Origin of the sequence: Streptomyces violens (assembly GCF_000717745.1) — a bacterium.
Taxonomy (GTDB): domain Bacteria; phylum Actinomycetota; class Actinomycetes; order Streptomycetales; family Streptomycetaceae; genus Streptomyces; species Streptomyces violens.
The window spans coordinates 1-57,494 of record NZ_JOBH01000007.1; the positions used below are offsets into that span (position 1 = coordinate 1).

A 57,494-nucleotide genomic window follows, 5' to 3' on the forward strand; every position below is an offset into this window, starting at 1 on the left:
ATCGGGGGGAGGAGGGGTGGGGGGCGGGGGGGTGGGCCCCGGGAGGCGGACGGCCCAGCCCTAGAAAAAGCAGCCCCCGCCCTCACTCCCCCGCATCATCCCCCTGCAACGGAAAACGTGCTGCTTCGATGAAGTCCGGGCGCGGGTCGAGCGCGGCGGCGAGTCGGAAGTGGCGCAGCGCCTCCTCCGGACGGTTGGCGCGCTCCAGGGTGCGGGCCAGGGCGAAGTGAGCGAATGCGTTGTCGGGCTCGCGTTCCAGGACTACCTGGAACTCCAGCTCGGCAGGGCGCAGTTGAGCGGCCAGGAAGAAGGCGCGGGCTCGTAGCAGTCGGGCGGCGGTGTTCTCCGGATGAGCGGCGATGACCGGGTCCAGGAGTTTCACCGCGCCCCGTGGATCGCGCGCGGACAGCAATTGTTCGGCTGCCCGGAAGTCGATGACGTGCGTCTCGGGGGTGCGCTCGGTCACGGCCGTCTCCTCTCCGACACGTACGGACTCACCGCATACCGTTGGGGTACCGGCGGCTTGTGTACCGGCGACTCGCCACGAGCAGGTGGTTCATCGCCGACGGGCAGCCCGTATCGCCGACCGCCCGGTCGCTACGTGGGGCACAACAAGCCCGGCCGTCACCGCATTCCCGACGCCCGCCACAGCATTGGCTGCACGCCCGGGCGCCCCATCAGCGACGCTCAGCGCCACACAGCGAACTCCCCCAACGAATCCCGCAAGAGGCCCAAGCCCAACCCCCCTACAAACTGATGTGATACGCCTTCCGCAGCGTCTGGTGCACCGTCCACCGAGTCCGGTCCCCTTCCCGCAGGAAGCAAGCGTCCCCGGGGCCCACCTCGAGGACCGAGCCGCCCTCGACCTCGATGGTGGCGCGGCCGGAGACCACCACGAACAGCTCGTTGGCCTCGATGTCGGTCACGACGCCCGGCGTGATCTGCCAGATGCCGCGGACCTGCTTGCCGTCCGGGGACTCCCAGAGCACCTTGCCGGTGACGACCGGTTCGCCGGAGACGATCTGGTCCGGGTCGAGCGCTTCGGGCTCCAGTTCGGCGTCCGGGATGCCGGGGACATTGACGACGAACGAGGCGGGGACAAGATCGGAAGCAGTCATGGCGTGAGGCTACCGCTCGGCCTCAGCGGGCCCGCAGCCGCTCCCAGATCTCACGCACCTGCGGCTCCAGGGCCTCCAGCGGACCGTCGTTGTCGATGACGAAGTCCGCGATCGCGAGGCGCTGTTCCCGGGTGGCCTGGGCACTCATGCGGGCCTTCGCCTCGTCCTCGGTCATGCCGCGCAGCGTGACGAGCCGCCGCAGCTGGGTTTCGGGGGCGGCGTCGACCACGACGATCGTGTCGTACAGGGGCGCGAGGCCGTTCTCGGTCAGCAGGGGTACGTCGTGGACGACCACCGCGTCCTGGCCGGCCGCGGCCTCCAGTTCGGCGGAGCGGGCGCCGACGAGGGGGTGCACGATGGCGTTCAGCGCCTTGAGCCTGTCGGAGTCGGCGAAGACGAGGGCGCCCAGTTTGGGCCGGTCCAGTGTGCCGTCCGGCGTCAGTACATCCGTACCGAACGCCTCGACGACGGCGGCGAGACCGGGCGTCCCCGGTTCGACGACCTCCCGCGCGATCTTGTCCGCGTCCACGATCACCGCGCCGTACGACGCGAGCAGCCGCGACACCTCGCTCTTGCCTGCACCGATGCCGCCTGTAAGCCCCACCTTCACCATGGGCCCCACGCTATACGGCGCCCCGGCCCCCGCCCAGAGCCGGACCCGCCCCGTCCGGCCCCGAACCGGCCTGCGCCGGACAACTCCCCCTCGCGGACCCCCACCCCGCCAATCACCCCCGTCAACGCCTCCACCCCGTCAAACGCCCCGCCCCCTCCCAGCGTTCCCTATATGCCCCCGTCCCCCATATCCCGTTCCCGGTCGGCCAGGAAGGCTTCCAGCTCACGGCCGATCTCCTCGGCGGACGGGAGTTCGGCGGGCTCGGCCACAAGATTGCCGCGGGTTTCGGCGCCGGCCGCCGCGTCGTACTGGTGCTCAAGGCCGCTGACCAACGCGACCAGCTCCTCGTCGCCCTCCGAGAGCTGCCGTTCGATCTCCTCCTGGGTGCGCAGCGCTTCGGTACGCAGGGTGTGCGCGGCGCTCGGCAGCACCAGGCCGGTCGCGGCGGTGACCGTCTCCAGCGCGGTGAGCGCGGCGTCCGGGTAGGCGGAGCGCGCGACGTAGTGCGGTACGTGGGCGGCGACGCCCAGCACGTCGTGTCCGGCCTCCGCGAGGCGGTACTCGATCAGCGCTTCGACGCTGCCGGGGACCTGCGCCTGTTCGAAGAGGTCGCGGTGGCCCGGGGTCAGGTCGGTGCGGTTGCCGTGCGGGGTGATCCCGACCGGGCGGGTGTGCGGGACGCCCATCGGGATGCCGTGGAAGCTGACCGAGAGGCGTACGTTCAGCCGCTCGACGGTCTCTCGTACAGCCGCCGTGAAGCGTTCCCATTCCACGTCCGGTTCGGGACCGGAGAGCAGCAGGAAGGGCGCGCCCGTGGCGTCGTGGACGAGGCGCAGCTCGATGCTGGGCGTCTCGTACGAGGACCACTGGCCGTGGTCGAAGGTGAGCATCGGGCGGCGGGCCCGGTAGTCCACCAGCCGGTCGTGGTCGAAGCGGGCGACGACCTGGTGCGGCAGTCCCTCCAGGAGGGACTCGACAATCTGGTCACCGGCTTCGCCGGCGTCGATGTAGCCGTCGAAGTGGTACAGGAGCACCAGCCCGGCGGAGTCGCGGGAGGCTATCGCGTCGACCGCCGCGAGCCCGCTCGGCTCCCATTCGTACAAATCCTGGGGATCCAACACAGTGACCGCTCCTCCTCGATGTCCGCCCCGCACAACGCGGTACGCGGCTCGGGCATTCCCGGTCCTTACGTCATCACCCGCTCGTGCAGCGGCGTCACTACTTTTCGCGCCGAGAGGAACGCGCCGTGCTGCCAGGCGTCGGTGTGGCTGAGGCGGTCACCGGCGAACTGGACGCGGCCTGCAGGAACGTTCAGGGCGCGGCGAGAGCGGCACCCCGTCCGGACCGCCGCTGAGGTGGTGTCAGGCGGCTGCCAGGGGCGGTGCCTGCCGCCACAGCCGAACGGCCATACAGAAAGCCGAACAGCCGGCATACAGAAGGCCGAACAGCCGGGCGGCAGTCAGAAGGCCAGACACCCGCCCGGACACCACGAAGGCCCGCCCCCCAAAGGGAGCGGGCCTTCGTGTCGCTATCGGCTAGCGCCTAGCGGTGAGCGTGCTCAGCTCTGGCCGCCGGCCAGCTTCTCGCGGAGCGCGGCAAGGGCCTCGTCCGACGCCAGGGCGCCGGAGTTGTCCGCCGACTCCGAGGAGTACGAGCCGCCGGAGACGTTGCCGCCGCCGCCCTGGCCACCGCTGGCCGCCGGCGCCGCAGCGCCCTCGGCCGCAGCCTGCTCGTCGGCCTCGCGCGACTTGATGACCTGGGCCTGGTGCTGCTCGAAGCGCTGCTGCGCCTCGGCGTACTGGTTCTCCCACGCCTCGCGCTGCGCCTCGTAGCCCTCGAGCCAGTCGTTGGTCTCGGGGTCGAAGCCCTCGGGGTAGATGTAGTTGCCCTGGTCGTCGTAGGACGCGGCCATGCCGTACAGGGTCGGGTCGAACTCGACCGCCGACGGGTCGGCACCGAAGGACTCGTTGGCCTGCTTCAGCGAGAGGCTGATGCGGCGGCGCTCGAGGTCGATGTCGATGACCTTGACGAAGATCTCGTCGTTGACCTGGACGACCTGCTCCGGGATCTCCACGTGGCGCTCGGCCAGCTCGGAGATGTGGACCAGGCCCTCGATGCCCTCATCGACGCGGACGAACGCACCGAACGGAACGAGCTTGGTGACCTTACCCGGGACGACCTGACCGATCTGGTGGGTCCGGGCGAACTGCTGCCACGGGTCTTCCTGGGTCGCCTTGAGCGACAGGGACACGCGCTCGCGGTCCATGTCGACGTCCAGGACCTCGACCGTGACCTCCTGGCCGACCTCGACGACCTCGGAGGGGTGGTCGATGTGCTTCCAGGACAGCTCGGAGACGTGGACCAGACCGTCAACGCCACCCAGGTCCACGAAGGCACCGAAGTTGACGATCGAGGAGACGACGCCGGAGCGCACCTGACCCTTCTGGAGGGTGGTGAGGAAGGTCTGGCGGACCTCGCTCTGGGTCTGCTCGAGCCAGGCACGGCGGGACAGGACCACGTTGTTGCGGTTCTTGTCCAGCTCGATGATCTTGGCCTCGAGCTCCTTGCCCACGTAGGGCTGAAGGTCGCGGACGCGGCGCATCTCGACCAGGGAGGCGGGGAGGAAGCCGCGGAGGCCGATGTCGAGGATGAGACCACCCTTGACGACCTCGATGACGGTACCGGTGACGATCCCGTCCTCTTCCTTGATCTTCTCGATGGTGCCCCAGGCGCGCTCGTACTGGGCACGCTTCTTCGAGAGGATCAGGCGGCCTTCCTTGTCCTCCTTCTGGAGAACCAGGGCCTCGATCTCGTCACCGACGGCGACGACCTCGTTCGGGTCGACGTCGTGCTTGATGGAGAGCTCGCGGCTGGGGATGACGCCTTCGGTCTTGTAACCGATGTCGAGCAGGACCTCGTCCCGGTCGACCTTCACGATGACGCCGTCGACGATGTCGCCGTCGTTGAAGTACTTGATCGTCTCGTCGATCGCGGCGAGGAAGGCTTCCTCGTTACCGATGTCGTTGACCGCAACCTGCGGGGTGGTGGCGGTGGTCTCGGTGCTGCTCGTCATGTGGGAAAGGGCTCCGGTACGGACATTGAAGTCGTAGGTACTGCTACGCCGAGAGCCTTTATCGCTTCTGCAGAAGTCGACAGCAATGAGGCGCGCTCCCGGATTTCCGAGAAATCCGGTTCAGCGCCTCGAAACCGAGGGGACATGCAACAGATGCAAGCGCGACCTGCTCCGTCTGAGGTGCGCAGGCCCGCAGCGCAACTTGTAGCATACGGGGGCAGCCGGACACGGTCAATGCGCGAAGGCCCACACCGCGGGCGGATCGCCTCATAACCGGCACACGCCGAACGTGAGAAGAACCGCTCGGCCTTGTCGTCGCAGGCCACAGGGGCCTGACGAAGATCCTCACAGGACTGCGACCAGCCGGCCCCGTGAACCTCAGAAACTACAAGCTTTAACGAACAATACGACGACGGGCGCGATGAACCAACACGACGACTCCGCAGTCACCGGCTTCACGGCCACGGCGACCGGCTCCCCGGTCCCCGGCGGCACGGAGGGCGGGGCCGACTCCGCGGCCTGGGACGACGCCGAGGCCGTACGCCGCACCACCGGGGAGGCGGAGAGCAGCCGGGCCAGTCGCGGCTGGTGGGACCGCAACGCCGACGAGTACCAGAGCGAGCACGGCGCGTTCCTGGGGGACGACCGCTTCGTATGGGGGCCGGAGGGGCTGGACGAGGCAGAGGCCGGTCTTCTGGGGCCGGCCGCCGAGCTCAAGGGGCTGCGCGTACTGGAGATCGGTGCGGGCGCGGCCCAGTGTTCGCGCTGGCTGGCGGCGCAGGGGGCGCACCCGGTGGCGCTGGACCTCTCGCACCGGCAGCTGCAGCACGCCCTCCGGATCGGCGGGGACCTCCCGGCGCAGGGTACGGAGGCGCCGGGGGTGGCTCTCGTACAGGCCGACGCCGGGGTGCTTCCCTTTGCGGACGGCAGTTTCGATCTCGCGTGCTCGGCGTACGGGGCGGTGCCGTTCGTGGCCGATCCGGTACGCGTCTTCCGTGAGGTGCACCGGGTGCTGCGGCCGGGTGGCCGGTGGGTCTTCTCGGTGACGCACCCGATCCGCTGGGCCTTCCCGGATGAGCCCGGCCCCGAGGGGCTGTCCGTCGCGGCGTCGTACTTCGACCGCGTGCCCTACGTGGAGCAGGACGAGCAGGGCAACGCGGTGTACGTCGAGCACCACCGCACGCTGGGTGACCGGGTGCGTGACGTGGTGGCCGCGGGCTTCCGCCTGGAGGACCTGGTCGAGCCGGAGTGGCCGGCGTGGAACACCCAGGAGTGGGGTGGCTGGTCGCCACTTCGGGGCGGGCTGATCCCGGGCACGGCCATCTTCGTGTGCCGACGGGACCCGTAGGCGGGCTGCCGTCCTTGTAGGCCGTCCCGGAGCTCGCTCCGGAGGCGCCGCGGCACAGCGCCTCCGGTGGGCCGTTTGCCCCGCGAGACACTGGGCGGGTGATCCGCCGCGATGAACTCGATGCTCTGCCCGTACGGTCCGCGCTGCCCGCCCTTCAGGAGGCGCTGGAGGGCGCCGGGACCGCCGTCCTGTGCGCGCCTCCGGGTACCGGCAAGACGACCCTCGTACCCCTGGCACTGGCGGGCCTGACGGAAGACAGCGCGCCCGTACGCAGGGTGATCGTCGCGGAGCCGCGGCGGATCGCGGCGCGTGCTGCGGCGCGGCGGATGGCGTGGTTGCTCGGGGAGCACGTGGGCGAGCGCGTGGGGTTCACGGTGCGCGGGGAGCGTGCGGTGGGGGCGCGCACTGTCGTGGAGGTGGTGACGACGGGCGTCCTGCTCCAGCGGCTCCAGCGTGATCAGGAACTCCCGGGCGTGGACATCGTTGTACTGGACGAGTGCCACGAGCGGCATCTCGACGCGGACACGGCGGCGGCGTTCCTGCTGGACGTACGGGAGGCGTTGCGGCCGGAGCTGCGGCTGGTGGCGGCGTCGGCGACGACGGACGCGGAGGGCTGGTCGCGGCTGATGGGGGACGCGCCGGTGGTGGCGGCGCAGGGGGTGTCGCATCCGGTGGAGACGGTGTGGGCGCCGCCGGAGCGGCCGGTGCGTCCGGCGCACGGCATGCGGGTGGACCCGGCGCTGCTGACGCATGTGGCATCGGTGGTGCGGCGGGCTGTGCGCGAGCGGGAGGGGGATGTGCTGTGTTTCCTGCCGGGCGTGGGCGAGATCGCGCGGGTGGCGGGGCAGCTTGCGGATCAGGGCGCTGCCGGGGTCGAGGTGCTGCAGGTGCACGGCCGGGCGCCGGCGGCCGTGCAGGACGCGGTGCTGGCCGGTTCGGGTGACCGGCGGCGGATCGTGTTGGCCACGTCGGTGGCGGAGTCGAGTCTGACGGTGCCCGGGGTGCGCGTGGTGGTCGACTGCGGGCTGGCGCGCGAGCCGCGGATGGATCACGCCCGGGGGCTGAGCGCGCTGACGACGGTGCGGGCGTCGCAGGCGGCGGCGCGGCAGCGGGGCGGCCGGGCTGGGCGCGAGGCGCCCGGCGTGGTCTACCGCTGCTGGTCGGAGGGTGAGGACGGGCGGCTGCCGCGCTTCCCGTCCCCGGAGATCAAGGTCGCGGACCTGACGGCGTTCGCGTTGCAGGCCGCGTGCTGGGGCGACCCGGGCGCTGCGGGCCTTGCGCTGCTGGACGCGCCGCCGGCCGGGGCGATGGCGGCGGCGCGGGACGTGCTGACCGCGGTGGGCGCGGTGGACGCGGCCGGGCGGGCGACGGAGCGCGGGGTACGGATGGCCCAGCTCGGCCTGCATCCGCGGCTGGCGCGGGCCCTGCTGGACGGCGCGGAGCAGGTCGGCGCCCGGCGGGCCGCCGAGGTCGTCGCGCTGCTGAGCGAGGAGCCACCGCGCGAGTACGGCGACGATCTCGCCGACGCGTGGCGCACGGCCCGCCGCGGGCGGGACGCGTACGCCGCCCGGTGGCGGCAGGAGTCCCGGCGGCTGGCCTCGGCCCTGTCCGGCGCGTCGGGTACCGGGGGCGCCCCGGACGGCGGCGCGCAAGCCTCCGACAGTCGTGCGCAGGCGTCCGGCACGGCCGCCACGGAGGCCCGTGGGGAGAGCGATGACGTCGTGGCCGGTGTCGTGGCGGCGTTGGCCTTCCCCGAGCGGGTGGCCCGCAAGCGCGGTGAGGGTTCGTACGTGATGGCGTCGGGGACGGGCGCCGAGGTCGGTGGCGGGTCGCGGCTGCGGAGCGCCGAGTGGCTGGCGGTGGCGGTCGCGGACCGGCCCGTGACGGCGGCGTCGGCGCGGGTGCGGCTCGCTGCCGTGATCGACGAGGAGACCGCGCGGGCGGCCGCGGGGGCGCTGTACGCCTCGGCCGAGGAGGTCGGCTGGGCGGACGGCGACGTGGTCGCGCGGAGCGTGGCGCGGCTCGGCGCGATCGAGCTGGTGTCCCGGCCACTGCGGGACGCGGACCCGGCGCTCGTACGGGAAGCGCTGGTGGACGGGTTGCGCAGGGAAGGGCTCGGGCTGCTGCGCTGGTCGGAGGGGGCGCGTTCGCTGCGGGAGCGCATGGCGTTCCTGCACCGGGAGCTGGGTGCTCCGTGGGCGGATGTCGCGGACGAGGCGCTGCTGGCGCGCCGGGACGAGTGGCTGGAGCCGGAGCTGGGGCGGGCGCGGCGGCGTGCCGATCTGGCGCGGATCGACGCGGGCCAGGCGCTGTCGCGGCTGCTGCCGTGGGCGAGCGGCGATTCGGCGCGCTTCGACGAGCTGGCTCCGGAGCGCATCGAGGTGCCCAGCGGTTCGCGGGCCCGGGTGGAGTACGGCGGCGATCAGCCGGTGCTGGCGGTGAAGCTGCAGGAGATGTTCGGGCTGCGGGAGTCGCCACGAGTGGCCGGCGGCCGGGTGCCGGTACTGGTTCATCTGCTGTCGCCCGCGGGGCGCCCGGCGGCCGTCACCGCCGACCTCGCCTCCTTCTGGCGCGACGGCTACCGCTCCGTGCGGGCGGAGCTGCGCGGCCGCTATCCGAAGCACCCGTGGCCCGAGGACCCGGCGACGGCCGAGCCGACACGTCATACGAAGGCCCGGATGCAACGGCGCTGACGGCGCGCGGCAGGGCTGACAGAAGTGCCATGGGCGTTCAGGCGGCCGTGGCGCACCCTCCCGGGCGCCGGCCGCGCGCCTCCAGGTACAGGCTCATGGCCAGGAGCGCGGCGCCCGTGGCGAGCAGGCCCCAGGGAAGGTAGCTCGTGAGGAGCAGGACGAGGGTGCGCTGGGAGGAGACCAGCGCGACGGTGGCGTCCAGGTAGTCGGCGCGCATCTTCACGTGCCCGGCGAACGCGGTGACCTTGCCGCCGCCGGGCAGCAGGTCGCCGCCGCGCAGTTCCTCCTTGTGGATCTCCTCGCCGTTGACGGGCGCGCCGGTGACCGGCTCCACCCAGAACATCCGCTTGGTGGTGTACCAGCGCGTGGTGCCCATCTTCTCGACGGCTTCCGGGGTGATGCCCTTGACCGGCATCTTCTTGGGGAGCGGGACCTTGGTCCAGGGGATGGTCTGTTCGAAGTAGTAGACGTCGAGGCCGTGGAAGCGGCGGGTGCCCTTGTAGTGGATGGGCGCCGAGGTGCGGGTCTGGGCGTCGAAGTAGCTGTAGTCGCGCTTCTCGGTGAGGAAGGGCCACTTGTACTCGATGCCGTCGCGGCGCACCGGATCACCGTCGACCGACTCGCCCTTCGCGTGCACCGGTTCCTGGGTGTGCGCGTCGAAGATGTAGCGCTCGGGGATCTCGGAGACCATCTTGCCGTCGGGACCGGCCACGTAGGACAGCGCGTCCCAGACGACAACGTCGCGGTCTGCCGTGCGTTCGACCTTTTCGGAGGCTTCGACGTTGCCCTTCAGCGTCTGCACGATGCTGATCTTCGGGACCTTCTCGGCCTTCATGGTGCCGTAGTCGATGAGGGTGGCGGGCTTGGCCTCCAGGACCATCTCCTGGTACTGGCTCGGTGGGATCTTGGCGAGCCGGGGGAAGGCGTACCACCGCATCAGCGGGGCCAGGGCGGTGCAGAAGACGGCGAGGGCGAGCAGAACGAGGCTGGCCTTACGGCGCATGACGGCGGCCCCCTCAGGGGTGCTCGGGGACGGTGGTCCGCAGCGGCTCGGGGGATGTCCGCCCTTCGGGGGCGCCGATGGCCGTCATGGTGAAGACCAGGGCGAGGGCAGCGGCCAGCCCGATCGCGGCTGCTGTGAGGGCACGCATGCTGGGCCTCCGTTCGACTGCGGGGCTCCCCACGGCACCTGACGTGGCGTCAGATGGTCAGGGCTGGGGCACCGTAGCAACGGACGGCGGAGATGAGAACACACGGAACGGCACCGCATACGGAAGGGGCGCGACACCTGAGCGCCGCGCCCCTCCCCTCATGCCGTGCGGGCGTCAGCCGACCTTGAGGTCCACCAGGAGCACCGCTCCGCCGGCCGTGGTGAGCCGGAGCTTGTATGTGCCGGAGTGGTTGTCGGTGAAGATCTCCGGCAGCTTCAGCAGGCCGTCGGCGTCGGTCTTCAGGCCGGTGAGCGTGCGTATCGGCGCGCCCTCGGCGTCCTTGAAGTACGGGCCTTCGGTGTTCTGCTCGGCCTTGGTCGGGTCCGCGGCGTCCCCGGCGATCATCGTGGCGGTGACGGCCACACCGGCGGCGGCCTTGCCCTGGTAGGTCGCCTTCACCTCGATGGCATCGGTGTAGGAGGCGCCCTCCGCGGCCTGCATCTTCTGGTCGGAGGTGCGGGCCAGGGCGTCGGCCTGCGGGGCCTTGACGGTTGCGCTGAAGTCGGTGGCCGGCACGGCACGGCCCACTGCCGTCGCGCGGATGGTGTACGTCCCGGCCTTCTCCCCCGCGACCAGGGCCGGGGCTGTGGCGACGCCGTCCTTGTCCGTGGCCACGGTGACCTTGGCGGCGCCGCCCTCGAAGCGGGTGTCGCCGTCGCCGCGTATCTCGTACTGGACCTTCACGCCGGAGACCGTGCGGTCCTCGGTGTTCTTCGCGCGCACCTGGAGCCGGTCGGCGAACGTCTCGCCGGCGGTGGCGCTCACGTCCTTGTCGCCCACGCGCTCCAGGGAGGCGAGGGGCGCGGGCTGGGAGGGCGGGGGCGTCGGCGTGGGCGACTCGTTGGTGCCGCCCGGGGTCGTACCGGGCGATGAGCCGTCCTCGGAGCCCGAGCCGCCTCCGGAACCCGGGCCGTCGCCGGGCGCGGGGCTCGGCTCGGGCTTCGTCCCGCCGTCGGTGCCGCCGGGCTCCGTCCCGCCGCCGTCCTTCCCCGGGGTGCCGTCGGCGTCCTTTCCGCCCTCGGTTTGCTTCCCGGAGCCGTCCTGATCCTTGCCGCCCTTCGACGCACCCCCGGAGCCGGCCTTGTGCGAGCCGCTGCCTCCGGTCCCGGCGCCGGAACCGCCGGTGCGCGGTCCGGTCGGCAGGATGCCGGTGCCGTCGGGCACTTCGTGCGTGCCCTTGCGGTAGTACTCGTACCAGGACAGCACCGTGCGCAGGTATTCCTCGGAGTGGTTGTAGCCGAGGATCGCGCGGTTCATGTCCGCCTGGACCGACAGGTCGCGGTCGGCCGCGCACAGGTAGCGGCCGGCCGACAGGGCCGCGTCGTAGATGTTGTTGGGGTCGCTCGCGCCGTCGCCGTTGGCGTCCGTGCCCCACCTCGCCCAGGTGGAGGGGATGAACTGCATGGGGCCGACCGCGCGGTCGTGGGTGGTGTCGTTGTCGAAGCGGCCGCGGTCGGTGTCGGTGATCCGGGCGAAGCCGTTGCCGTTGAGCTGGGGGCCGAGGATGGGCTGGAGCGTTGTGCCGTTCTCGTCCACGGCGCCGCCGCGGGCCTGTCCGGACTCGACTTTGCCGATCGCGGCGAGCAGCTCCCAGGGGAGGTTGCAGCCGGGCTGGGAGCGGGCGAGGGCTGCCTCGGCCTCCTTGTACGCGGCGAGCACGGTCGCCGGTATGCCGGCCTCGGCGGGGCCGATGGCTATGGGGCCGTCCCCGCCCTGCCCCTTGCCGGGCGGCTGCGGGCTGACGAGCGGGGGCAGGTCGGTGTAGTACGAGGAGTCGCCGTCGATGGGGGTGTCGCCCCGAGGGGCTTCGCGGGAACTCCCGGCGGCGTCCGCGGCGTCGGGCGCCTGGGAGGCGGTCAGTGCGGCGAGGGCCAGCGCCACCACCACACTGGAGGCCGCTCCTTTGCGGAGCCGTCGGCCGAACTTGGCTGCCATGTCTCCTACTCCCCCCTCCGTGTTGACCCACCGCGCCGGCTGCACGGCGTCGCGCTCTCGGCGCTGCAACGCACCGGACACTACGACAACTCCCCGCGCGCAGCTACCGTTCCAGGCTCGCCATCACTGTCTGCTCACATCCGGCATACTGCCTCGAATCGATCACTCGATCATCTGCAACGGTCGGGTCCGGTCAGGAGAGGGATCATGCCGTTCACACTGAGTCATGCCGCAGCGGTGCTGCCTGCCGTACGCCGCAACGGTACGGCGCGCGGGCCGCTGTTGGTGTCCGCGCTCGTCGCCGGCTCCTTCGCGCCGGATCTGACGTACTACGCGGACACGGTCGTGCCGGGTGCGATGACCTACGGAGAATTCACGCACGCGCCGGCCGGTGTTCTCACCGTGGACACGCTGTGCGCGGCGCTCCTGGTCGGGTGCTGGCTGCTGCTGCGCGATCCGCTGCTCGCGCTGCTGCCGGCGGCGTGGCGGGGCAGGGTGGGTGCGCTGGTCACCGGCCCAGGGCAGCGACGGGGGCTGGCCCGGGGACAGTTCGCGCTGCGCTTCTGGTACTCCGCGGTGCTCGGCGCGCTCACGCACGTCGTGTGGGACGCTTTCACCCACCCCGGGCGCTGGGGTGTCCGGCTGCTGCCCGTACTGCAGGAGCCGGTCGCCGGGTGGCCGGTGTACGCGTACGTGCAGTACGGCACCTCGGCGGTGGCGCTCGTGGCCCTCGGGTGGTTCGTATGCTCCGCGCTCCATCGGGCGCCGACCGGCGCTGTCCCCGAGGGGCTGCCCGTGCTCGGCAATCGGGGGCGGCTGCTGTGCTGCGCGCTGCTGACGCCGTGCGTACTGCTGGGGGCCGGACACCGGGTGCTGCGCGCGCATGCGGTGTACGGCGGGGCGGCGACGTGGTTCGACTATGTGCCGACGGCGCTCTTCGGTGCGGGCGCCGGGCTGGGCGTGGCGCTACCGGTGTGGGCGGCGGCGGTCCGCCTGCACGACCGCCGGCGCCGCCGTAAGCAGGGCGCTGCCGCCCGGGCGGCAGCGGCAGCGGCCGGGGGCCGATGAGGGCGGCTGCGCCCCTCATCGGCCCCCGGCCGCCTCTGCACGGGTCAGTGCGCGGCGGACTCCCAGTCCCCGCCCGAACCGACGGAGACGTCCAGCGGGGCGCGCAGCTCGACGGCACCGGCCATCTCGCGCCGCACCAGCTCCTCGACCTGCTTCTGCTCGCCTGGCGCCACCTCGACCACGATTTCGTCGTGGACCTGGAGCAGCATCCGGGAGGTGAGCCCGGCGGCGGTCAGCGCCTCGTCGACCCGCAGCATCGCGATCTTGACGATGTCCGCCGCGGTGCCCTGGATCGGGGCGTTCAGCGCCATCCGCTCGGCCATCTCGCGGCGCTGGCGGTTGTCGCTGTTGAGGTCCGGCAGATAGCGGCGGCGGCCGAGCATGGTCTCGGTGTAGCCCGTGGCGCGGGCACGGTCGACGACGTCCTCCAGGTAGTCCCGCACACCGCCGAAGCGCTCGAAGAAGTTGTCCATGAGCTTGCGGGCCTCGTCCGGGGAGATGCCCAGCTGCTGGGACAGGCCGAACGCGGAAAGGCCGTACGCGAGTCCGTACGACATCGCCTTGATCTTGCGGCGCATCTCGGGGTCGACCTCGGTCTTGGGCACCGAGAAGACGTGCGAGGCCACCGTGGTGTGCAGGTCCTCACCGGAGGTGAACGCCTGGATCAGGCCCTCGTCCTCGGAGAGGTGCGCCATCACGCGCAGCTCGATCTGGCTGTAGTCCGCGGTCAGCAGCGTCTGATAGCCCTCGCCGACCACGAAGCCGCGGCGGATGGCGCGGCCCTCGTCCGTACGGACGGGGATGTTCTGCAGGTTGGGCTCGGTGGAGGAGAGCCGGCCGGTCGCGGCCACCGTCTGGTTGAAGGTGGTGTGGATGCGGCCGTCCGCGGCGATGGTCTTGATCAGGCCCTCGACCGTCGTGCGCAGCTTGGCCTGCTCACGGTGGCGCAGCATGATCACGGGCAGTTCGTTGTCGGTCTGCGCCGCGAGCCAGGCGAGAGCGTCCGCGTCCGTGGTGAAGCCGGTCTTGGTCTTCTTGGTCTTGGGCAGGCCCAGCTCGTTGAAGAGGACTTCCTGGAGCTGCTTGGGCGAGCCGAGGTTGAACTCGTGTCCCGCGGCGGCGTGCGCCTCGGTGACGGCCTGCTGGACGGCGGCCGCGAACTGCTGCTCGATGCGCTCCAGCCAGCCGCGGTCGGCGGCGATGCCGGAGCGCTCCATACGGGCCAGCAGCACGCTGGTGGGCAGCTCGATGTCACGCAGCAGGTCGGCGGCGCCGACCTCCTCCAGACGCGTCTCGAAGGCGGCCCCGAGGTCGAGGACCGTGCGGGCCTTGGCCATCAGGGCCTCGGCCTCGGCCTGCTCGTCGGCACCGAAGGCCAGCTGGCCGTCGCCGGCCGCCGCGGGGGCCAGGTCCCGGCCGAGGTACTCCACGGAGAGCGCGTCCAGCGCGAAGGAGCGCCGGCCGGGCTTGACCAGGTATGCGGCGAGGGCGGTGTCCATCGTGACGCCGTCGATCTCCCAGCCGTGCTCGGGGAAGATCCGCATCAGGCCCTTGGCGTTGTGCATCACCTTCGGGCGCTCGGGGTCCGCGATCCAGGCGGCGAACGCCCGGTCGTCGGCCTCGTCCAGCTGCGTCGGGTCGAACCAGACGGCGGGTCCGGCTGCGGTGGCCAGGGCGACCTCGGCGACCGAGCCGCTGCCCAGCTTCCAGGAGTCGACCGTGGCGACACCGAGCAGCTCGCTGCCGTGCTCGGCGAGCCAGGGGGCGAGCTCGCCGGCGCCCGCGACGAGGCCGTCGATCTCGACGCCGGGCACGGGCTCGGTGGTGTCCGCGGCGTCCTCGGCTCCGGGGTCGACGGCCAGCAGGCGGTCGCGCAGGCCCTGGTTACGGATCTCCAGCGCCTCCAGGAAGACCGTGAGGGCCTGCCGGTCGTACCCCTCGCGCACCAGCTCTGCGGGGCCGCAGGGCAGCTCGACGTCGCGGACCATCTCGGTCAGCCGGCGGTTGAGCTTCACGGCCTCCAGGTGGTCGCGGAAATTCTGCCCGGCCTTGCCCTTGACCTCCTCGGCCCGCTCGCACAGCTCCTGGAACGAACCGAACTGGTTGATCCACTTCACGGCGGTCTTCTCACCGACGCCGGGGATGCCGGGGAGGTTGTCCGACGGGTCGCCGCGCAGGGCGGCGAAGTCCGGGTACTGGGCCGGCGTGAGGCCGTACTTCTCGAACACCTTCTCCGGGGTGAAGCGGGTCAGCTCCGAGACGCCCTTGGTGGGGTAGAGCACCGTGACGTCGTCAGAGACCAGCTGGAAGGAGTCCCGGTCGCCGGTGACGATGGACACCTGGAAGCCCTGCTCGGTGGCCTGCGTGGCGAGCGTGGCGATGATGTCGTCCGCCTCGAAGCCGTCCGTGGCGAACCGCTTCACGTGCATGGCGTCCAGCAGCTCGCCGATCAGCTCCACCTGCCCCTTGAACTCGTCCGGGGTCTTGGAGCGATTGGCCTTGTAGTCGGGGAACTCCTCCGAGCGCCAGGTCTTGCGCGAGACGTCGAAGGCCACCGCGAAGTGGGTGGGCGCCTCGTCGCGCAGGGTGTTCGCCAGCATCGAGGCGAAGCCGTACACGGCATTCGTCGGTTGCCCCGTGGCGGTGGTGAAATTCTCCGCGGGCAGGGCGAAGAACGCCCGGTACGCCATGGAGTGCCCGTCCATCAGGAGCAGCCGGGGACGCCCTCCCTCCGCCGTCTCGCTGCCGGTCGTTTCGCTCTTCTTCGCTGCCTTTGCTGCCACGCCCCCGATCCTGCCACGCCCCACTGACAATCCCTGCCGCGACGGCCGCCCCGGCCGTTCCCGGAGGGTGCCTGTGGACAACGTCGTCACCCTCATCATTACGTCCTGTGGACGACCGGCCGACGGTCGGTGGCGCGTGGCAGGATCGATCACAGGCGGAAGGACCGTACGGAGACTTGTTCCATACATGATCCGGATGCCTGAATGGTGATTTACAGAACGGCTGCTCGCGCGGGGCAGCTCAGCATCATCGGCACCCAGGGAGACCGCCATGGCAGGCAAAGCACCCGAGTCGGACCCGGTACAGGACGCACCCGAGGTCAGCGGCCCGAAGCACTCGGCCGTCGGCCTGCCCGCCATCACCCACGCGCTGCGCATCTCCCGACAGCAGATGGGCGTGAAGCGCACGGCCCTGACGCTGCTGCGCGTGAACCAGAAGGAAGGCTTCGACTGCCCCGGCTGCGCCTGGCCCGACCCCGACCACCGGCACGCGGCGGAGTTCTGCGAGAACGGCGCCAAGGCCGTCGCCGAGGAAGCCACCCTGCGCCGCGTCACGCCCGACTTCTTCGCCGCCCACTCCGTCGCCGACCTCGCGGGCCGCAGCGGCTACTGGCTCGGCCAGCAGGGCCGCCTCACCCAGCCCATGTACCTCGCCGAGGGCGCCACTCATTACGCCCCCGTGCCCTGGGAGCGCGCCTTCGACATCATCGCCGAGGAGCTGACCGGCCTCTCCTCCCCCGACGAGGCCGTCTTCTACACCTCCGGGCGCACGAGCAATGAGGCTGCGTTCCTGTACCAGCTCTTCGCCCGCGAGTACGGCACGAACAACCTCCCCGACTGCTCGAACATGTGCCACGAGTCCTCCGGCTCGGCCCTCACCGAGACCATCGGCATCGGCAAGGGCAGCGTCTCCCTGGAGGACCTCCACAAGGCCGACCTGATCATCGTCGCCGGTCAGAACCCGGGCACAAACCACCCCCGCCAGCTCAGCGCCCTGGAGAAGGCCAAGGCCAACGGCGCGAAGATCATCTCGGTCAATCCGCTGCCCGAGGCCGGCCTGGAGCGCTTCAAGAACCCGCAGACCCCGCGCGGCCTGGCCGGCGGCGGCACCTCCCTCACCGACCTCTTCCTGCAGATCCGGCTCGGCGGCGACCAGGCCCTCTTCCGGGCGCTCAACCACCTCCTCCTGCAGACCGAGGGCGCGCTCGACGAGGACTTCATCCGGGAGCACACGCACGGCTTCGAGGAGTTCGCCGCCGCCGCGGGCGACGGACTGGACTGGGACGAGACCCTGCGGGCCACGGGCCTGACCCGCGCCGAGATCGACGAAGCGCTGCGCATGGTCCTCGCCTCGAAGCGCACGATCGTCTGCTGGGCCATGGGCCTCACCCAGCACAAGCACTCCGTCCCCACCATCCGGGAAGTCGTCAACTTCCTGCTGCTGCGCGGCAACATCGGCCGCCCCGGCGCCGGCGTCTGCCCCGTACGCGGCCACAGCAACGTCCAGGGCGACCGCACGATGGGCATCTTCGAACGCCCCGCACCCGCCTTCCTCGACGCCCTGGAGAAGGAGTTCGGCTTCGCGCCGCCCCGCGAGCACGGTTACGACGTCGTACGCGCCATCCGGGCGCTGCGCGACGGACAGGCCAAGGTCTTCTTCGCCATGGGCGGCAACTTCGTCTCCGCCACCCCCGATACCGAGGTCACCGAGGCCGCCGTGCGTCGGGCGAACCTCACCGTCCACGTCTCGACCAAGCTCAACCGCTCGCACGCCGTCACCGGCGCCCGCGCGCTGATCCTGCCCACCCTCGGCCGCACCGAGAAGGACCTCCAGAGCAGCGGCGAGCAGTTCGTCACCGTCGAGGACTCCATGGGCATGGTGCACGCCTCCCGCGGCCGCCTGGAGCCCGCGAGCCCGCACCTGCTGTCCGAGCCGGCCATCGTCTGCCGCCTCGCCCGCCGGGTCCTCGGCAAGGACAGCCGCATACCGTGGGAGGAGTTCGAGAAGGACTACGCCACGATCCGCGACCGCATCGCACGCGTCGTCCCCGGCTTCGAGGACTTCAACGCCCGCGTCGCGAGCCCGGACGGCTTCGCCCTGCCGCACGCCCCGCGCGATGACCGCAGCTTCCCCACCGCCACCGGCAAGGCCAACTTCACCGCAGCCCCGGTGGAGTTCCCCGCCGTCCCCGAAGGCCGGCTGCTCCTGCAGACGCTGCGCTCGCACGACCAGTACAACACCACGATCTACGGCCTGGACGATCGCTACCGCGGCATCAAGAACGGCCGCCGCGTGGTCCTGGTCCACCCCGAGGACGCCCGCGCCCTCGGCCTCGCCGACGGCGCCTACACCGACCTCGTCAGCGAGTGGACCGACGGCAGCGAGCGCCGCGCGCCCGGCTTCCGGGTCGTCCACTACCCGACGGCGCGCGGCTGCGCCGCCGCGTACTACCCGGAGACCAATGTCCTGATCCCCCTCGACCACACGGCCGACACCAGCAACACCCCCGCCTCGAAGTCCGTGGTCATCAGGCTGGAGCCGACGGGGCTCTGATACTCGCCCCGGGCGGGGCCGGGCCCGGCCCCGCCCGGCCTCGCCGGACCTCCCCGCGGCGGCCCGAGCCAGTGATGAGCCGCACAGCCCTCGCGCCCCCGAACTGAGCGCGCGCTCAGTAGCCTGAGGGCGGCACGACGCCCTGCCCCGTCCGGCCCACGGCCCGGGCCGGCCCCGTACGCGTACGGCCACACCATCCGGACACCGACGAACAGCGACCCGACGAGCAGCGCAAGCGAACGGAGCCGTACGCCATGGGCGAGCAGACCACGACCGCGTTCCCCCAGGAAGTCCTCGACCAGTGGGCCGGGGAGGGCCTGGACCTGCCCGCCCTGTTCTCCGCCGGCCACCTCGGCACGCGGATGAGCGTCCAGGTCGTGGAGGCCGCCCCGGAGCGGGTCGTCGGCACCATGCCCGTCGAAGGCAACACCCAGCCCTACGGCCTGCTGCACGGCGGCGCCTCCGCCGTCCTCGCCGAGACCCTCGGCTCCGTCGGCGCCATGCTGCACGGCGGCCCCGGCAAGCTCGCCGTCGGCGTCGACCTGAACTGCACCCACCACCGCGGCGTACGCACCGGCCTGGTCACCGGCGTCGCCACCCCCGTGCACCGCGGCCGCTCCACCGCGACGTACGAGATCGCCATCACCGACGAGCAGGGCAGGCGCGTCTGCAGCGCCCGCCTGACCTGCCTGCTGCGCGACGCGGAGTCCCCGGCCCAGAACTCCTGACCTGGCAGTTCAGCCCCCAGGCGGCCCTGCGACGGCCCCGCTCCGGTGCGCATCCGGAGCGGGGCCGCCTTGCTTTTCCCCCGGCTGCCCGGTCACGCCACCACCCTCGCCGCCGCCTCGCCGATGGCCGTACCGGCAGCAACCGCCCCCCGCCGCCCTAACGCTGCGTAACACGCACAATGTGCCTCCGGCGCACACCTCCCGCTCCCCCGTGGCGCCGCTCCCGTACCGCAGTCCGCACCGCATTCCGGACGCCCCGACCGCGTCGCACGGCAAATCCCCTCGTAGAAGTGCAAGTTCCCGCTCCGCCTGGCGCACACGCCCCAGCGGTAAGGACCATCAGTACGAAACGCTCATCGCAGGTCATAACAAGAGCGTCACATCCTCGTCGGCGCCGATGCCCCGGCGAACTGCACCGCCTTACCATCACCGCCAGTCACCGCGCCGCCGGGCGCGCTGTACCAGCACGGCCTGTACCACCCCTTACAGCCCGGCGCGCGAACGGTCGCGCCACAGCGTGACCACGCCAGGGGAAAGGACAGATCGTGCGTCACCGTTCCTTGCTGATTCTCACCACCGCGGTAGCCGCCGGCGCCCTCACGCTCTCCGCGTGCGGCTCCCGCGGCGAAGACAAGAGCGGCGACGGCTCCAAGGCCACCGTCGTCATCGGCCTCGACGCCCCGCTCACCGGCGAACTCTCCGCCCTGGGCCAGGGCATCAAGAACTCCGCCGACCTCGCCGTCAAGAACGCCAACAAACAGAACGAGGTCGACGGCGTCACCTTCGAACTGCGCCCCCTCGACGACAAGGCACTGCCCAACGCCGGCCAGCAGAACGCCACCAAGCTCGCCGGCGACAAGGAAGTACTCGGCATCGTCGGCCCGCTGAACTCCGGCGTCGCCCAGTCCATGCAGCAGGTCGCGCAGTCCAACGGCGTCACCCTCATCTCCCCGGCCAACACCACGCCCGACCTCACCCAGGGCAAGAACTGGAAGAAGAACGACCGCAAACGGCAGTTCTCCACCTACTTCCGCACCGCCACCACCGACGAGGTCCAGGGCGCGTTCGACGGCCAGTACGCCTACGAGAAGATGAAGGCCAAGACGGCCTACGTCATCGACGACCAGAAGACCTACGGCGTCGGCCTCGCCTCCTCCTTCAAGGACCAGTTCACCAAGCTCGGCGGCAAGATCGTCGGCACCGAGCACGTCAGCCCCGACGACCGCGACTTCAAGGCCGTCGTCGCCAAGGCCAAGAGCGCCAACCCCGACCTGGTCTTCTACGGCGGTGAATACCCCGCCTCCGGCCCGCTCAGCCAGCAGCTCAAGGACGGCGGCCTCGACGCCCCCCTCATGGGCGGCGACGGCATGTACAGCGCCGACTACATCGAACTGAACAAGAAGGCACAGGGCGACTACGCCTCCTCCGTCGGCAAGCCCGTCGAGCAGCTGCCCTCCGCCAAGAAGTTCATCGAGGACTACAAGGCCGCCGGCTACAAGGACCGCTACGAGGCATACGGCGGCTCCACCTACGACGCCACCTGGGCCATCATCCAGGCCGTCAAGCAGGTCGTCGCCGACAACAACGGCAAGCTCCCCGACGACGCCCGCAAGAAGGTCGTCGACGCCATGAACAAGGTCTCGTTCGACGGCGTCACCGGCAAGGTCGCCTTCGACAAGTACGGCGACACCACCAACACCATGATCACGGCCTACCAGGTCGACAACAAGCAGTGGAAGGCGCGCTTCAGCGCCGAGTTCGAGAAGTTCGACAAGAGCTGACCCGCACCGCCCGCCCGTACACCGGCCGCGCCAGCACCCCACCCCCACCTGGCGCGGCCCGCGGCACACCGGCACACTCCCCGCCTGCCCGGCACACCGGCACCTTCCACACCCCACGGAGGCCCTGCGGTGAACGAACTGCCGCAACAGCTGGCCAACGGACTCATCCTCGGCGCGATGTACGGACTCATCGCGATCGGCTACACGATGGTCTACGGCATCGTCCAGCTCATCAACTTCGCCCACGGCGAGATCTTCATGGTCGGCGGCTTCGGCGCGCTCACCGTCTACCTCGCCCTCCCACCCGGCATGTCCCTCATGGCGGCCCTCCCCCTCATGCTCATCGGCGGCATCGCCGTCTCCGTACTCGTCGGTGTGGCCGCCGAACGCTTCGCCTACCGCCCGCTGCGCGGTGCACCCCGCCTCGCCCCCCTCATCACCGCCATCGGCCTGTCCATCGCACTCCAGCAGGCCGTCTGGAAGTGGTACCCCGACGCCAAGAAGGCCCGCGTCTTCCCCCAGTTCAAGGGCGACGCCTTCGACATCCTGGGCGCCACCGTCCAGCGCGGCGACCTCTTCGTCGTCGTCGCCGCCCCGATCTGCATGATCGCCCTCGGCTTCTTCGTCTCCAAGACCCGCAGCGGCCGCGCCATGCAGGCCACCGCCCAGGACCGCGACACCGCCGCCCTCATGGGCATCGACACCAACCGCATCATCGTCCTCGCCTTCGCCATCGGCGCCGCCTTCGCCGGCGTCGCCGCCGTCGCCTACGGACTGCGCACCGGCGAAGTGCAATTCCGCATGGGCTTCATCATGGGCCTCAAGGCCTTCACCGCGGCCGTACTCGGCGGCATCGGCAACATCTACGGCGCCATGCTCGGCGGCATCGTCCTCGGCATCGCCGAAGCCCTCGCCACCGCCTACGTCGAATTCATCCCGGGCATGACCCAGTTCGGCGGCGGAGCCTGGAAAGACGTCTGGGCATTCGTCCTCCTCATCCTCGTACTCCTCCTGCGACCACAAGGCCTGCTGGGCGAACGCGTCGCGGATCGGGCGTGATAGCGATGACCACCGCACCCACCACGAACCCGGCCGCCGCGGACACCCCCGCAACCACCCCCGGCCTCCTCCCCCTCCCCGCACGCGCCGCCCGCATCATCACCGCCGCCGGCGCCCTCGCCACCGCCGGCTCCACCGCCCTCTCCTGGACCTGGAGCAGCGAATTCCCCGGCGATCTCACCTACTACGGCTCCCCCGCCGGACTCCAGCTCATCACCCTCACCGGCGCCCTCCTCACCCTCGCCTTCGCCCTGGCCGGCCTCGGCATCCGCGGCCTGACCGCACTCACCCCCGGCGGCCGCAACGCACCCGCCCTCTTCGCCGCCCTCGGCACCTTCGCCGCCACCTGGTTCACCCTCGCCGCCATCGCCGTACAACTCGGCGGCCTGGTCAACCTCGAACCCGGCGGCTTCCTCGCCGGCATCACCGCACTGATCACCCTCATCGGCGCCCTGGGGCTGCCCGCCGACCACACCCCCGGCACACCCCCGCACGGCCCCTGGCAGCGCTTCACCAACAGCTGCGCGGCCGTCCCCACACCCCGACCCGCCAAGCAGCTCCCCGCCTGGGCCGAGATCCTCCTCATCGCCGTCGCCTTCGGCATCGCCCTCTACGCCTTCACCTACGGCATCGACGCCGAGGACGGACCCCCCTTCGTCGGCTACCTCCTCTTCGTCGCACTCGCCATCGCCGCCGTCCACCGCGCCGGCCTGATCAACCGCCTCACCGCACTCACCCACCGGCACCGCGGCATCTCACTCGCCGCCGCCTTCGTCGCCGCGGCCGCCTTCCCCTTCACCCAGGACACCGACGAGTACACGATCATCGGCGCCAACATCCTGATCTTCGCCACCGTCGCCCTGGGCCTCAACGTCGTCGTCGGCCTCGCCGGACTCCTCGACCTCGGATACGTCGCCTTCCTCGGCGTCGGCGCCTACGCGGCCGCCCTCGTCTCCGGCTCCCCCGAATCCGCCCTCGGCATCCAACTCCCCTTCTGGGCAGCCCTCCTCACCGGAGCCGCCGCCGCACTCGTCTTCGGCGTCCTCATCGGCGCCCCCACCCTGCGGCTCCGCGGCGACTACCTCGCCATCGTCACCCTCGGCTTCGGCGAGATCTTCCGTATCGCCATGCTCAACCTCAACGGCACCACAGGGCCCGACGTCACCAACGGCGCCATGGGCATCCCCAACGTCCCCAACCTGGAGATCTTCGGCTTCAACTTCGGCGAACCCCACACCATCCTCGGCGTGCCCATCGCCACCTACGGCAACTACTACCTCCTCATGATCCTCGTGACGGCCTTCGTCGTCCTCGTCTTCCGCCGCGCCGCCGCCTCCCGCATCGGCCGCGCCTGGATCGCCATCCGCGAGGACGAGACCGCCGCCATCGCCATGGGCATCAACTCCTTCCGGCTGCGCCTCCTCGCCTTCGCCCTCGGCGCCGCCCTCGCCGGACTCGCCGGAACCGTCCATGCACACGTAGTAACGACCGTCACACCCGAGCAGTTCCAGTTCGCCGGACCCCAGCCGCCCAACTCCGCCTTCCTCCTCGCCGCCGTCATCCTCGGCGGCATGGGCACCCTCAGCGGCCCCCTCGTCGGCGCGGCACTCCTCTTCCTCATCCCCGCCAAGCTGGACTTCCTCCAGGACTACCAGCTCTTCCTCTTCGGCCTCGCCCTCGTCCTCCTCATGCGCTACCGCCCCGAAGGACTCATCCCCGACCGCCGCAAACAGCTCGAATTCCACGAAACCGGCCAGCTCGACGTGCCCGAACAGCGGCTGAGCGACGACACGACCGGCGCCACCAAGGCAGGGGCGTGAGGAGGACACCATGACCACACCCACCACCGCCACGAAGAGCGACGGCGCCGTCCTCGAAGCCTCGGGCGTCACCATGCGCTTCGGCGGACTCACCGCCGTACGCGCCGTCGACCTCACCGTCGCCCCCGGCGAGATCGTCGGCCTCATCGGCCCCAACGGCGCCGGCAAAACCACCTTCTTCAACTGCCTCACCGGCCTCTACACCCCCACCGAAGGCACCGTCAGCTACAAAGGCACCCGCCTCTCCCCCAAACCCCACCTCGTCACCCAGGCCGGTGTCGCCCGCACCTTCCAGAACATCCGCCTCTTCGCCAACATGACCGTCCTGGAAAACGTCCTCGTAGGCCGCCACACCCGCACCAAAGAAGGCCTGTGGTCCGCCCTCCTCCGAGGACCCGGCTTCAAGAAGGCCGAACGCGGCAGCGAGACCCGCGCCATGGAACTCCTGGAATTCACCGGCCTCGCCGCCAAACGCGACCACCTCGCCCGCAACCTCCCCTACGGCGAACAGCGCAAGCTCGAAATCGCCCGCGCCCTCGCCAGCGAACCCGGCCTCCTCCTCCTGGACGAACCCACCGCCGGCATGAACCCCCAGGAGACCCGCGCCACCCAGAACCTCGTCCTCGCCATCCGCGACCAAGGCACCGCCGTCCTCGTCATCGAGCACGACATGCGCTTCATCTTCAACCTCTGCGACCGCGTCGCCGTCCTCGTACAGGGCGAAAAACTCATCGAAGGCACCGCGGAAGTCGTCCAGGCCGACGAACGCGTCGTCGCCGCGTACCTCGGTACGCCCTTCGAAGGCGCACCCGGCGACGAGGAAGCCGCCGAAGTGGACGCGGCGGAGGCGCACGCCGCGGAACCGCGGGCGCCGCAGCCCGCCGACGGTACGACCGCTGCCCCCGGTACGCGCACCGCACCCGACGAGAACCCCCCGAACGGAGACGCGCGATGACCGCCCTGCTCGAAGTCGAGGACCTCCGCGTCGCCTACGGCAAGATCGAAGCCGTCAAAGGCATCTCCTTCACCGTCGAAGCCGGCCAGGTCGTCACCCTCATCGGCACCAACGGCGCCGGCAAGACCACCACCCTGCGCACCCTCTCCGGCCTCCTCAAACCACTGGCCGGAAAGATCAGCTTCGACGGCGACGTACTCAACGGCGTCGCCCCCCACAAGATCGTCGAACGCGGCCTCGCCCACTCCCCCGAAGGCCGCCGCCTCTTCCCCCGCCTCACCATCGCCGAAAACCTCCAGCTCGGAGCCTTCCTCCGCAAGGACGGCACCGGCATAGAACGCGACATCCAGCGGATCTACGAGCTCTTCCCCATCCTTGGCGAACGCCGCAAACAAGCCTCCGGCACACTCTCCGGCGGCGAACAACAGATGCTCGCCATGGGCCGCGCCCTGATGTCCCGCCCCAAACTGCTCATGCTCGACGAACCCTCCATGGGCCTCTCCCCGATCATGATGCAGAAGATCATGGCGACCATCCGCGAACTGCGCTCCCAGGGCACGACGATCCTCCTCGTCGAACAGAACGCCCAGGCCGCGCTCTCCCTCGCCGACCACGGCCACGTCATGGAGATCGGAAAGATCGTCCTCTCCGGCACCGGCCAGGACCTCCTCCACGACGAGTCGGTCCGCAAGGCGTACCTGGGCGAGGACTGACCGCCGTACGCACACGGCCGACGACGCCCCGCCGCGCGCAACAGCAAGGCCGAGGGCCGCACCGTAATCACGGTGCGGCCCTCGGCACAGGAGCGGGCGAGCGACTACTCGGAGGGCTGCCCCTCTACTCGGAGGGCTGCTCCTTCTCCTTCTGCTCCTTCTGCTTCTTCTCCTCGGCGTCCTCGATGACCGCCTCGGCGACCTGCTGCATCGAAAGCCGGCGGTCCATCGACGTCTTCTGGATCCAGCGGAAGGCGGCCGGCTCGGTCAGCCCGTACTGCGTCTGCAGAATGCTCTTCGCACGGTCGACCAGCTTCCGCGTCTCCAGGCGCTGCGTGAGGTCCGCGACCTCCTTCTCCAGCGTCCGCAGCTCCGTGAACCGGCTCACGGCCATCTCGATCGCCGGCACGACGTCGCTCTTGGAGAACGGCTTGACGAGGTACGCCATGGCACCGGCGTCCCGCGCCCGCTCGACCAGCTCACGCTGGGAGAACGCGGTCAGCATCAGCACCGGGGCGATGCTCTCCTCGGCGATCTGCTCGGCCGCGGAGATGCCGTCGAGGACGGGCATCTTCACATCGAGGATCACCAGGTCGGGGCGGTGCTCGCGGGCCAGCTCCACGGCCTTCGCGCCGTCACCGGCCTCGCCGACGACCGTGTAGCCCTCCTCCTCCAGCATCTCTTTGAGATCCAGACGGATGAGCGCCTCGTCCTCGGCGATGACGACGCGGGTGGTCTGCGGCGGGACGTGCGACTGCTCGTCGGCGACGGGCTGCTCGGGCTCGGCGGCGCTCACGTGACTCCTCGTTCCAGGCAGGTGGTGCGTATGCAGCCTACCTAGCGGCGCCTCTACATACGCACACGGTATGCTGCCCGTGACCCATCCAGCCGGGTTGATGGAATCGGCAGACATGATCGCCTCAAAAGCGATTGCCCGAAAGGGCGTGCGGGTTCAAGTCCCGCACCCGGCACTCAAAACACACAAAGCGGACGATCACCTTCGCGTGAATCTGCACGAAACAATCTCGCGAGCTGCGCCCGTCACACAGAGTAGCCGCATGAAGATGCACAGCTCTGACGTCCGTCACAAGGCGCTCGCCCTCCTACGATCCGGCCGCAAGAACGCGGATGTGGCCCGCGATCTCAACGTCCCGCTCGGCACCGTCGGCTACTGGCTGCACATGGACCGAGCCAAACGCGGTGAATCTCCAGGTCGCCGCCAGGCGCAATGCCCACGCTGCGACGGGGACCTCGACACCAAGGCGTACGCCTACTTGCTCGGCCTGTATCTCGGCGACGGGCACATCATCCAGTACTCGCAGCACCGAGTCCCCAGCCTCATGATCGCTTGCGACGAAGCCCGGCCCGGGCTCATGGACCAGTGCGAGGCCGCCATGCGCGCTGTGTTCCCCGACAACTCCGTCTGTCGCGTCCGCCGGACCGGCTGTCGCAACGTGAAGGTCTACTCGAGGCATCTCTGGTGCCTCTTCCCCCAGCACGGCCCCGGCAAGAAGCACGAGCGGCGCATCGTCCTCGAAACCTGGCAGCAGAAGATCGTCGACGCGCACCCGTGGGAGTTCATACGCGGGTTGATCCACTCCGACGGGTGTCGGATCACCAACTGGACGACCCGGATGGTCGGCGGTGAGCGGAAGCGTTACGAGTACCCGCGGTACTTCTTCACCAACAAGTCCGACGACATCAGGAGGCTCTTCACGGACACCCTCGCCAAGGTGGGCGTCGAGTGGTCGGTCCTGGCGCGCGGCTCGGACCCGTTCAACGTCTCCGTAGCCCGACGGGCGTCCGTCGCGATGATGGACGCCCACGTCGGGCCGAAGTACTGACCTACTCCGGGGAGTCGGTCTCGCCGATGTGGTGGACGCGGACCAGGTTGGTCGTGCCCGGGACGCCGGGAGGCGAGCCGGCGGTGATGATCACGACGTCACCGCGTTCGCAGCGGCCGATGCGGAGGAGTTGCTCGTCGACCTGGGCGACCATCTCGTCCGTGGAGTCGACGGTCGGGCCGAGGAAGGTTTCGACGCCCCAGGTGAGGTTCAGCTGGGAGCGCGTGGCCGGCTCCGGCGTGAAGGCGAGGAGCGGGATCGGCGAGCGGTAGCGGGAGAGCCGGCGGACCGTGTCGCCGGACTGCGTGAAGGCCACGAGGAACTTCGCGCCGAGGAAGTCGCCCATCTCGGCGGCGGCCCGCGCCACCGCCCCGCCCTGCGTGCGCGGCTTGCTGGTCTCGGTGAGCGGCGGCAGCCCCTTGGTGAGGATGTCCTCCTCGGCGGCCTCGACGATGCGGCTCATCGTCCGGACGGTCTCGGTGGGGTACTTGCCGACGGACGTCTCGCCGGAGAGCATCACCGCGTCCGTGCCGTCGATGACGGCGTTGGCGACGTCGGAGGCTTCCGCGCGCGTCGGCCGGGAGTTGTCGATCATCGAGTCGAGCATCTGCGTGGCGACGATGACCGGCTTGGCGTTGCGCTTGGCGAGCTTGACCGCGCGCTTCTGAACGATCGGGACCGTTTCGAGCGGCATTTCGACGCCGAGGTCACCGCGGGCGACCATGATGCCGTCGAACGCGGCGACGATGTCGTCGATGTTGTCGACCGCCTGCGGCTTCTCGACCTTGGCGATGACGGGGAGGAAGCGGCCTTCCTCGCGCATGATGCGGTGGACGTCCTCGATGTCGCGGCCGCTGCGTACGAAGGACAGCGCGATGACGTCGGCGCCGGTGCGCAGTGCCCAGCGGAGGTCGTCCTGGTCCTTTTCGGAGAGGGCGGGGACGGAGACGGCGACGCCGGGCAGGTTGAGGCCCTTGTGGTCGGAGACCATGCCGCCTTCGATGACGCGGGTGCGGACCTCGGGGCCGTCGACGCCGATGACTTCGAGGGTGACCTTGCCGTCGTCGACGAGGATGCGTTCGCCGGTGGTGACGTCGGCGGCGAGTCCCTCGTACGTGGTGCCGCAGACGTGGCGGTCGCCTTCGGTGTCCGGTTCGACGGTGATGGTGAATTCGTCGTCGGGTTCGAGAAGGACGGGGCCTTCTCGGAATCGGCCGAGGCGGATCTTCGGACCTTGAAGGTCGGCGAGTACGCCGACGCTGCGGCCGGTCTCGTCGGATGCCTTGCGGACCCGCTCGTAACGCGCCTCGTGGTCGGCGTAGGTGCCGTGGCTGAGGTTGAAGCGGGCCACGTCCATTCCGGCTTCGACGAGTGCCTTGATCTGCTCGTACGAATCTGTGGCGGGTCCCAGGGTGCAGACGATCTTTGCTCGGCGCATGGCGTCGACCCTATGACTTACCGGTGGGTAGAGAACTGTGGAGAAGTGACCGCCCAACGGCGGCGAGGTGAAAGGCTCTTGACAAGTATTGGAATGTGCGAGCGGCCGCTCCTATGAGCAGCTTTCGAGGCTTGCACGTGCGCTCGTACGCGCATCCGCACGCCCCCTGTATGTACGCACGCCCCAGGCGGCTCTGTACGGATTCGTCGGGCGGCGGGCCGCGTCACGTCACAGAACCGGCCGGGTCATCGTGAAGCGCGCGTTGACGTGTGCGTACACGGTCTGCTGCTGGGGTTCGAGGTCGAGCGCGGGGGCGGTCTCCTCGTGGGCGGCGCCTCCGTAGGCGGCGCGGGAGCGGAGCATCGGGTTGCCGGCGGGTGCGGCGTTCTCGGCGCCGATGTCGGCGAGTTCGACGAGCGCGTCAAGTCGCGCGCCGAGCGCTTCGGCGTACTCGCGGGCGCGCTGTACGGCTTCGCGTACGGCCTGCTGGCGGGCCTCGCGGTGGGACGGCGAGTCGGGGCGCAGGTCCCACCAGGGGCCGGCGACGCGGGTGAGTTCGAGGTCGGCGAGGCGGGTAGCGAGTTCGCCGAGTGCGGTGAAGTCGGTGAGGGTGGCGGTGAGGTGGACGTTGCCGTGGTAGGCGCGTACACGTTCGCCGCGGCCCTTGTGGGTGAGTTGGGGCGTGACGGTGAAGGCGCCGGTGGCGAGCTTTTCCACCGCCTCGCCGTAGCTCTTGACCAGGTCGAGCACTTCGGCGTTGCGGCGGGTGAGGTCCTGGAGCGCGGTGGCGCGGTCGGTGCCGCGGGCCTGGACGGTGATGCCGATGCGGGCGATCTCCGGGTCGACGTCGAGGCGGGCTTCGCCGCGTACGGCGACGCGCGGGACGTCCGGGGTGCCGTACGGGAGGGCGTCGCCGGGGGTCCCGGCGGGGGCGGTGTCAGTGCTGGTGGTGGGCGCGTCGGTCATGTGGTGGGGGGCTCCTTCTCACGGCGCGGCACGGCCTCGCTCCGGACGGCGTCCTGCTGCGCAGAGCCTCGCACGGCGGCGGGGGTTTGTCAGGCGAGTGCGGGAGCGGCCGGCGGCGCGGCGGTCATCTGATCGCAACCTGTGAGGGGTGTTGCTGGAGGGGCGCCTGCGCCAGAATCTACGCGCGTCGTTCATCCGAACGTGACGTACGAACGTGACGTCCATCTACGCGCGTTGTTCCGCTGTACGCCCCGTCGTACGCCCAGTTGTACGCCCAACGGTTCGCAGGGATGCGGACGGTCAAGGAGAGGTCATGCCGCTCGATCGCAGAACGTTTCTGGGAAGTTCCGTCGCCACCGGTGCCGGGGTGGCGCTGACGGGCGCCGGGGCGCCGGCCGCCGTGGCGAGCGGGCCGGCCGGCTCCCCGGTCCCCGCGGGGCACGGCCACAGCGGCGGCAAGCGGTACGCGTTCACCGTCATGGGCACCACCGACCTGCACGGCAATGTCTTCAACTGGGATTACGCGACGGACGCGGAATTCGATGACGCGGCCCACAACGACGTCGGTCTGGCGAAGATTTCGACCCTGGTGAATGAGGTGCGCGTCGACAAGGGACGCGGCAACACCCTCCTCATCGACGCGGGCGACACCATCCAGGGCACACAACTGGCGTACTACTACGCAAAGGTGGACCCGATCACCGGCGCGAACGGCCCGGTGCACCCGATGGCCCGGGCCATGAACGCCATCGGTTACGACGCCGCGGCGCTCGGCAATCACGAGTTCAATTACGGCATTCCGGTGCTGCGCAAGTTCGAGGAGAACTGCGACTTCCCCCTGTTGGGCGCGAACGCGGTGGACGCCAAGTCACTGCGCCCGGCGTTCCCTCCGTATGTCATCAAGCGGCTGCGCACTCCACACGGGCGCGACGTAAAGGTCGGCATTCTCGGGCTGACGAATCCGGGTATCGCGATCTGGGACAAGGCGAACGTCCAGGGGAAGATGGCGTTTCCCGGTCTGGAGGAACAGGTCGCGAAGTGGGTTCCCCGGTTGCGGGCGCTGGGTGCGGATGTGGTGATCGTGGCCGCGCATTCCGGGTCGAGTGGCACGTCCTCGTACGGGGATCAGCTGCCGTACGTGGAGAACGCGGCGGCGTTGGTGGCGCAGCAGGTGCCGGGTATTGACGCGATTCTGGTGGGGCACGCGCACACGGAGATTCCGGAATACCGGGTGAAGAACGAGCGGACGGGCCGTGAGGTGGTGCTGTCGGAGCCGCTGAAGTGGGGGCAGCGGCTGACGTTGTTCGATATTGAGGTGGCGTGGGAAAAGGGCCGCTGGTCGGTGGATTCGGTGTCGGCGCGAGTGCTGAACTCGAATGCGGCGGTGGAGGACGAGCGTATTTCCCGGCTGCTGCGTGACGCGCACGCGAAGGTGGTGCGTTATGTGAACCAGGTGATAGGGCAGTCGACTGCTCGCCTGTCCGCGGCGGAGGCTCCGTACACGGACACTCCGGTGTTGGATTTCATCGCGTTCGTGCAGGCGGAGGTGGTGCGGAAGGCGCTGGCCGGGGGTGCGTACGCGGATCTGCCGGTGGTGTCGCAGGCGTCGTGTTTCTCGCGAACGGCTGCGGTGCCGGCGGGGGATGTGACGATCCGGTCGATGGCGGCACTGTATCCGTTCGACAATACGCTGGAGGCGCGGGTGCTGACCGGCGCACAGCTGAAGGATTACCTGGAGTTCTCGGCACGTTATTACGTGCGGACGCCGGCGGGTGGCGAGGTGGATCCGTCGAAGCTGACGAATGCGGACGGCATTCCGGATTACAACTATGACGCGGTGAGCGGGGTGTCGTACGAGATCGACATCGCGAAGCCGGCGGGGCAGCGGATCGGGAAGCTGCTGCGGGACGGGAAGCCGGTGGATCCGGCGGCGCGTTTCGTGCTGGCGGTGAACAATTACCGGGCGAGCGGCGGGGGGAATTTCCCGCATGTGGCGAAGGCGGAGCAGGTGTGGGTGACGTCGGACGAGATCCGGAATCTGATCATTGAGTGGGTGAAGCAGTCGGGTTCGATCGACGCGTCGCGTTTTGCATCAGTGGACTGGAAGTTGACGCGGGACGGAGTTCCGGTCTTCTGACGGGCGTGTGGTGGCGGGCGGCTGGTGCTGGAGCCGTCGCCCGCCGGGGGTCTGCTGCTGCCGGCCCGGTTGCGGTGCCAGGCCGAAGGTGGTGAAGGCGGTGCGGTCGGGGAGGGGGTAGGGCGTGGTGCCGGTGAGGTGGTTGAGGATGACGGCGCTGCGCCAGGCGGCGAGGCCTAGGTCGGGGGCGCCGACGCCGTGGGTGTGGCGTTCGGCGTTCTGTACGTAGACGGAGCCGGTGACGCGGGTGTCGAGGTTCAGTCGGTGGTGGGCGTCGATGCGGGGGCGGCCGGCGGTGTCGCGGCGGAGGTAGGGGTCGAGGGCGCTGGTGAGTGCGTCGAGGCTGCGTTCGCGGTAGCCGGTGGCGAGGACGACGGCGTCGGTGCTGAGCCGGCTGCGGGTGTGCTGGTGGGCGTGTTCCAGGTGGAGTTCGATGGTGTGGGTGCCGATGCGGCCCGCGGTGCGGACGGTGACGCCGGGGGTGAGGACGGTGTCGGGCCAGCCGCCGTCGATGGTGCGTTCGTACAGCTCTTGGTGGATGGCGGCGATGGTGTCGTGGTCGATGCCTTTGTAGAGCTGCCATTGCTGGGGGACGAGGGCGTCGCGGGTGGCTTCGGGGAGGCCGTGGAAGTAGCGCGTGTGGTCGGGGGTGAACTGCTCGAGGCCGAGCTTGCTGTACTCCATGGGCGCGAAGGCGGGCGTGCGCGCCAGCCAGTGCAACCGTTCGTGGCCTGTGGGGCGGTTGCGGAGCAGGTCGAGGAAGATCTCGGCGCCGGACTGGCCCGAGCCGATGACGGTGATGTGGTCGGCGGCGAGCAGGCGTTCGCGGTGGTCGAGGTAGTCGGCGGAGTGGATGACGGGGAGGGTGGGGGCGTCGGCGAGGGGCCGGAGCGGCTCGGGGATGTGGGGCGCGGTGCCGATGCCGAGGACGACGTTGCGGGCGTACGTCCTGCCGAGTGCTTCGGCCTCGCCGTCGGCGTCGAGCTGGGTGTGGTCGACCTCGAAGACGGCGTGTTCGGCGTTCCAGCGGAGGGCGTCGATCTGGTGGCGGAAGTGCAGGCCGGGGAGGTTTTCGCTGACCCAGCGGCAGTACGCGTCGTACTCGGCGCGGGGGGCGTGGAAGCGTTCGGCGAAGTAGAAGGGGAAGAGCCGGTCGCGGTGCCTGAGGTAGTTGAGGAAGCTCCAGGGGCTGGTGGGGTCGGCGAGGGTGACGAGGTCGGCGAGGAAGGGGACTTGGAGGGTGGCGCCGTCGATCATGAGGCCGGGGTGCCAGTGGAAAGCGGGCTGCTGGTCGTAGAAGGCGCAGGTCAGGTTGGTGAGGGGCTGGGCGAGGGCGGCGAGTGAGAGGTTGAAGGGGCCGATGCCGACGCCGACGAGGTCGAGGGGGGTACGGGGATCGGGGGCGGGGGCGGTGGTCATCGGGGGGTGTGGCCTTCCACTAGGTCGATGAGGGCGCGCAGATCGTCGGGGTGCGCGTGGGGGTTGAGGAGGGTGGCCTTCAGCCAGAGGCCGGTGGGGGTGCTTGCACGCCCCAGTACGGCGCGGCCGTCGTGCAGGAGGCGGCGGCGGACGGTGGCGACGGTGGTGTCGTCGGCGCCGGTGGGGCGAAAGAGGACAGTGGTGAGGGTGGGGCGCGAGTGCAATTCGAAGGTGGGGCGCGCCTCGATGAGGTCGGCGAGGGTGCGGGCGGCGGTGACGGTGCGGTCGACGAGGTCGGCGATGCCGCGGCGGCCGAGCGCCTTGAGGGTGACGGCGATCTTGAGGATGTCGGGGCGGCGGGTGGTCCGCAGTGAACGGCCGAGCAGGTCGGGGAGGCCGGCTTCGGTGTCGTCGTCGGCGTTGAGGTAGTCCGCGCGGTGGTCGAGCGGGGCGAGGTCGCGGGCGTCGGGGACGGCCAGGAATCCGGCGGCGACCGGCTGCCAGCCGAGTTTGTGCAGGTCGAGGGTGACGGTGTGGGCGCGGTCCAGGCCGGTGAGCAGATGCCGGTGGGTGTCGCTGAAGAGGACCGGTCCGCCGTACGCCGCGTCGACGTGGAAGCGGGCGCGGTGTGCGGCGGCGACGTCGGCGAGGGCGGGCAGCGGATCGATCGCGCCGGAGTCGGTGGTGCCGGCGGTGGCGACGACGAGGAGGGGCCCGCTGAGGCGGTCGAGCGCTGCCGCCAGGTCACCGGGGTCGAGCGTGCCGTCGGGCGTGGGAACGGTGACGGGCGCGGGCAGCCCGAGCAGCCAGGCCGCCCGGTGGATGCTGTGGTGCGCGTTGGCCCCGCAGACGACTTGCAGGGGCGGGCCGATGGGGGCGGCGGGGCCGGGCTGTGACGAGTGGGGCGTGTGGGGGTGAGCGGCGAGGTGCGAGTGGGCGCCGTTGTGCGGGCGGGCGGGGTGCTCGGAGCCGTGGACGGCCCGGTCTCCGACGCGATGCCCGTCCGCGTGCGAACCGCCCTGACCCGGGCTATGCGCATGGCCGTGGCAGGGGCCGTACGGGGGCGCGTACGGAGCTGGGTACGGAGGCGTGTGAGCGGCCGCCCCGTGTGAAGCGGGGGTCCGGTGCTCGCGGGCGGCCCGCTCCGGGTCGGCCTCGTGCCCCCGTACCGGATGCTCCCCCGCCGCGTGCTCCTGGGCGGTGTACTCCTGGGCCGCTCGCTCCCTGGCCAGCAGCACGGCGAGCTGGTTCGACTCGGTGCCGCCCGTGGTCACCAGGGCTTCGGCGTCGGGCCCCTGCGGGTGCACGAGCTCGGCGAGCGCGCGGGTGGTCAGGGCTTCCAGCTCGGAGGCGGCGGGGGCCTGGTCCCAGGAGTCCATGGAGGGGTTGAGGGCCGACGCGGCGAGGTCGGCGGCGGTGGCCAGGGCGAGCGGCGGGCAGTGCAGGTGCGCGGCGCAGTGCGGGTCGGCGGGGTCGGCGGCGCCTGCGGCGAGGGTACGGACGACCGCGCGCAGGGCGGCGTGCGGTCCGGCGCCGGTGTCCTGGAGGAGCGGCGCGCACGCCTCGCGCACGGCGTCCGCGACGCTCTCGGGACCGCCCACCGGCAGTGGCCCGCCGCGCTCGGCGGCCCCGGTGGCCAGGGCGTCGAGCACGGTGTCCAGCAGCGGCCGCAGCGCCTTGACGCCTTGCGGGCCACCGGCCAACTCGGGTGTTTCCGTGGCGGATTCTGCGGCTGCGACGGATCCGGGTGCGGCAGTGGTGGGCGTACCGGGGAGCGTGGGCGGAGGAGCGTGAGCGGGTGCCGGTACGGCGGCCGGCGCCGGGTGCGGGACGGGCTGACAGGCCTGACTTACGGGGCTTGCGGGACTCGTGGGGCTTGGGGGGCTTTCGGGGGTGCTGTCGCCTGGGGCCGGGGCGCCTGGGGCGGGCACAGGCATGAATGTGCCCTTCTTGTTGGGGAATCGATTGGTTTAGGGCGACCTAAGTTACTTCCGGTGTCGAGTACTTCGCCGAGATGCGGGTGGAGTCCACTCGCACGAGGGACGCGCGTACGGGTTTCGGCGAACGGATCTGGTATGGGCCCGCCCCACACTGTTCGCTGCCGCTCCCGCACCCCGGCAAAGCGCTCGAGGTCCCCTGAGGGACCTGAGCTCCCCCGGATTTCACCCCTGCCCGGATCTCACCCCTGGGCGTCCCGCACGGCCAACGCGCGGCGGAGGTCGTCGAGCTGGTCGGCGAGCTTGCGCCGGAGGGCGGGAGTGGGCTCGGCGTCGCGCAAGCAGGCCTCGCCGAGCCGGAGGGTTCCTGCCTCGACGAACGGTGCGGGGAACGCGTACCGGCCGGCGGCTTCTGCCAGGGCCGGGCCTCGGCGCTCGGCGAGGGTGACGGCGTCGGTGAAGTACCGCTCCACGTAGGGGCGTACGAGGTCGGCCTGTTCGGGGGCCCAGAAGCCGGTGGCGGTGGCGGTGAAGAGGTAGGTGGACAGGTCGTCGGCGGTGTCGGTGGTGAACATGGCGTCCCAGGCGGTCTTCTTGGCGGCCGGGTCGGGGAGCGCGGCGTGGCAGCGGGCGGCGCCTTCCTTGCCGCTGGCGCTGGGGTCGCGGGTCAGTTCGGCGTCGATGGCGGTGGGTGTGGTGGCGCCGAGGACGGCGAGGCGGCCGAGGATGCGCCAGCGCAGTTCGGGGTCGAGGGCGGGGCCGCCGGGGACGGTGTCGCCGTCGAGCCAGTCCTGGATGCCTTCGGGGGTGGTGGCGCTGTCGATGAAGGTGCGGACGGCTGCCAGGCGGAGGCCCTGCCGGTCGCCGTTCTCGCTGCCTTCGGTGCGGCGGAGGATGTCGCGGCAGAGGTCGACGAGGGTGGTGAGGGCGGCGGGGCGGTCGGCCGCGGGGAGGTAGCGGTCGGCGATCTGGCTGCGGGCGAAGGCCAGTACGCCTTGGACGAGGGCGGTGTCGGTCTCGTGCGGGAGGTGGGCGCGGACGGCTTCGAGGTAGGCGGCGGGGGGCAGTTCGCCGTCGCGGACCATGTCGCGGGCGGCGTTCCAGACCACGGCGCGGGTGAGGGGGTCGGGGAGGCCGGAGAGGGCGGTCTGTGCGGTGGTCCAGGAGGTGGGGTCGAGGCGGACCTTGGCGTAGGTGAGGTCGCCGTCGTTGAGCAGGACGAGGTCGGGGCGGCGGCCCGGGATGGTGTGGGTGCGGCCTCCGGGCAGGTCGTGGGTGAGGGGTGCGCGGGGGACGAGGCGGCCGGGGGTGGTGGGGTCCTGGTCGTAGAGGCCGATCGTGAGGTGGTGCGGGCGGTCGCCCTCGTGGGTGACGGTGAGGGCCCAGGAGCCTTCGGTGGTCTCGTCGATGGCGGGGGTGAGGGTGTCGACTCCGGTGGTGCGCAGCCACTTGTCGGCCCAGGCGTGGACGTCGCGGTCGGTGGCGCGGGCGAGGGAGTCGGTGAAGTCGGCGAGGGTGGCGTTGCCGAAGCGGTGCCGGGCGAAGTGGTCGTTGATGCCGGCGAGGAAGTCCTTTTCACCCATCCAGGCGACGAGTTGGCGCAGTGCGGAGGCGCCCTTGGCGTAGGAGATGCCGTCGAAGTTGAGGAAGGCGGAGGCGGTGTCGGGGACGGCGTCGGGGGCGGGGGCGACGGGGTGGGTGGAGGGGCGCTGGTCGGCGTCGTATCCCCAGCTCTTGCGGGCGACGCCGAAGTCGGTCCAGGTGTCGGTGAAGTGGGTGGCTTCGCTGAGGACTTGGTACCCCATGTATTCGGCGAAGGACTCGTTGAGCCAGATGTCGTCCCACCAGGCGAGGGTGACGAGGTCGCCGAACCACATGTGGGCCATTTCGTGGGCGATGACCATGCCGCGGGTCTGGCGCTCGGTGTCGGTGACGGCGGAGCGGTAGACGAATTCGTCGCGGAAGGTGACGAGTCCGGGGTTCTCCATGGCGCCGGCGTTGAATTCGGGGACGAACGCCTGGTCGTAGGAGTCGAAGGGGTAGGGCTCGTCGAAGAGCTGGTGGTAGCGGTCGTAGCAGCGGCGGGTGATGTCGAGGATCTCGTCGGCGTCGGCGTTGAGGTAGGGAGCGAGGGAGCGGCGGCAGTGGATGCCGAACGGGAGGCCGGCGTGCTCGGTGCGGACGGAGTGCCAGGGGCCGGCGGCGACGGCGACCAGGTAGGTGCTGATGGGCGGCGTGGGCGCGAGGGTCCAGCGGCCTTCGGGGGTGCGGGTCTCGCGGGAGTTGCCGAGGACGGTCCAGCCGTCGGGGGCGGTGACGGTGAGGGCGAAGACGGCTTTGAGGTCGGGCTGGTCGAAGGCGGGGAAGACGCGCTGGACGTCTTCCATGAACAGCTGGGTGTAGACGTAGGTCTCGCCGTCGGCGGGGTCGGTGAAGCGGTGCATGCCTTCGCCGGTGCGTGAGTACCGCATGGTGGCTTCGACGTGCAGCTCGTGCTCGCCGGGGGTGAGGCCGGTGAGCGGGAAGTGGTTGTCCTGCAGGTCGGCGGGGTCGAGGGGCCGGCCGTCGAGGGTGATGCTGTGCAGGTGATCGGGCTTGAGGTCGAGGAAGGTGTCGCCCGAAGTGCGCGCGCTGAAGCGGATGACCGTGCGGGTGGTGAAGTGCTCCTCGCCGGTGGTGAGGTCGAGGTCGATGTCGTAGTGGTGGACGTCGAGGATGCGGGCTCGGGTTTGCGCTTCGTCGCGCGTCAATGCGGGCATGGCGTCATGCTGCCGCAGGTCGGCGGCTCCGCGCACCCATGCCTCCGAGCCTGTGGATAACTCGGCCTGGCGGGGCTGTGACCGGGGCATCGGGCCGGTGTGCGGCCTGGCCGGGAGGGCGCGAGGGCGAGGGCGACGGCTGCCGAAAGCCGCCGGAGCGGTGGCGGGAAGCGTCCACCGGCGGCCCCTGACCGTTAAGCGGCGCGGCTTCTCAGTACTAAGATTTCCGGAAGATCACGGCCGGGTGCCCGGCCCGAGGGGCGAGCCCGGGGAGGGTGCCGAGATGGCGAGGAAGACGGCGGCGCGGGACGCGGTGGCCGGCATCATCGAGGACTGGCGGCGGGAGCGGCCGGAGCTGGACACCTCGCCGCTGGAGGTGCTGGCGCGGCTGCACCGTACGTTCCTGCGGTACAGCGCGAAGCTGACGGCTTCGGTGGAGTCGCACGGTCTCTCGGTGGCCGGGTTCGATGTGCTGACGGCGCTGCGCAGGGCGGGGAAGCCGTACCGGCGCACGGCGGGTCAGCTGGCCGATTCGGGGCTGATCTCGTCGGCGGGCGTGACGCTGCGGATCGACCGGCTGGAGAAGGACGGCCTGATCGTGCGGGAGCGCGATCCGGAGGACCGGCGGGTGGTGCGGTCGCGGCTGACGGAGGAGGGGCTGGCCAAGATCGACGCGTTGTTCGCCGAGCATCTGGAGAACGAGCGGCGGATGCTGGCCGGCCTCTCCCCCGCCGAGTGCCGTCAGCTGGCGCGGCTGCTGTCGAAGCTGGAGCGGTCGATCACGGAGTCGGGTGCGGCGGAGCCGGACTCGTCGTCCGGGGCCTGACCGGCGGCTCTTCGGTGGCGGGCGGGTCGGGCCGGAGCAGGAGCCATGCCCCGCAGAGCAACGTGACGGCCTGGGCGCCGATCAGCAGCGCGTATCCGGCGCCGAAGCTGTGGCCGCCGCCGAGGCCGATGGCAGCTCCCATGGCGGTGGGCATGAAGGCCGAGACCAGGTTGCCGACGCCGTTGACCACTCCGTAGGCGCTGCCGACCGTACCGGCCGGTGCGTGCCGCTGTACGAGGGTGGGGATGGCCGGGCCCTGCAGTCCCCAGAAGCCGCCCGCCAGGATGAGTCCGGTGGCGGCGAGCCAGGCGGCGTCCGCGGTGATGACGAGCAGGACGCAGCTCCCGGTGCCGAGCGCGCCGACGACGAACAGCAGGGGCAGCCTGCGGGCGGACAGCTTGTCGATGAGGTAGCCACCGAGGAAGCCGGAGGCCAGGCTCGTCAGGAAGGGCAGCGCGGAGACGGCACCCATCTGGGCGAGGGAGAAGTGGCGTTCCTGGAGGAGGTACGCCGGCAGCCAGGAGCTGCTCCCCCACAGGTAGGCCAGGGTGGCGATCTCGATGAGCAGGATGCAGCCGAGGCGCGGGGTGCGCAGGGCTTCCCGCAGGGTGGCCGCGACGCCGCGCCGCGGTCCCGCAGGCGCGCTCTCCTGACCGGTCCGGCCCTCCCTCGTGCGGCGCGGTCCCCGTCCCCGTATGAACAGCGCGATCAGCGGCAGTCCGATCGCGGCGTTCAGGAGCGCGAGGAGCACGAAGGACGTGTGCCAGTCGTAGCGGTGGACGAGGTAGGTGATCAGGGGCAGCCCGACGGCGGTGCCCAGGGAGACGCCCATGGAGCTGACCGCGTTGGGCCTGCCCACCTCGTGCGGCGCGAAGTGCTCCTTGACGTACATCGTCTTGAGCGAGAACAGCGGGCCTTCGGACACGCCCAGCAAAAAGCGGAGGGCGATGAACATCAGGGCGCCGAGCGCATACGGGGAGAGCAGGGTGAGCGCCGCCCACAGGCCGACGCTCACCAGGAGGCCGCGCCGCGCCCCCAGGGCGGATTCGTACAGCGGGGTGAGGAAGAAGGCGGCGAGTCCGTACCCGATGAGGAAGACCGTCATCAGGGCGCCCTGAAGGACGCGGTCGCCGGTCATGCCGAAGTGCTCGGTGAAGGCGCGGTCGGTGATCAGTACGGAGACGTTGACGCGGTCGACGTAGGAGATCAGGACGACGGCGAGCAGGCTGAGGACGCCCGCCCACCGCCGCGGGGAGGCCGTGGCGGTGGGCGGTGCGGCGGTCGGCGCCACGCTGTCAGCCGCCGGCGGGGGCGGTCGCTGCGGCGGGCTCGGGGGAGGCGAGCGCGGCGGCCTGCTGTTCGGCCGCGGTCCGGTAGAGGCGGCGCAGCCGTACGACACCGAGGTCGTGCTGGTAGAGGTTCTCGGCCTGGTCGGCGTCGTGCGGCATGGCCTCCAGCATGACGCGGTCCTGTTCGAGCACTTCCCAGTGGCGCTTCTCGATGAGTGTGCGGTACAGGAAGCGCCAGGTGTCGCGCTGCCAGCCCGTGACCTTGCGGTAGCGCCAGAAGAAGACGCCGCTGCGGTGCTCGTCCACGGGGCAGATCATGCCGACGATCCCGAAGGGGCCACCGGGGCCCGCGGACGGCGGGTACGGGATGGACAGGTCGACCCAGTCGATACCGGTGCGGCACAGTTCGACCCAGTCGAAGTTGACGCCGCGCTGGTCGGTCTTCTCGAAGAAGTAACCGCGGTCGGTCTCCCGGATGCGGAACTTGGCGGTGGTGTCGCCGTCGAACATCGTGTGCGACTCGTGGTGCAGGAACTGTCCGTGCATCGGGTCGAGGAGGTTCTCCATGCCGAACCGCCAGGGGACGTTCCACTCCGCGTAGCAGAGGATGGCCTCGGTACCGGGGTCGGTGAGCGGTTCGGGGAGGGTCAGTTCGCACGGCTCCGGGTGCTGCTCGTCGCCGAAGTAGGCGAGGATCGCTCCGCCGACCTCGCGTACGGGGAGGCTGGTGACGAGCTTCTTGCCCTCCAGGTTGCAGCCGGGCAGGCCCGGTACGGAGGAGACCGTGCCGTCGCCCTCGACCTCGACGCCGTGGTACCAGCAGGCCACGCGGTCGCCGAGGTGCTTGCCGAGGGAGAGCCGGGCGCCCCGGTGGGGGCAGCGGTCGGCGAGCATGTGGAGGGTGCCGTCGGCGCGGCGGAAGAGGAGCCAGTCCTCTCCGAGGGCGGTGACCTTGCGCATGCCTCCGGGGGCGACGAAGTGGGACGGCACTACGGGGTGCCACTGGTTGCGCAGCCCGGTGGCGTAGATGTGGTCGGCGGTGGCGGTGGTGCCGGCCTTGGTGTGGGTGAGGGTCATGTCAGGCTCCCAGGCGGTGCATCTCGGCGCGGAAGGTGTCCTCGGTCCAGGGGGCGCCGTCGGGGGCGTGCACCTGCCGGGAGTTGAGGCCGCGGACGACGTCGGCCAGCTCGTGGCCTTCCTTGGTGAAGACCTCTTCGAGGGTCGCGGCGAGCTTGTACTCGTACGGGGTGGGCTCGTGCGTACGGGACTGGTGGACGTCCAGGTACGGCCAGGGGGTCATCGGTGCCTCCGGTGTCTACAAGGCGAGCGGGGTGGCTTACAGGTCCAGGACGAGGCGGTCGGAGGCACAGCGCGAGACGCAGATCATCATGGTCGCGTTCGCTGCGTGCTCGGCCTCGCTGAGGAGGAAGTCGCGGTGGTCGGGGACGCCTTCGAGGACGCGGGTCTCGCAGCTGCCGCAGATGCCGTCGCGGCAGGAGCTCTCGGCCTGCAGGCCGGCGGCCTCGGCGGCTTCGAGGATCGAGGTGTCGGCGCCTACGCTGAGCGTCGTACCGGAGCGGCGGCACTCGACCTCGAAGGCGCTGTCGTCGCCGCTGCGCTCCACGGTGGGCGCGGCGAAGCGCTCCACCCGGAGCTGTGTGGCGGGGCAGCGGTCCTCGACGGCGGCCAGCAGCGGCTCGGGGCCGCAGCAGTACACGAGGGTGCGGTCGTCGAGGCCACTCAGGGCGGCGTCGAGGTCGATGTGGCCGTGTTCGTCCTGGGGGTGGAGGACGAGTTCGCCGCTTCCCTGGGTGGCGAGGTCGGCGAGTTCGCTGCCGAAGGCCATCGAGGCGCGGCTGCGGCCCCCGTGGACGAGCCGCCAGGGCACGCCCTTACGGGTGGCTTCGCGGGCCATGGCCAGCAGCGGGGTGATGCCGATGCCGCCGGCGATGAACAGGTACGCGGGTGCGTCGGCGAGCGCGAAGTGGTTACGGGGGCCGACGGCGGTGACGGTCTGCCCGGGGCGCAGCTGGGTGTGGACGAAGCGGGAACCTCCGCGGGAGGCCGGTTCGTTGAGGACTCCGAGGCGGTAGCGCGTGGTGTCGAGGGGGTCGCCGCACAGGGAGTACTGCCGGGTGTGGCCGCCGACGTGCAGGTCGAGATGGGCGCCGGGCTGCCAGGCGGGCAGTGGCTTGCCGTCGGGGTGGACGAGGTCGACGGAGAGTACGCCGTCGGCTTCCCAGGTCATGCGGTGGACGAGCAGGTCGAGGCGGGGCTCGGCGGCCGTGGCCTGGTCGAGGGTGCCCGACTGGGTGTCGTTGCTGGTCATGGCGTCGGCCTCCTCACGCGGTGGGGATCTTGACGGGCGGGGTGAACGGGTTCTTCATCGGGCCGAGCGCGTCGAGGTCGACCTCGACGAGGGTGGGGCCGCCGGAGGCGACGGCCTCGGTGAGGACGGGCGCCGCGTCGGCCTCGGCGGCGATCCGGGCGTACGGCAGGCCGCAGGCGCGGGCCAGAAGGGAGAAGTCGGGGGTGGTGAGGTCGACTCCGGAGCGGCGCTCGCTGTAGCGGTCCTGCATGTTGCGGAGCACGCCGTAGCCGCCGTCGTTGAAGACGAGGAGGGTGAGAGCGGGCCGCTCCTGGGCGAGGGTGAGGAGCTCCCCGAGGTGCACGGCGAGGCCGCCGTCGCCGGCCATGACGACGGTCGGTTCACCGGGCCGTGCGAGTGCGGCGCCGAGGCCCATGCCCAGGCCCTGGCCGATGCCGCCGCCGCGCGGGAAGACGTTGTCGCGCGGGTCGTAGATCTCCAGCAGGCGGTTTCCCCAGCTGCTGGAGGGGATGGTGACGTCGCGGGCGATGACGGCGCGGCGCGGCAGGGCGTCGCGCAGCGCGTCGCAGACGGCGGCCTGCGGCCCGATGCCGTCGTGCAGGGCGGCGCGTACCTCCTCGCGTACGGAGGCGACGCGGGCGGTCCAGCCGGGCTCTGCGCTGCCGGTCGCGGGATCGTCGCCGGGGGCCGGCTGCTCCTCGGGCAGGCGGGCGAGCAGGGCACCGAGTACGGCGTCGGCATCGCCGTGCAGCGCGTGCTGCGCCGGGTAGACGCGCCCCAGGGCGGCGGCATCGACGTCGATCTGGAGGTGCGCTTCGGGCAGGGCGAGCGAGTAGTCGCCGGTCTCGTTGGAGCGGAAGTGGGTGCCGACGGTGAGCAGGACGTCGGCGTCGGCGAGCAGGGCGCGGCCCGCCGGTGTGGTGGCGAAGTTGCCGATGACCTGCGGGTGGTCCTCGGAGACGGCGCCGCGGCCGGAGTTGGAGGTGAACAGTCCGGCGCCGGTGCGCGCCAGCAGCTCGGCGAGCCGGTCCCCGGCCCCGCAGGCGCCGCCTCCCGCCCAGATCAGCGGCTTGCGGGCGCCGGCCAGCAGCCGTGCGGCGGCGTCGAGTTCGGCAGCCTCCGGGTGGGCCGTCTCCGGGGGCGCCACGGTGACGTGCTCGTCCTGCTGGGGCGCGTACTGCAGGTCGATCGGCCACTCCACGCTCGCCGGGCCGCCCGGTGCGCGCAGGGCGGCGCGGGCCGCTTCTCGGAGGACGCGTCCCGCGGCGTCCGTGGAGGGCACGGTCGCTGCGTACGTGGAGACCGCGCGCAACATGGCGAGCTGGTCCTTGGTCTCGTGGATGAAGCCGCGGCCGCTGCCGAGGTACTGGCTCTCGATCTGGCCGGTGACATGCAGGACGGCGGTGCCGGCGCTGAGCGCTTCGATGAGCGACCCGGCGGCGTTGCCGGCACCGGTACCGGTGGAGGTGAGAGCGCAGCCTATGGAGCCGCGGGCGCGTCCGTAGGCGTCGGCGGCGTTCACCGCGGTGGCTTCGTGGCGTACGGGCACGAAGCGCAGCTCACGGTCGACGGCTTCGACGAGCGGCAGGTTGTGGACGCTGACGATGCCGAACACGGTGTCGATGCCGAGTTCGCGCAGGACGGCGACGAGGAGGTCGCCTCCGGTGGGATGGTGCGTCATGGAGGCTCCTCAGAGGATGCCGCGGCCGACTCCGCCGCAGACGTCGATGCTGGTTCCGGTGATGTAGGAGGCGCGCGGCGAGAGGAGGGCCAGTACCGCGTAGGCGACTTCCTCGGCGCGGCCGAGGCGGCCGAGGGCGATGCCGCGGTCGGCGGCCAGTTCGGCCTGCCACTCCTCGTAGCTGAGTCCGCTGTCGGCGGCGGCGTGCCGGCGTGTCCACTGTCCGGTGTCGACCAGGCCGAGGCACACGGAGTTGACGCGGATGCCGTCGGGGGCGAGTTCCCGGGCGAGGTTGGCGGAGAGGTTGAGGATGCCGGCGCGGGCGGCGCTGGTGGTGATGAGGCGGGGTTCGGGCTGCTTGGCCAGTACGGCGTTGATGTTGACGATGCCGGCGGCGTCGGAGGCGCGCAGGTGCGGAAGGGCGGCGTGCAGCGGGTTGAGTACGCCGGCGAACTTCAGCTCCAGTTCGTCGCGCCAGTCCTCCTCGGTGGTCTCCGCGAGGCGCTTCATACGGGACTGCCCGGCATTGTTGACCAGGCCGTCCAGGGCGCCGAAGTGGTCGGCGGCGCGGGTCACGAAGTCGCGTACGGCGGTGGCGTCCCGTACGTCGCAGACACCGGTCAGCAGCCGGTCGGTGCCTGCTCCGAGGCGGGCCGCGGCCTTGTCGAGGCGGTCGGCGTCGCGGCCGCAGGTGGCGACGCGTGCGCCTTCGTCGAGGAGGGCGCGGACCGTGGCCAGGCCGACGCCCGAGCTGCCGCCGGTGACCAGTACGGTGCGGTCGGCGAGGCCCAGGTCCATGGGATGTTCCTTCGGTGGTGGCGAGCGGTGCGAGGTGCCCGGGAGGGGCGCCCGGTGGTGGCCGCGCGGGCCGGCGCGCCGGGCGGGTTGATCAGTGCATGGTGAAGCCGCCGTTGACGGCGATCACCTGTCCTGTGAGGTAGCGGGATTCCTCGCCCAGCAGGAAGGCGACGATGCCGGTGAGATCGTCCGGCTGCTGGGTCCGGGAGATGGCCCGGTTGAGCCGGTAGAGCTCGTGGCGCTCCGCGGGGACGTTCTCGGTCGCCTCGCACTCGGTGATGCCGGGCGCGACAGCGTTGACGGTGATGCCCCGGTCGCCCAGCTCACGGGCCATCGCGCGGGTGAGGGCGATGACCGCTCCCTTGGAGGCGATGTAGTGGGCCAGCCGCGGGGAACCGTACAGAGCGGCGTCCGACGCGAGGTTGACGATGCGGCCGCTGCCCGCGGCGAGGAGCTGGGGCAGCAGGGCGCGGGCGACGAGCCACGGCCCGCGGGCATTGACCGTCATGATGCGGTCCCAGGCGTCGATGCCGATGTCCTGGAATTCCTTGCCGCCCACGCCGTTGGCGAGGCCGGCGTTGTTGACCAGGCCGTGCAGCGGTCCCAGCTCGGCGACCCGCTCCGCCATCGCCGCTACCGACTCCGGATCGGCGACGTCGCACGGGACGAAGTGGGCGTCGCGGCCCTCGGCGCACAGCTCGTCGGCCACCCGCTTGCCCCGCTCGGGGTCGAGTTCGGCGAGTACGACGCGGTGTCCCTCCGCGGCGGCCCGGCGGGCCATGGCCTCCCCCAGACCACGGCCGGCGCCGGTGATGACGACGGTGCGCATCAGTCGCGGGTGACGCCGTGCATCGGCGAGTGCTCGGGGTAGGTGGGGACCTGCGGCTTCTGCGTGCCGATGACGACGCAGAAGAGGGCGTCGGTGTCGCCCTCGTTCTTGAGGGACCGGGCCACACCCGCCGGCACGACGATCATGTCGCGGTACCCGAGCGTGCGGTACTCGACCTCGTCCTTGCCGCGGTGGATACCGACCCTGACCTGGCCCTCCAGGACGAAGAACGCCTCTTCGACGTCGTGGTGGGTGTGCTCGGGGCCCTCGGCGCCGGGCGGCAGCAGCATGTTGGAGAAGGTGAAGCCGCCGGACGGCAGGACACGGTTGTCGCCTTCGTGGTTACCGGTGGCACCGGAGCCGACGTACCGGATCTGGGCACGGCGGTACTGGTCACCGGCCTTGGCCTGGAAGGCCAGGGTGTTCCAGTCGGGTTCGCGGGAGTCCTTGGTGGCAATCAGGGAGTCGGTGTAGCGGGCGAGGTCGCCGCCGTTGTCGTAGTCGGTGGTGGTGATGGGCATGACGTGCCGTCCTTTAGTCGTATTAACGGGCGGGGCTGTGGACAGTCCTCAGCCGGCTTCGGCAATTCCTGCTGAAATTCGGAGGTGGGCAAGAACCCACGCGTCGAAGGCATCGGGCTGTTCCTGGTTCGCGAGGTGACCGGCGTCCTTGACGATCACGTACACGGAGGAATGGAGGTCTGCTGTGAGCGTCTGGCTCGCTTCGATACCGGTGACCCGGTCCTGGTCACCGCAGAGCACCAAGGTGGGCGCCGTGACGGCGGCGAGGTCGGCAATACGCAGGTCGGTGGCGGCCATCGACTCGGTGGCGTAGCGGTAGCCGGGCAGCCGCAGGGAGCGCGCCATGGTGTCGGTGACGCGCTGGACGAGAGCCTCGGGAGCGGCTTCGGAGACCAGGCGGGGGCCGCGCCGTTCGGCGAAGGCGCGGGAGCCGGCTTCGGCCAGCTCGTCGGCCCGGGCCCGCATCGCTTCCGCCTTCGCCGGGTCGGTGCCCGAGCCGGCACTGGAATCGGCGACGATCAGAGAGGAGACGAGTTCGGGGTGGCGGGCGGCGAGCCGCACGGCGATGACGCCACCCCAGGAGACCCCGAGCACATGAGCGCGGCCGCCACGCTGCCGGATGAGGGCGGCGGCGGTGTCGGCGAAGTCGTCAAGCGTGAACGGGCCTGCCGGATCAGCCGACTTGGCGTAGCCCGGCGCGTCCCAGGCCACCACGCGCACGTACCGGCTCAGCGTGGCGAGCTGCGGCGCGAACGCGGCGGAGGAGGACCCGATCCCGTGCAGACACAGCAGTACAGGACCGCTGTCGCCGGCCTCCTCGACATGCAGCCCGGCGAGATCGTAAGGAGAAGACGTGGAGGAGTCGGACGACCCGATGGCTACGGAGGACTCAGGAGACGTGGACGAGGAAGAGGGAGGGAGAGTGGGATGAGCGGTGTGGCCGGTCATAGGATCTGCCCCCTCCGCCCGGCGAGGGCGCCGAGGCTGCGCAGCACCGCGTACGGCACGACCTGACTGGTGGCAGGGTTGCCGGGGTCGGGGAGGTGCTGCACTTCGAAGCGGTAGACGCCGTGGCTGCCGGACGCCTCGATGACGTGCCGGGTGTGCTGGGCCGCCGGGTCGGCGACGACATGGACACGTACGGCATCCAGGTCGCCGACGGCCAGCGCGACGGAGGCGGCGACGTTGGTGGACTTGGGGAACTTCACCGGCACGTCGCGGGCGGTGCCGCGCATGACCTCGACCGGTCCGGTGGCCGTGCGCATCCGGTACAGCAAGTCCTCGTCCATCCAGGGCTGTTCGAGGGTGCTGGGCAGCTTGGTGGTGGTGAGGGTGACGTCGGTGAGCTCGCCGAGGGAGCGTACGGCCTGCAGCAGGTCGAGGCCGCCGACGGCACCGCCGGTGAAGTACACCCGCCCCGGGCCGGCGGCGAGAAGAGCGGAGGCGAGGTCCTCATCGGTGAGCGCACCGGTGGAGGCGATGAGGAGATCGGTACCGGAGCGCAGGACGCGTTCGCCCCATTCGCGGACGACGCTCTGGCCCGCCGCTTCGACGATGAGGTCACAGTGTTCGAGGGCGTCCTCGAAGGAGAACTGAGGTACGGGGGCGTCGCCGAGAGCACGGTTGTCGACGATGCAGATCAGCTCGGCGCCGGGGACGTTCCCCTCGGCGAGCGCGGTACCCACGACGCGGCCAATGGCGCCCCAGCCGACGAGGCCGACCTTGCGGGAAGTGGGGGGCGTGGTGGATGCCGGGGAGGCAGTAGGCGCCGTGGCTGTCGAAGGGAGGGGCGCCGAGGAGGCGGTTGGCGTGGTGGACGAAGGGTTCGCCGGGGAGGTGGTGGCCGTGGTTGCCGAGGGGAGGGGCGACGTGGTGGACGACGTCGGGTTGTGCGTGGTGGTCCGGTGTGTCATGCGGGGATCTCCTGGGAGGCCGGCTGGGTGAGGGGGCCGGGGTCGGGGTGACCGGCCATGTGGGAGCGGATCTCCTGTGACGGGGGACCTGCGGTACCCCACAGATCGGACAGCTCCGGCACCCGGCGCCAGACGCGGGCGATCCAGGCGTCCTCGACGATCTGGGCGACCTCGGAGGTGTATTCGCAGACGAGACCGGAAGGGTCGGTGAAGTAGGAGAAGGTGTTGTTACCGGGCCCGTGTCGCCCCGGCCCCCACTGAGGGTTGATGCCGTGGTGGCGCAGCCGGCCCAGACCGCGCATGAAGTGGTCGACCGAGCTCATCTCGTACGCGACGTGGTTGAGGGAGGCCCACTCGGCCTGGTTGAAGGCGATGCAGTGGTGGTCCGCGTTACAGCGCAGGAACGCCATCTGGTGTTCTGACCAGTCCGATACCCGCAAGCCCAGAACGTCGCAGTAGAAGGCGACGGCGGCGTCGATGTCGGTGGTGTTGAGGACGGCGTGGGTGACGCCGACCGGGACGGCGCCGTCGCGGCCACGCGGGGCGACGGCTTCGACCTGGGCGCTGATCTCGATGAGCCGGTGTTCGGGGTCGGTGAAGCGGAGTCCGTAGCCACCGCCGACCTGGTCCAGCGGGCCGGGGCCGGTGACGGGCGTGATGCCGCGGGCGAGCAGTCGGCGGGCGGCCTCGTCGACCTCGGCGGGGGTGGCGACGGCGAAGGCGATCCGGCCGAGTCCGGTGCGGTCGGCGCGGGTCAGCTGGAGGACGTGGTGTTCGTCGCCCGTGCCGCGCAGCCAGCGTGCGCCCCGGTCACCCTCGACGGCCTCCAGGCCCCAGACCTCCTGGTAGAAGTCGGCGGCTTCGGTGAAGGCGGGGGTGAACAGTTCGACGCACCGCAGGGAACGCAGACGCGCGATGGGCTGCTGGGGCGGAGGCTGGTGCGGGGTACGGGACATCGCTGTCTCCAGTCGTACGGGGGGGCGATGGGGGCGGAGCGGTGGGCTGGTGGTGGGGCTGGGCGGTGGTGGGAGGCGGAGGAGGTGGGTGGGGGGCGGGGCGGGGCCCCCGGAGAGGAGCGGTGCGGGCCCATGGGGCGAGGGCGGGCCCATGGGGCGAGGGCGGGCTCGGTGGAGTGCGGGCGGGCTCGGTGGGGCGCAGCCGAGGCTCCGAAGGGGTGGGTCAGGAGATCAAGTAGCCCAGGGAAGGGCGTCGGAGGACGTGTTCCAGTACAGGGACTTCTGGCGTTGGTGGGCGCGGATGCCGTCGCGGCCCTTTTCGCGGCCCAGGCCGCTGTCCTTCATGCCGCCGAAGGGGGTGGAGATGCTGAATTGCTTGTAGGTGTTGATCCAGACGGTTCCGGCGTCGATGCGGCGGGCGAGGCGCCAGGCGCGGGCGGCGTCCTTGGTCCACAGGCCGCAGGCCAGTCCGTAGACGGTGTCGTTGGCCTGGGCGACCAGGTCGTCCTCGTCCTCGAAGGGCAGGGCGACCAGGACCGGGCCGAAGATCTCTTCCTGGCAGGTGCGGGCGGAGTTCGGCAGGCCGTCGAGGATCGTGGGCAGGTAGTACGCGCCGTCGCGGTACTGCTCGCCGTCCGGTACCGCGCCGCCGCACAGGACGCGGGCGCCTTCCTCGCGGGCGAGGTCGACGTACGCGGCGACGGCGTCCCGGTGCGCGTGGTGGACCAGGGGGGCGACCTGGGTGCTGGGGTCGGTACCGGGGCCGATGCGAAGCTTGCGGGTACGGGCGACGAGTTCGGTAAGGAAGTGGTCGTACAGGGGCCGGGCGATGAAGAGGCGGGAGCCGGCGATGCAGCTCTGGCCGCTGGAGGAGAAGATGCCGAACATCACTCCGGCCAGGGCCTGTTCGACGTCGGCGTCCTCGAGGACGACGGTGGGTGACTTGCCGCCGAGTTCGAGGGAGACCGGCATCAGTTTGTCGGCGGCGGCGTGCGCGAGGGTGCGGCCGGTGCGGGTACCGCCGGTGAAGGTGACCTTGCCGACCGCCGGGTGGCGGACGATCGCGTCGCCGATGACGCTGCCGGGGCCGGGGAGCACGGAGAGCAGGCCCGTGGGCAGGTCGTACTCGGTCAGCGCGCGGTGGACGATGCGGCCGAGGGCGAGGGAGACCAGCGGGGTCCATTCGGCGGGCTTGAGGAGTACGGCGTTGCCCGCGGCGAGGGCCGGAGCGAGTTTCTGGGCGTCGCTGGCGATGGGCGAGTTCCAGGGGGTGATGGCGCCGATGACGCCGATCGGTTCGTGGACGCTCATCGTGACGTACGGGCCGCGGGCCGGGGTGAGGGCGTCCTCGGCGGTTTCCAGGGCGGCGGCGGTGTAGCGGAAGGTGCCGACGGCGCTGTGGACCAGGGCCCGCGTCTCGGTACGGGCCTTGCCGGTGTCGGCGGTCTGCAGAGCGGAGAGTTCTTCGGCCGCGTCTTCGATGAGAGCGGCGACGCGGTGCAGCAGGCGGGCGCGTTCGTGGGCGGGCAGGTCGCGCCAGGCCGGGTCGGCGGCGGCCCGCGCGGCGTGTTCGGCGGCTTCCTCGACGTCGGCGAGCGATGCGCCGCGGAGGGTGGTGAGCGCTTGGCCGGTGGCCGGGTCGGTGGTGGTGATCGGAGCACCGCGGCCCGGCCGCCACTCCCCCGCCACGAGGATCTCGTCCGCCGGGATCGTGTACGTGGGGGGCGTGTACGTGGGGGTGGCGTCCCCGGGGGCCCCGTTCACGGCGGTCGCGTCCATCGGCGGGGTCGGGGGTTTTGAGGTCGAAGACATCGGTGTGTTCCCAGACATCGGTCGGTTCGCGGACATCGGCGGGTGCTTGGTCACGGGGAGTGAGTGCGGATGCGGGAGGCGTACGTAGGGGCTACGGGGCTGGACGAGCGCGGACGGCCCGGAGGCCCGGCCCGAAGACTCGGAGCTCCGTAGGCCCGGCCCCGAAGACCCGGAACCCCGGAGGCCCGGAACCTCGTAGACGCCCGAGCCCCAGAAGCCCCATTCGGAGCAACTTCCGCGTGGTTCCGCACGCTTCGGTTCCGGTCTGCCGCCTCCGGTGGTACAGGAGTTGGCTTCCTCAGCGCTTCTTCAGCGCTTCTCTCAGTGCCAGGAATCTAAGCGCTTAAGTAATTGCCCGCAAGGGGCCCCGTCGAAAAATTTGCCGGGGCCAGACCCTTGACTTCCACACCCCTTGAGTCGGTAGAACTTAAGCCCTAAGACACTTGGCGCTTACGTACGGGACTCCCCCATCTCCCGGCGCCCCTGCGCCCGCCCACTCCCCCCCCTTTTCCCTCCCCATCCCTCGCCCGTGCCCCGTGCCGGGTCTGGAGGAATCCCGGATGAGTCTCGACGCATCTCCGGGCCGTGACGCCGACGCCATCCGCGCCGGCATCGCCGCCCGGTTCGAACGTCTCCCCCTGTCCCGCTGGCACGTCACCGTCCGCATCGTCATCGGCGTGGTGACCTTCTTCGAAGCCTTCGACCAGCTACTGATCGCCTACGCCATGCCTGAGCTGCGCCAGGAGTGGCACCTCACGGACGGTGACGCCACCGCCGTCCTCACCATCGGTTCCCTCGGCATGCTCATCGGCGCGCTCTTCTCGGGCCGGATGGCGGACCGCATCGGGCGCGTGAAGATCATCGCGATCTGCATCGGCGTGTCGGGGCTGTCCTCGCTCGCGCTGGCCATGAGCCCGTCGCCGTCGCCCTTCATGGCGCTGCGCTTCGTGCAGGGCCTGGCGATCGGCGGCGAGGTGCCCGTCGCCGCGACCTTCATCAGCGAGATCACCCGCAGCTTCAAGCGCGGTCGCTTCGTGCTGCTGTACGAACTGGTTTTCCCCGCCGGCCTCACCATCGGGGCGGTGGCAGCAGCGTGGATCGTGCCGGCGCTGGGCTGGCGCTGGATGTACGCCGTGGCGGCCGTACCGGGGCTGCTGTGCATCCTCGTACAGCGCACCGTCCCCGAGTCGCCCCGCTGGCTCGCCGACCGCGGCCGGATGCAGGAGGCCGAGGCGACGATGGACCTGATCGAGGCCAAGGTCGCCGCGGCGACCGGGGCCCCGCTCCCACCGGTCCCCACGCTCGCCACGGTGAGCCCGAACAGCACGAACAGCACGAACGCCACGAGCACTACGGGCACCGGGGGCACCGCAGTCGCCACGACCGGCGCCACAGCAACATCACGTCCCACCTCCCCCGCCACCCCCGCCGAAGCCGCCGCGACAGGCGTGAAGGGGCTGTTCACGGGCCGGTACCGGCGTCGGACGCTGGTCATCGGGGCGCTCTGGTTCACCGGCTACTTCGTCAATTACGGCATTACGTCCTGGCTGCCGACGATCTACGGGAAGCAGTACGGGCTGTCGCTCTCCGACGCGCTGATGTACTCGACGGTCACCTCGGTCGCCGGTTTCTTCGGCTGTCTGCTGGTCGCGCTCACCGTCGACCTGATCGGCCGGCGCAAGGTCTTCGCGTTCTTCCTCGGCGGCGCGGCCGCGCTGCTGATCGTGCTCGGCGTGCTCGGTGCCCGTACGCCCGTGCAGGTACTGGTGTGGACCTCACTCGCCGCGGTCTGCTTCTTCGGCTCGAACATCTGCCTGTACCTCTATACGCCCGAGCTGTACCCGACGCGGATGCGGGCGCTGGGCTGCAGCGTCGGCGGCGCGCTCAACCGGCTCGGGGTGATCCTCGGTCCGGTGCTGGTGGGGGCGATCTACGCGGGCGGAGGCCAGGTCTCCGCGGTCTTCGTGACACTGGGCGGGGTGGCCCTCGTGGGTGCCCTGGCCGCCACGTTCTTCGCCGAGGAAACCACGAACCGGCCGCTCGAGGAGGTGTCCCCGTAACGGTGTCCCCGTGATGCCGGGGCGGGGAGTGCGGTGCCCGCGGGCGCGGTGACGGTACGGCCTTCCCCCTGTACCGCTGCACCGCTCACCCCGACTCCCCCACTCACCCCGTCCCACTGACCACCGGTGGATCGTCCGGATCCGGGATGTGGGTGGACCAGCCGCCCGGGACCGTGCGGCCCTGTTGGGTGCGGAAGCGGACGGGGGCCGTGCCGACTCTTCTGGTGAAGAGGCGGCTGAAGTAGGCGGGGTCGTCGTAGCCGACTCGGCGGGCGACCGCGGCGACCGGGAGTTCGGTGGCGGCGAGGAGTTCCTTGGCGCGGCCGAGGCGGATGCCGAGGAGGTAGTCCTTGGGGCTGCAGCCGGCGCCGCGGCGTACGGCGGTGCGGAGTTCGGCGGGGCTCATGCCGTGGCGGGCGGCGTGTTCGGCGACGGAGAGCGGCAGGAACGCGTCGCGGGCGAGGGCCTGCAGGACCGGGTCGCCGTCGGCGTCGGTGTCGGCGCGGGCGCGGCGCAGGGCGACGAGCAGTTCGTGGACGGCGGCGGAGGTCTCGACCTCCAGGAGGGGGTTGCCGCGGCGCGCTGCGCGGGCGATGCGGCCGATGGCGGTGCGGGCGGCGGCGGTGTCGGCGAGCGGGACGAGTGGCCGGTCGGGGCGGGGTTCTATGTAGCCGAGTTCGGTGTACGTGGTGGCGGCGGGGCCGGTGAAGTCGACGAAGCTCTCGTCCCAGCCGCTGTCCGGGTCGGCGCCGTAGTGGTGCGGGACGCCGGGGGTGAGCCAGAGGAGGGCGGGCGCGGTGACGGGGTGCCGGGTGCCGTCGGGGTCCGCGTACCAGCCGCTGCCCGCGTGGATGATCACGGCTACGTGGTGGTCGAGGGTGCGCGGGCCGACGGCGGGCAGCGTGCCGTGCTGGAGGCCGACGCCGAGGCAGACCAGACCGAGCCGGTGGTGGACCGGGCTCGGTGTGAAGTAGCGCATCCAGGTGCGGTACACGCGTGCTCCTTCCGTCGGCCGGCCGCCTTCCCCGGCCGCCCGCTCCGTACGGAACGCCGGCGCGCGGGCGCGGCACTGCACGTCCCCCATACACCGCCCACTGCACGCCCCGCCCACGCGGACGTTCCGTCCAAACAACGCCGATCTTTGTCCATGGACCGCCCGCCCCGCCAGGGGGTGAGCTGGACGCGACGCGAGCCGGGCGGGAGCGACGGGACGGATGACGTGACGAATGGCGTGCGGAAGAGTGAGCCTCATGGGGCCGGAGGGCGCGAATTCCGCGTCGGGCAGCGGGAGTTCGTGCTGGACGGGCGGCCCATGCGGCTGTTGTCGGGGGCGCTGCACTACTTCCGGGTGCACGAGGGGCACTGGGATCATCGGCTGGCGATGCTGCGGGCGATGGGGCTGAACTGTGTGGAGACGTATGTGCCGTGGAATCTGCACGAGCCGCGCCCCGGGGAGTTCCGTGATCTCGACGCGCTCGGCCGGTTCCTGGACGCGGTGCGGCGGGCGGGGCTGTTGGCGATCGTCCGGCCCGGTCCGTACATCTGCGCCGAGTGGGAGAACGGCGGGTTGCCGCACTGGCTGACCGGGCCGCTGGGGCGGCGGGTGCGTACGCGTGACGAGGAGTATCTGCGAGCCGTGGACGCCTGGTTCGCGGCGCTGCTGCCGCAGATCGCGGAGCGGCAGTGCGACCGCGGCGGTCCTGTGATCATGGTGCAGGTGGAGAACGAGTACGGCTCGTACGGCTCGGACGCCGTCTACCTCGCGCATCTCGCCGACCGGCTGCGCGCGCTCGGGGTGACCGTGCCGCTGTTCACCTCCGACGGGCCGGAGGACCACATGCTGACCGGCGGGAGCGTGCCGGGCGTGCTTGCGACGGTCAACTTCGGGTCCGGTGCGCGGGAGGCGTTCGCGACGCTGCGCCGCCACCGGCCGGACGGGCCGCTGATGTGCATGGAGTTCTGGTGCGGCTGGTTCTCCCACTGGAGCACCGGGCCGGAGGGACAATCCCCCGGGAGCGCCGGGCCGGAGGGGCAAGAGGCCGTGCGGGATGCGGAGGACGCCGCGGCCGCGTTGCGCGAGATCCTGGAGTGCGGTGCGTCGGTGAACGTCTACATGGCGCACGGCGGGACGAGTTTCGGTGGCTGGGCGGGGGCGAACCGGGACGGGGTGCTGCAGGACGGCGCGCTGCTGCCGACCGTGACGTCGTACGACTACGACGCGCCGATCGACGAGCGCGGCCGGCCGACGGCGAAGTTCTGGCGGTTCCGGGAGGTGCTGGCGCCGTACGCCGACGGGCCACTGCCGGAGCCGCCCGCGCCGCAGCCGGTGCTGGGCGCGCCGGCTGCGGTCCGGCTGACGGGCTGGGCGCCGATGGACGCGGTACTGGACGGGCTGGGCGGTCCGGAGGTGCGGTCGGGGGTGCCGCCGACGTTCGAGGAACTGGACGTGGATCGCGGGGTGGTGCGGTACCAGGTCTCGGTGCCGGGGCCGCGGGAGCCGTACGAGCTGCGGGTCCGTGGGCTGCGGGACCGGGCGGTGACGTTCGTGGACGGGGTGCCGGGGCCCGTGCTGGCGGGCGAGGACGCGGCGCTCGGGTCGGTGGCCGGGCCGGCGGAGGTGGAGCTGTGGGTGGAGTCGCTGGGGCGGGTCAATTACGGGCCGCGGCTGGGTGAGCCGAAGGGGATCACGGGCGGGGTGCTGCACGAGCGGCAGTACGTGCACGGGGTACGGGCGCGAGGGCTGCGGCTGGACGCGGTGGAGGACGCGGCCGCGGTGGCGGCGCTGCCGTTCGGCGCGCCGGAAGGGCGGGCGGGGGCGCGGGGTCTGCACCGCGGGACGGTGGTGGTACCGGCCGGCGGCCGCGGTGACGCGATACTCCAACTCCCGGGCTGGATACGGGGGTTCGTGTGGATGGGTGGGTTCCCGCTGGGGCGGTACTGGTCGGCGGGACCGCAGCACGCGTTGTACGTACCGGGTCCGTGTCTGCGCGAGGGGCCGAACGAGGTGCTGGTACTGGAGCTGGAGGGCGCCGGGCAGGGGGCGGAGGTGGAGGCAGAGGTGGGGGTGCCGCGGCTGGTGCCGTGAGCCGGACTCAGGCACCGCGGTCCGGACCGCGGTGCCGTGCGGCCCGGCTCAGATGCCCGGTCCGGACCACGGCCCGCCCCGGCCCGGACCGGCACCCCGCCCCACCCCGGCCCGGCACCCCGGCCCGCACCCCCCGGAGCCTCACACCTCCCGTACCTCGAACCCGTCCAGCACGAACTCCGCCTTACCGTCGCCCCCGGTCTTCCGCAGCCCCACCCACGCCTCGCCCTTCTCCGGCGTGGTGAACTCGTAGGAGTGGGTGGTGGGTCCGGTGGCGACGGGCAGCGGTTCGCGGCTCAGCTCGCGCGTTCCCGGCTCGTCCACCGCCGTGATCCACGCGTACTGGTCCGCCTTCTCGTTCTCGTACCGGAAGGTGACCCGGTAGCGGCGCCCCGGTGCGAAGCGCACGGTGTGCGGCACGGTCCGGTAGACCAGTCCGCCGTTCTCGCCGCGCGACTTCAGCGACTGGCCGCCGTCGATCACATCGTCGATGACCTTGCCGTTCCAGCCGCGCTGGGTGTACGGCGCGTGCCGCTGGGCGATGTGGGTGCGCGGGTCGTTCGCCCCGCCCGCGTCACCCTTCACGAAGACGCCCCAGCCCTGCGGTACGTGCTCGAAGTCCTCGTATGCGAGGGTGCCGGGCTTCTCCGTACGGGAGGCGGCCACCACCCGTACGTTGTCGAAGCGGACGCGCGCCCGTCCGGCCGCCGCCTTCAGGGCGAGCGTCACCGGGCCGCCGCCCTCGGGAACGGTGAAGTAGGTGAACATCCGCTGGAAGCGGGTGCCGTGCTTGCGGTCGGCCGCGACGTGGTTGCCGGCCGTGGAGGTCTCGGTCCAGTTGGCGGCGGTGACCCCGTCGGCGGTGCGTACCGTCAGCTCGGCGCGGCGCCGCTCCCCCGCCTTCGCGCCGACCTCGACCTGCACGGATGCCGCGTACGTACCGGGCGCGAGGCGGTCCAGGCGGCGTGCGACGGCCGCCGCGCCACCGGCGCCGATCACCAGCTCGTAGTCGCCCAGCGCGCTCGCGCGGACCGTCGCCGGGCCGCTGATCTGCCAGCCGTCGAGCGTGCCGGAGTGGAAGCCGGGGTCGGCCAGGCCGGTGCCCTCGCCCCAGCGGGGGTCCTCCTGGGCCTCGGCCCGCTGCTTGCGGACGACGTACGGGACGCCGGCCGCGGCCTCGATGGTGACCTTGCCGCCGCTGACCGGCAGCCGCTTCTCGTCGGCGCGGCCCTGGTCGGTGAGGCGGTACAGGTACACCGTCCCGGTCGCCCAGCCGCGCGGCAGCGTCCAGGTCGTCCTGCCGCCCTTCGGGTTGTAGTGGTAGAGCTTCTGCGGGTCGGTGGCGCGGCGCGGTTCCCACGGCAGCAGGTAGCTGCCGTCGTCGTAGACGAGGCGGCCGTCGGTGGTGATCCGCCGCTTGCCGCCGTCGGCGTCGGAGACGAC

At 71.2% G+C, this 57,494-nt stretch carries 44 protein-coding genes, 1 tRNA gene and 1 pseudogene (1 of these 46 running past the window's edge); 16 read left to right on the plus strand and 30 right to left on the minus strand.

The window, feature by feature from the left end; genetic code table 11:
* Positions 1-82 precede the first annotated feature (82 nt).
* From IF04_RS0114675 to rpsA, 6 genes and pseudogenes are all read right to left on the minus strand, one after another.
* Positions 83-466 (minus strand): tetratricopeptide repeat protein, encoded by a 384-nt coding sequence (locus IF04_RS0114675; protein ID WP_030256194.1) that lies wholly within the window; start codon positions 464-466, stop codon positions 83-85.
* Positions 467-746: 280 nt separating this feature from the next.
* On the minus strand, positions 747-1,118 hold the full coding sequence (locus IF04_RS0114680) for a cupin domain-containing protein (RefSeq protein WP_030256197.1): 372 nt from the start codon (positions 1,116-1,118) through the stop codon (positions 747-749).
* Positions 1,119-1,140: 22 nt separating this feature from the next.
* Positions 1,141-1,731, minus strand: coding sequence for a dephospho-CoA kinase (gene coaE, locus IF04_RS0114685; protein WP_030256200.1), 591 nt, complete (start codon positions 1,729-1,731; stop codon positions 1,141-1,143).
* A gap of 167 nt (positions 1,732-1,898) precedes the next feature.
* Complete coding sequence (locus tag IF04_RS0114690) at positions 1,899-2,852, minus strand: PAC2 family protein (RefSeq protein WP_030256202.1); 954 nt, start codon at positions 2,850-2,852, stop codon at positions 1,899-1,901.
* Between the two features lie 65 nt (positions 2,853-2,917).
* Positions 2,918-3,125 (minus strand): annotated as a pseudogene (locus tag IF04_RS39755) (amino acid oxidase); the annotation flags it as partial.
* Between the two features lie 164 nt (positions 3,126-3,289).
* Positions 3,290-4,804 carry a 30S ribosomal protein S1 gene (gene rpsA / locus IF04_RS0114695; protein ID WP_030256205.1) on the minus strand — a complete coding sequence of 505 codons (1,515 nt, stop codon included), beginning with the start codon at positions 4,802-4,804 and terminating at the stop codon, positions 3,290-3,292.
* A 421-nt stretch (positions 4,805-5,225) separates the two neighbouring features.
* On the opposite strand from rpsA, the gene IF04_RS0114700 reads away from it, so the two are divergent.
* Both IF04_RS0114700 and hrpB read left to right on the plus strand, forming a co-directional pair.
* Positions 5,226-6,152 (plus strand): class I SAM-dependent methyltransferase, encoded by a 927-nt coding sequence (locus IF04_RS0114700; RefSeq protein WP_245654409.1) that lies wholly within the window; start codon positions 5,226-5,228, stop codon positions 6,150-6,152.
* Positions 6,153-6,250: 98 nt separating this feature from the next.
* Complete coding sequence (hrpB, locus tag IF04_RS0114705; RefSeq protein WP_030256210.1) at positions 6,251-8,845, plus strand: ATP-dependent helicase HrpB; 2,595 nt, start codon at positions 6,251-6,253, stop codon at positions 8,843-8,845.
* 37 nt (positions 8,846-8,882) lie between these two features.
* Here the strand turns inward: hrpB and pgfA are convergent, their stop codons facing one another.
* From pgfA to IF04_RS0114720, 3 genes are all read right to left on the minus strand, one after another.
* On the minus strand, positions 8,883-9,848 hold the full coding sequence (gene pgfA / locus IF04_RS0114710) for a cell envelope lipid trafficking protein PgfA (protein ID WP_030256214.1): 966 nt from the start codon (positions 9,846-9,848) through the stop codon (positions 8,883-8,885).
* Positions 9,849-9,861: 13 nt separating this feature from the next.
* Entirely contained in the window at positions 9,862-9,996 is a 135-nt protein-coding gene (locus tag IF04_RS38280; RefSeq protein ID WP_106975605.1) for an SPW_0924 family protein, read from the minus strand.
* 174 nt (positions 9,997-10,170) lie between these two features.
* Positions 10,171-11,991, minus strand: coding sequence for a lytic transglycosylase domain-containing protein (locus IF04_RS0114720; protein WP_030256217.1), 1,821 nt, complete (start codon positions 11,989-11,991; stop codon positions 10,171-10,173).
* Positions 11,992-12,198: 207 nt separating this feature from the next.
* Between IF04_RS0114720 and IF04_RS0114725 the strand changes: the two genes are divergently transcribed.
* Positions 12,199-13,059: a DUF4184 family protein gene (locus tag IF04_RS0114725; protein ID WP_030256220.1), complete on the plus strand. Its 861-nt coding sequence runs from the start codon at positions 12,199-12,201 to the stop codon at positions 13,057-13,059.
* Positions 13,060-13,103: 44 nt separating this feature from the next.
* Here the strand turns inward: IF04_RS0114725 and polA are convergent, their stop codons facing one another.
* Positions 13,104-15,764, minus strand: a complete 2,661-nt coding sequence (gene polA, locus IF04_RS0114730; protein WP_425428422.1) for a DNA polymerase I — start codon at positions 15,762-15,764, stop codon at positions 13,104-13,106.
* A gap of 349 nt (positions 15,765-16,113) precedes the next feature.
* On the opposite strand from polA, the gene IF04_RS0114735 reads away from it, so the two are divergent.
* From IF04_RS0114735 to IF04_RS0114765, 7 genes are all read left to right on the plus strand, one after another.
* Positions 16,114-18,396 carry an FdhF/YdeP family oxidoreductase gene (locus IF04_RS0114735; protein WP_030256227.1) on the plus strand — a complete coding sequence of 761 codons (2,283 nt, stop codon included), beginning with the start codon at positions 16,114-16,116 and terminating at the stop codon, positions 18,394-18,396.
* Between the two features lie 254 nt (positions 18,397-18,650).
* A complete protein-coding gene (locus IF04_RS0114740) occupies positions 18,651-19,124 on the plus strand; it encodes a PaaI family thioesterase (RefSeq protein ID WP_030256230.1) in 474 nt (157 codons plus the stop codon).
* Positions 19,125-19,684: 560 nt separating this feature from the next.
* Positions 19,685-20,905, plus strand: coding sequence for a branched-chain amino acid ABC transporter substrate-binding protein (locus tag IF04_RS0114745; protein WP_030256233.1), 1,221 nt, complete (start codon positions 19,685-19,687; stop codon positions 20,903-20,905).
* A gap of 129 nt (positions 20,906-21,034) precedes the next feature.
* On the plus strand, positions 21,035-21,964 hold the full coding sequence (locus IF04_RS0114750; RefSeq protein WP_030256236.1) for a branched-chain amino acid ABC transporter permease: 930 nt from the start codon (positions 21,035-21,037) through the stop codon (positions 21,962-21,964).
* Between the two features lie 5 nt (positions 21,965-21,969).
* A complete protein-coding gene (locus tag IF04_RS0114755) occupies positions 21,970-23,784 on the plus strand; it encodes a branched-chain amino acid ABC transporter permease (protein WP_030256241.1) in 1,815 nt (604 codons plus the stop codon).
* Positions 23,785-23,794: 10 nt separating this feature from the next.
* Positions 23,795-24,739 (plus strand): ABC transporter ATP-binding protein, encoded by a 945-nt coding sequence (locus IF04_RS0114760; protein ID WP_030256246.1) that lies wholly within the window; start codon positions 23,795-23,797, stop codon positions 24,737-24,739.
* Positions 24,736-25,452, plus strand: a complete 717-nt coding sequence (locus tag IF04_RS0114765) for an ABC transporter ATP-binding protein (RefSeq protein WP_030256251.1) — start codon at positions 24,736-24,738, stop codon at positions 25,450-25,452. Before IF04_RS0114760 ends, IF04_RS0114765 begins: the two co-directional genes overlap by 4 nt.
* A gap of 124 nt (positions 25,453-25,576) precedes the next feature.
* On the opposite strand, the gene IF04_RS0114770 is transcribed toward IF04_RS0114765, so the two are convergent.
* Positions 25,577-26,248 carry an ANTAR domain-containing response regulator gene (locus tag IF04_RS0114770; RefSeq protein WP_030256254.1) on the minus strand — a complete coding sequence of 224 codons (672 nt, stop codon included), beginning with the start codon at positions 26,246-26,248 and terminating at the stop codon, positions 25,577-25,579.
* Positions 26,249-26,339: 91 nt separating this feature from the next.
* On the opposite strand from IF04_RS0114770, the gene IF04_RS0114775 reads away from it, so the two are divergent.
* A tRNA-Leu gene (locus IF04_RS0114775) sits at positions 26,340-26,423 on the plus strand.
* An 87-nt stretch (positions 26,424-26,510) separates the two neighbouring features.
* Entirely contained in the window at positions 26,511-27,296 is a 786-nt protein-coding gene (locus tag IF04_RS0114780) for a hypothetical protein (RefSeq protein ID WP_030256257.1), read from the plus strand.
* A 1-nt stretch (position 27,297) separates the two neighbouring features.
* On the opposite strand, the gene pyk is transcribed toward IF04_RS0114780, so the two are convergent.
* Positions 27,298-28,734 carry a pyruvate kinase gene (pyk, locus tag IF04_RS0114785; protein ID WP_030256261.1) on the minus strand — a complete coding sequence of 479 codons (1,437 nt, stop codon included), beginning with the start codon at positions 28,732-28,734 and terminating at the stop codon, positions 27,298-27,300.
* 228 nt (positions 28,735-28,962) lie between these two features.
* Entirely contained in the window at positions 28,963-29,700 is a 738-nt protein-coding gene (locus IF04_RS0114790; protein ID WP_030256264.1) for an SIMPL domain-containing protein, read from the minus strand.
* A 313-nt stretch (positions 29,701-30,013) separates the two neighbouring features.
* Between IF04_RS0114790 and IF04_RS0114795 the strand changes: the two genes are divergently transcribed.
* Positions 30,014-31,837 carry a bifunctional metallophosphatase/5'-nucleotidase gene (locus tag IF04_RS0114795; protein WP_030256267.1) on the plus strand — a complete coding sequence of 608 codons (1,824 nt, stop codon included), beginning with the start codon at positions 30,014-30,016 and terminating at the stop codon, positions 31,835-31,837.
* Here IF04_RS0114795 and IF04_RS0114800 read toward each other — a convergent pair.
* The 3 genes from IF04_RS0114800 to pepN form a co-directional block, all read right to left on the minus strand.
* Complete coding sequence (locus IF04_RS0114800) at positions 31,793-33,256, minus strand: lysine N(6)-hydroxylase/L-ornithine N(5)-oxygenase family protein (protein ID WP_078600323.1); 1,464 nt, start codon at positions 33,254-33,256, stop codon at positions 31,793-31,795. The genes IF04_RS0114795 and IF04_RS0114800 overlap by 45 nt on opposite strands.
* Complete coding sequence (locus IF04_RS39760) at positions 33,253-34,959, minus strand: pyridoxal phosphate-dependent decarboxylase family protein (RefSeq protein ID WP_037959554.1); 1,707 nt, start codon at positions 34,957-34,959, stop codon at positions 33,253-33,255. Before IF04_RS39760 ends, IF04_RS0114800 begins: the two co-directional genes overlap by 4 nt.
* Before the next feature lie 476 nt (positions 34,960-35,435).
* Positions 35,436-37,952: an aminopeptidase N gene (gene pepN, locus IF04_RS0114810; RefSeq protein WP_030256275.1), complete on the minus strand. Its 2,517-nt coding sequence runs from the start codon at positions 37,950-37,952 to the stop codon at positions 35,436-35,438.
* Positions 37,953-38,235: 283 nt separating this feature from the next.
* Between pepN and IF04_RS0114815 the strand changes: the two genes are divergently transcribed.
* The gene (locus IF04_RS0114815; protein ID WP_030256278.1) at positions 38,236-38,778 is read left to right on the plus strand and encodes a MarR family winged helix-turn-helix transcriptional regulator; all 543 of its coding nucleotides are present in this window, start codon (positions 38,236-38,238) and stop codon (positions 38,776-38,778) included.
* On the opposite strand, the gene IF04_RS0114820 is transcribed toward IF04_RS0114815, so the two are convergent.
* The 12 genes from IF04_RS0114820 to IF04_RS0114875 all read right to left on the minus strand — a co-directional run bounded on the left by IF04_RS0114820 (position 38,732) and on the right by IF04_RS0114875 (position 50,804).
* Complete coding sequence (locus IF04_RS0114820) at positions 38,732-40,069, minus strand: MFS transporter (protein WP_051831254.1); 1,338 nt, start codon at positions 40,067-40,069, stop codon at positions 38,732-38,734. The genes IF04_RS0114815 and IF04_RS0114820 overlap by 47 nt on opposite strands.
* A 4-nt stretch (positions 40,070-40,073) precedes the next feature.
* The gene (locus IF04_RS0114825) at positions 40,074-41,144 is read right to left on the minus strand and encodes an aromatic ring-hydroxylating oxygenase subunit alpha (RefSeq protein ID WP_030256283.1); all 1,071 of its coding nucleotides are present in this window, start codon (positions 41,142-41,144) and stop codon (positions 40,074-40,076) included.
* A gap of 1 nt (position 41,145) precedes the next feature.
* On the minus strand, positions 41,146-41,367 hold the full coding sequence (locus IF04_RS0114830) for a recombinase-like helix-turn-helix domain-containing protein (RefSeq protein WP_030256285.1): 222 nt from the start codon (positions 41,365-41,367) through the stop codon (positions 41,146-41,148).
* Positions 41,368-41,403: 36 nt separating this feature from the next.
* Positions 41,404-42,396, minus strand: coding sequence for a PDR/VanB family oxidoreductase (locus IF04_RS0114835; RefSeq protein ID WP_051831255.1), 993 nt, complete (start codon positions 42,394-42,396; stop codon positions 41,404-41,406).
* Between the two features lie 13 nt (positions 42,397-42,409).
* Positions 42,410-44,077, minus strand: coding sequence for a thiamine pyrophosphate-binding protein (locus IF04_RS0114840; RefSeq protein ID WP_030256290.1), 1,668 nt, complete (start codon positions 44,075-44,077; stop codon positions 42,410-42,412).
* A 9-nt stretch (positions 44,078-44,086) separates the two neighbouring features.
* Complete coding sequence (locus tag IF04_RS0114845) at positions 44,087-44,875, minus strand: SDR family oxidoreductase (protein WP_030256291.1); 789 nt, start codon at positions 44,873-44,875, stop codon at positions 44,087-44,089.
* A gap of 91 nt (positions 44,876-44,966) precedes the next feature.
* On the minus strand, positions 44,967-45,704 hold the full coding sequence (locus tag IF04_RS0114850; protein ID WP_030256293.1) for an SDR family oxidoreductase: 738 nt from the start codon (positions 45,702-45,704) through the stop codon (positions 44,967-44,969).
* The gene (locus IF04_RS0114855; RefSeq protein ID WP_030256295.1) at positions 45,704-46,225 is read right to left on the minus strand and encodes a cupin domain-containing protein; all 522 of its coding nucleotides are present in this window, start codon (positions 46,223-46,225) and stop codon (positions 45,704-45,706) included. Before IF04_RS0114855 ends, IF04_RS0114850 begins: the two co-directional genes overlap by 1 nt.
* A 48-nt stretch (positions 46,226-46,273) precedes the next feature.
* Positions 46,274-47,173 carry an alpha/beta fold hydrolase gene (locus IF04_RS0114860; RefSeq protein WP_078600325.1) on the minus strand — a complete coding sequence of 300 codons (900 nt, stop codon included), beginning with the start codon at positions 47,171-47,173 and terminating at the stop codon, positions 46,274-46,276.
* Positions 47,170-48,138: an aspartate dehydrogenase domain-containing protein gene (locus IF04_RS0114865; protein ID WP_078600327.1), complete on the minus strand. Its 969-nt coding sequence runs from the start codon at positions 48,136-48,138 to the stop codon at positions 47,170-47,172. Before IF04_RS0114865 ends, IF04_RS0114860 begins: the two co-directional genes overlap by 4 nt.
* Positions 48,135-49,094 carry a VOC family protein gene (locus tag IF04_RS0114870; RefSeq protein ID WP_030256303.1) on the minus strand — a complete coding sequence of 320 codons (960 nt, stop codon included), beginning with the start codon at positions 49,092-49,094 and terminating at the stop codon, positions 48,135-48,137. Before IF04_RS0114870 ends, IF04_RS0114865 begins: the two co-directional genes overlap by 4 nt.
* Before the next feature lie 231 nt (positions 49,095-49,325).
* A complete protein-coding gene (locus IF04_RS0114875; protein WP_030256306.1) occupies positions 49,326-50,804 on the minus strand; it encodes an aldehyde dehydrogenase family protein in 1,479 nt (492 codons plus the stop codon).
* Positions 50,805-51,466: 662 nt separating this feature from the next.
* On the opposite strand from IF04_RS0114875, the gene IF04_RS0114880 reads away from it, so the two are divergent.
* Positions 51,467-52,966 carry an MFS transporter gene (locus IF04_RS0114880; RefSeq protein WP_030256307.1) on the plus strand — a complete coding sequence of 500 codons (1,500 nt, stop codon included), beginning with the start codon at positions 51,467-51,469 and terminating at the stop codon, positions 52,964-52,966.
* 103 nt (positions 52,967-53,069) lie between these two features.
* Here IF04_RS0114880 and IF04_RS0114885 read toward each other — a convergent pair whose 3' ends face one another.
* Entirely contained in the window at positions 53,070-53,960 is an 891-nt protein-coding gene (locus IF04_RS0114885; RefSeq protein WP_030256309.1) for a helix-turn-helix domain-containing protein, read from the minus strand.
* A gap of 237 nt (positions 53,961-54,197) precedes the next feature.
* Between IF04_RS0114885 and IF04_RS0114890 the strand changes: the two genes are divergently transcribed.
* Positions 54,198-56,051, plus strand: a complete 1,854-nt coding sequence (locus IF04_RS0114890) for a glycoside hydrolase family 35 protein (protein ID WP_281179662.1) — start codon at positions 54,198-54,200, stop codon at positions 56,049-56,051.
* 141 nt (positions 56,052-56,192) lie between these two features.
* Here the strand turns inward: IF04_RS0114890 and IF04_RS0114895 are convergent, their stop codons facing one another.
* Positions 56,193-57,494: the final stretch of an endo-alpha-N-acetylgalactosaminidase family protein gene (locus IF04_RS0114895; protein ID WP_030256314.1), read on the minus strand. 1,779 nt of this gene lie beyond the right edge of the window; the window shows 1,302 of its 3,081 coding nt (coding positions 1,780-3,081); its start codon lies beyond the right edge, outside the window — the gene reads right to left on this strand; it ends in the stop codon at positions 56,193-56,195.

Excerpts from the sequence above, each read along its gene's own strand:
- IF04_RS0114680 (WP_030256197.1), bottom strand. The coding sequence starts at position 1,118 with ATGACTGCTTCCGATCTTGTCCCCGCCTCGTTCGTCGTCAATGTCCCC.
- coaE (WP_030256200.1), bottom strand. The coding sequence starts at position 1,731 with ATGGTGAAGGTGGGGCTTACAGGCGGCATCGGTGCAGGCAAGAGCGAG.
- rpsA (WP_030256205.1), bottom strand. The coding sequence starts at position 4,804 with ATGACGAGCAGCACCGAGACCACCGCCACCACCCCGCAGGTTGCGGTC.
- IF04_RS0114700 (WP_245654409.1), top strand. The coding sequence starts at position 5,226 with ATGAACCAACACGACGACTCCGCAGTCACCGGCTTCACGGCCACGGCG.
- pgfA (WP_030256214.1), bottom strand. The coding sequence starts at position 9,848 with ATGCGCCGTAAGGCCAGCCTCGTTCTGCTCGCCCTCGCCGTCTTCTGC.
- IF04_RS38280 (WP_106975605.1), bottom strand. The coding sequence starts at position 9,996 with ATGCGTGCCCTCACAGCAGCCGCGATCGGGCTGGCCGCTGCCCTCGCC.
- IF04_RS0114720 (WP_030256217.1), bottom strand. The coding sequence starts at position 11,991 with ATGGCAGCCAAGTTCGGCCGACGGCTCCGCAAAGGAGCGGCCTCCAGT.
- IF04_RS0114725 (WP_030256220.1), top strand. The coding sequence starts at position 12,199 with ATGCCGTTCACACTGAGTCATGCCGCAGCGGTGCTGCCTGCCGTACGC.
- polA (WP_425428422.1), bottom strand. The coding sequence starts at position 15,764 with ATGGACGGGCACTCCATGGCGTACCGGGCGTTCTTCGCCCTGCCCGCG.
- IF04_RS0114735 (WP_030256227.1), top strand. The coding sequence starts at position 16,114 with ATGGCAGGCAAAGCACCCGAGTCGGACCCGGTACAGGACGCACCCGAG.
- IF04_RS0114740 (WP_030256230.1), top strand. The coding sequence starts at position 18,651 with ATGGGCGAGCAGACCACGACCGCGTTCCCCCAGGAAGTCCTCGACCAG.
- IF04_RS0114755 (WP_030256241.1), top strand. The coding sequence starts at position 21,970 with ATGACCACCGCACCCACCACGAACCCGGCCGCCGCGGACACCCCCGCA.
- IF04_RS0114760 (WP_030256246.1), top strand. The coding sequence starts at position 23,795 with ATGACCACACCCACCACCGCCACGAAGAGCGACGGCGCCGTCCTCGAA.
- IF04_RS0114765 (WP_030256251.1), top strand. The coding sequence starts at position 24,736 with ATGACCGCCCTGCTCGAAGTCGAGGACCTCCGCGTCGCCTACGGCAAG.
- IF04_RS0114780 (WP_030256257.1), top strand. The coding sequence starts at position 26,511 with ATGAAGATGCACAGCTCTGACGTCCGTCACAAGGCGCTCGCCCTCCTA.
- pyk (WP_030256261.1), bottom strand. The coding sequence starts at position 28,734 with ATGCGCCGAGCAAAGATCGTCTGCACCCTGGGACCCGCCACAGATTCG.
- IF04_RS0114790 (WP_030256264.1), bottom strand. The coding sequence starts at position 29,700 with ATGACCGACGCGCCCACCACCAGCACTGACACCGCCCCCGCCGGGACC.
- IF04_RS0114795 (WP_030256267.1), top strand. The coding sequence starts at position 30,014 with ATGCCGCTCGATCGCAGAACGTTTCTGGGAAGTTCCGTCGCCACCGGT.
- IF04_RS0114800 (WP_078600323.1), bottom strand. The coding sequence starts at position 33,256 with ATGACCACCGCCCCCGCCCCCGATCCCCGTACCCCCCTCGACCTCGTC.
- pepN (WP_030256275.1), bottom strand. The coding sequence starts at position 37,952 with ATGCCCGCATTGACGCGCGACGAAGCGCAAACCCGAGCCCGCATCCTC.
- IF04_RS0114815 (WP_030256278.1), top strand. The coding sequence starts at position 38,236 with ATGGCGAGGAAGACGGCGGCGCGGGACGCGGTGGCCGGCATCATCGAG.
- IF04_RS0114825 (WP_030256283.1), bottom strand. The coding sequence starts at position 41,144 with ATGACCCTCACCCACACCAAGGCCGGCACCACCGCCACCGCCGACCAC.
- IF04_RS0114830 (WP_030256285.1), bottom strand. The coding sequence starts at position 41,367 with ATGACCCCCTGGCCGTACCTGGACGTCCACCAGTCCCGTACGCACGAG.
- IF04_RS0114835 (WP_051831255.1), bottom strand. The coding sequence starts at position 42,396 with ATGACCAGCAACGACACCCAGTCGGGCACCCTCGACCAGGCCACGGCC.
- IF04_RS0114840 (WP_030256290.1), bottom strand. The coding sequence starts at position 44,077 with ATGACGCACCATCCCACCGGAGGCGACCTCCTCGTCGCCGTCCTGCGC.
- IF04_RS0114845 (WP_030256291.1), bottom strand. The coding sequence starts at position 44,875 with ATGGACCTGGGCCTCGCCGACCGCACCGTACTGGTCACCGGCGGCAGC.
- IF04_RS0114850 (WP_030256293.1), bottom strand. The coding sequence starts at position 45,704 with ATGCGCACCGTCGTCATCACCGGCGCCGGCCGTGGTCTGGGGGAGGCC.
- IF04_RS0114855 (WP_030256295.1), bottom strand. The coding sequence starts at position 46,225 with ATGCCCATCACCACCACCGACTACGACAACGGCGGCGACCTCGCCCGC.
- IF04_RS0114860 (WP_078600325.1), bottom strand. The coding sequence starts at position 47,173 with ATGACCGGCCACACCGCTCATCCCACTCTCCCTCCCTCTTCCTCGTCC.
- IF04_RS0114865 (WP_078600327.1), bottom strand. The coding sequence starts at position 48,138 with ATGACACACCGGACCACCACGCACAACCCGACGTCGTCCACCACGTCG.
- IF04_RS0114870 (WP_030256303.1), bottom strand. The coding sequence starts at position 49,094 with ATGTCCCGTACCCCGCACCAGCCTCCGCCCCAGCAGCCCATCGCGCGT.
- IF04_RS0114880 (WP_030256307.1), top strand. The coding sequence starts at position 51,467 with ATGAGTCTCGACGCATCTCCGGGCCGTGACGCCGACGCCATCCGCGCC.